Source organism: Tsukamurella soli, from assembly GCF_039541155.1.
Classification (GTDB): Bacteria; Actinomycetota; Actinomycetes; order Mycobacteriales; family Mycobacteriaceae; genus Tsukamurella; species Tsukamurella soli.
Window position 1 is genome coordinate 1 of the sequence record NZ_BAABFR010000033.1, and the last position, 50302, is coordinate 50302.

General features: G+C 70.8%; 46 protein-coding genes. 22 read left to right on the forward strand and 24 right to left on the reverse strand.

The annotated features are described in order from the left end of the window. The 6 genes from ABD908_RS12095 to ABD908_RS12120 form a co-directional block, all read left to right on the forward strand. The coding region (locus ABD908_RS12095) for a pyridoxal-dependent decarboxylase (RefSeq protein WP_344995729.1) at positions 1-668 on the forward strand (668 nt) is incomplete at its 5' end. A gap of 327 nt (positions 669-995) precedes the next feature. Next, positions 996-2039: an NAD-dependent epimerase/dehydratase family protein gene (locus tag ABD908_RS12100; protein ID WP_344995855.1), complete on the forward strand. Its 1044-nt coding sequence runs from the start codon at positions 996-998 to the stop codon at positions 2037-2039. Positions 2040-2099: 60 nt separating this feature from the next. Next, a complete protein-coding gene (locus tag ABD908_RS12105; protein WP_344995732.1) occupies positions 2100-2738 on the forward strand; it encodes a GntR family transcriptional regulator in 639 nt (212 codons plus the stop codon). A 185-nt stretch (positions 2739-2923) separates the two neighbouring features. Further along, complete coding sequence (locus ABD908_RS12110; protein WP_344995734.1) at positions 2924-4360, forward strand: MFS transporter; 1437 nt, start codon at positions 2924-2926, stop codon at positions 4358-4360. 39 nt (positions 4361-4399) lie between these two features. Continuing rightward, positions 4400-5317 (forward strand): ABC transporter substrate-binding protein, encoded by a 918-nt coding sequence (locus tag ABD908_RS12115; RefSeq protein ID WP_344995737.1) that lies wholly within the window; start codon positions 4400-4402, stop codon positions 5315-5317. Between the two features lie 7 nt (positions 5318-5324). Next, entirely contained in the window at positions 5325-6308 is a 984-nt protein-coding gene (locus tag ABD908_RS12120) for an ornithine cyclodeaminase family protein (protein ID WP_344995740.1), read from the forward strand. A 47-nt stretch (positions 6309-6355) separates the two neighbouring features. Here ABD908_RS12120 and ABD908_RS12125 read toward each other — a convergent pair whose 3' ends face one another. Genes ABD908_RS12125 through ABD908_RS12135 form a run of 3 tightly spaced genes read right to left on the reverse strand, consistent with a single transcriptional unit; the run spans position 6356 to position 9479 of the window. Next, complete coding sequence (locus tag ABD908_RS12125; RefSeq protein WP_344995743.1) at positions 6356-7375, reverse strand: sensor histidine kinase; 1020 nt, start codon at positions 7373-7375, stop codon at positions 6356-6358. Continuing rightward, on the reverse strand, positions 7372-8061 hold the full coding sequence (locus ABD908_RS12130) for a response regulator transcription factor (RefSeq protein ID WP_344995746.1): 690 nt from the start codon (positions 8059-8061) through the stop codon (positions 7372-7374). The genes ABD908_RS12125 and ABD908_RS12130 overlap by 4 nt, the downstream gene beginning before the upstream one ends. 8 nt (positions 8062-8069) lie before the next feature. After that, positions 8070-9479, reverse strand: coding sequence for a hypothetical protein (locus ABD908_RS12135; RefSeq protein WP_385923418.1), 1410 nt, complete (start codon positions 9477-9479; stop codon positions 8070-8072). A 114-nt stretch (positions 9480-9593) separates the two neighbouring features. Between ABD908_RS12135 and ABD908_RS12140 the strand changes: the two genes are divergently transcribed. Genes ABD908_RS12140 through ABD908_RS12165 form a run of 6 tightly spaced genes read left to right on the forward strand, consistent with a single transcriptional unit; the run spans position 9594 to position 14676 of the window. Beyond that, positions 9594-10256, forward strand: a complete 663-nt coding sequence (locus ABD908_RS12140) for a glycosyltransferase family 2 protein (RefSeq protein ID WP_344995748.1) — start codon at positions 9594-9596, stop codon at positions 10254-10256. Further along, positions 10253-10903 (forward strand): TIGR04282 family arsenosugar biosynthesis glycosyltransferase, encoded by a 651-nt coding sequence (locus tag ABD908_RS12145; protein ID WP_344995751.1) that lies wholly within the window; start codon positions 10253-10255, stop codon positions 10901-10903. Before ABD908_RS12140 ends, ABD908_RS12145 begins: the two co-directional genes overlap by 4 nt. Next, a complete protein-coding gene (locus tag ABD908_RS12150) occupies positions 10900-11556 on the forward strand; it encodes a methyltransferase domain-containing protein (protein ID WP_344995754.1) in 657 nt (218 codons plus the stop codon). Before ABD908_RS12145 ends, ABD908_RS12150 begins: the two co-directional genes overlap by 4 nt. Continuing rightward, complete coding sequence (locus ABD908_RS12155) at positions 11553-12692, forward strand: molybdopterin-dependent oxidoreductase (RefSeq protein WP_344995757.1); 1140 nt, start codon at positions 11553-11555, stop codon at positions 12690-12692. Before ABD908_RS12150 ends, ABD908_RS12155 begins: the two co-directional genes overlap by 4 nt. Then, on the forward strand, positions 12689-13183 hold the full coding sequence (locus tag ABD908_RS12160; protein ID WP_344995760.1) for a hypothetical protein: 495 nt from the start codon (positions 12689-12691) through the stop codon (positions 13181-13183). The genes ABD908_RS12155 and ABD908_RS12160 overlap by 4 nt, the downstream gene beginning before the upstream one ends. 56 nt (positions 13184-13239) lie before the next feature. Beyond that, on the forward strand, positions 13240-14676 hold the full coding sequence (locus ABD908_RS12165) for a PE-PPE domain-containing protein (protein WP_344995763.1): 1437 nt from the start codon (positions 13240-13242) through the stop codon (positions 14674-14676). A gap of 47 nt (positions 14677-14723) precedes the next feature. Here ABD908_RS12165 and ABD908_RS12170 read toward each other — a convergent pair whose 3' ends face one another. Next, the gene (locus ABD908_RS12170; protein ID WP_344995766.1) at positions 14724-15218 is read right to left on the reverse strand and encodes an SRPBCC family protein; all 495 of its coding nucleotides are present in this window, start codon (positions 15216-15218) and stop codon (positions 14724-14726) included. A 228-nt stretch (positions 15219-15446) separates the two neighbouring features. Here ABD908_RS12170 and ABD908_RS12175 point away from each other — a divergent pair, with 228 nt between their 5' ends. The 4 genes from ABD908_RS12175 (at position 15447) to ABD908_RS12190 (ending at position 22116) form a co-directional block, all read left to right on the forward strand. Beyond that, a complete protein-coding gene (locus ABD908_RS12175; protein ID WP_344995769.1) occupies positions 15447-16385 on the forward strand; it encodes an AurF N-oxygenase family protein in 939 nt (312 codons plus the stop codon). A gap of 2 nt (positions 16386-16387) precedes the next feature. Then, entirely contained in the window at positions 16388-17974 is a 1587-nt protein-coding gene (locus ABD908_RS12180) for a 4Fe-4S binding protein (RefSeq protein ID WP_344995859.1), read from the forward strand. 8 nt (positions 17975-17982) lie between these two features. Further along, a complete protein-coding gene (locus ABD908_RS12185; RefSeq protein ID WP_344995772.1) occupies positions 17983-18705 on the forward strand; it encodes a TetR/AcrR family transcriptional regulator in 723 nt (240 codons plus the stop codon). A gap of 108 nt (positions 18706-18813) precedes the next feature. Continuing rightward, the gene (locus ABD908_RS12190; protein ID WP_344995775.1) at positions 18814-22116 is read left to right on the forward strand and encodes an AfsR/SARP family transcriptional regulator; all 3303 of its coding nucleotides are present in this window, start codon (positions 18814-18816) and stop codon (positions 22114-22116) included. 12 nt (positions 22117-22128) lie between these two features. Here ABD908_RS12190 and ABD908_RS12195 read toward each other — a convergent pair whose 3' ends face one another. Further along, complete coding sequence (locus ABD908_RS12195; protein ID WP_344995778.1) at positions 22129-22950, reverse strand: ABC transporter permease; 822 nt, start codon at positions 22948-22950, stop codon at positions 22129-22131. Positions 22951-22952: 2 nt separating this feature from the next. Next, entirely contained in the window at positions 22953-23942 is a 990-nt protein-coding gene (locus ABD908_RS12200) for an ATP-binding cassette domain-containing protein (RefSeq protein WP_344995781.1), read from the reverse strand. 118 nt (positions 23943-24060) lie between these two features. Between ABD908_RS12200 and ABD908_RS12205 the strand changes: the two genes are divergently transcribed. Then, positions 24061-24885 carry an acyl-CoA thioesterase domain-containing protein gene (locus ABD908_RS12205; protein WP_344995784.1) on the forward strand — a complete coding sequence of 275 codons (825 nt, stop codon included), beginning with the start codon at positions 24061-24063 and terminating at the stop codon, positions 24883-24885. A 44-nt stretch (positions 24886-24929) separates the two neighbouring features. Here ABD908_RS12205 and ABD908_RS12210 read toward each other — a convergent pair whose 3' ends face one another. After that, positions 24930-26168, reverse strand: a complete 1239-nt coding sequence (locus ABD908_RS12210) for an Nramp family divalent metal transporter (RefSeq protein ID WP_385924627.1) — start codon at positions 26166-26168, stop codon at positions 24930-24932. Between the two features lie 289 nt (positions 26169-26457). On the opposite strand from ABD908_RS12210, the gene ABD908_RS12215 reads away from it, so the two are divergent. Further along, positions 26458-26643: a CopG family transcriptional regulator gene (locus ABD908_RS12215; protein WP_344995790.1), complete on the forward strand. Its 186-nt coding sequence runs from the start codon at positions 26458-26460 to the stop codon at positions 26641-26643. A gap of 4 nt (positions 26644-26647) precedes the next feature. On the opposite strand, the gene ABD908_RS12220 is transcribed toward ABD908_RS12215, so the two are convergent. The 8 genes from ABD908_RS12220 to ABD908_RS12255 all read right to left on the reverse strand — a co-directional run bounded on the left by ABD908_RS12220 (position 26648) and on the right by ABD908_RS12255 (position 34135). Next, on the reverse strand, positions 26648-27283 hold the full coding sequence (locus ABD908_RS12220) for a TetR/AcrR family transcriptional regulator (protein WP_344995793.1): 636 nt from the start codon (positions 27281-27283) through the stop codon (positions 26648-26650). Positions 27284-27373: 90 nt separating this feature from the next. Continuing rightward, positions 27374-28357 (reverse strand): PDR/VanB family oxidoreductase, encoded by a 984-nt coding sequence (locus ABD908_RS12225; RefSeq protein WP_344995796.1) that lies wholly within the window; start codon positions 28355-28357, stop codon positions 27374-27376. After that, positions 28350-29363, reverse strand: a complete 1014-nt coding sequence (locus ABD908_RS12230) for a Rieske 2Fe-2S domain-containing protein (protein ID WP_344995798.1) — start codon at positions 29361-29363, stop codon at positions 28350-28352. Before ABD908_RS12230 ends, ABD908_RS12225 begins: the two co-directional genes overlap by 8 nt. A gap of 73 nt (positions 29364-29436) precedes the next feature. After that, positions 29437-30204, reverse strand: coding sequence for an SDR family NAD(P)-dependent oxidoreductase (locus ABD908_RS12235; RefSeq protein WP_344995801.1), 768 nt, complete (start codon positions 30202-30204; stop codon positions 29437-29439). After that, a complete protein-coding gene (locus ABD908_RS12240; protein WP_344995804.1) occupies positions 30201-30668 on the reverse strand; it encodes a VOC family protein in 468 nt (155 codons plus the stop codon). The genes ABD908_RS12235 and ABD908_RS12240 overlap by 4 nt, the downstream gene beginning before the upstream one ends. Continuing rightward, positions 30661-31890, reverse strand: a complete 1230-nt coding sequence (locus ABD908_RS12245; protein ID WP_344995807.1) for a C45 family autoproteolytic acyltransferase/hydrolase — start codon at positions 31888-31890, stop codon at positions 30661-30663. The genes ABD908_RS12240 and ABD908_RS12245 overlap by 8 nt, the downstream gene beginning before the upstream one ends. Next, positions 31887-32723, reverse strand: a complete 837-nt coding sequence (locus ABD908_RS12250; RefSeq protein WP_344995810.1) for a polysaccharide deacetylase family protein — start codon at positions 32721-32723, stop codon at positions 31887-31889. The genes ABD908_RS12245 and ABD908_RS12250 overlap by 4 nt, the downstream gene beginning before the upstream one ends. 35 nt (positions 32724-32758) lie before the next feature. Next, the gene (locus ABD908_RS12255; protein WP_344995813.1) at positions 32759-34135 is read right to left on the reverse strand and encodes an aspartate aminotransferase family protein; all 1377 of its coding nucleotides are present in this window, start codon (positions 34133-34135) and stop codon (positions 32759-32761) included. Between the two features lie 164 nt (positions 34136-34299). Between ABD908_RS12255 and ABD908_RS12260 the strand changes: the two genes are divergently transcribed. Next, complete coding sequence (locus ABD908_RS12260) at positions 34300-35790, forward strand: gamma-aminobutyraldehyde dehydrogenase (RefSeq protein ID WP_344995816.1); 1491 nt, start codon at positions 34300-34302, stop codon at positions 35788-35790. 11 nt (positions 35791-35801) lie between these two features. Here the strand turns inward: ABD908_RS12260 and ABD908_RS12265 are convergent, their stop codons facing one another. After that, positions 35802-36281, reverse strand: a complete 480-nt coding sequence (locus ABD908_RS12265) for an Lrp/AsnC family transcriptional regulator (RefSeq protein WP_344995819.1) — start codon at positions 36279-36281, stop codon at positions 35802-35804. A 271-nt stretch (positions 36282-36552) separates the two neighbouring features. Here ABD908_RS12265 and ABD908_RS12270 point away from each other — a divergent pair, with 271 nt between their 5' ends. Beyond that, positions 36553-38016 carry an APC family permease gene (locus ABD908_RS12270; RefSeq protein WP_344995822.1) on the forward strand — a complete coding sequence of 488 codons (1464 nt, stop codon included), beginning with the start codon at positions 36553-36555 and terminating at the stop codon, positions 38014-38016. Positions 38017-38185: 169 nt separating this feature from the next. Here the strand turns inward: ABD908_RS12270 and ABD908_RS12275 are convergent, their stop codons facing one another. Continuing rightward, on the reverse strand, positions 38186-39037 hold the full coding sequence (locus ABD908_RS12275) for a sigma-70 family RNA polymerase sigma factor (protein ID WP_344995825.1): 852 nt from the start codon (positions 39035-39037) through the stop codon (positions 38186-38188). A gap of 129 nt (positions 39038-39166) precedes the next feature. Here ABD908_RS12275 and ABD908_RS12280 point away from each other — a divergent pair, with 129 nt between their 5' ends. Further along, positions 39167-39763 carry a carboxymuconolactone decarboxylase family protein gene (locus ABD908_RS12280; protein ID WP_344995828.1) on the forward strand — a complete coding sequence of 199 codons (597 nt, stop codon included), beginning with the start codon at positions 39167-39169 and terminating at the stop codon, positions 39761-39763. A 115-nt stretch (positions 39764-39878) separates the two neighbouring features. Here ABD908_RS12280 and ABD908_RS12285 read toward each other — a convergent pair whose 3' ends face one another. The 3 genes from ABD908_RS12285 to ABD908_RS12295 form a co-directional block, all read right to left on the reverse strand. Beyond that, entirely contained in the window at positions 39879-41648 is a 1770-nt protein-coding gene (locus ABD908_RS12285; RefSeq protein ID WP_344995831.1) for an HNH endonuclease signature motif containing protein, read from the reverse strand. A 183-nt stretch (positions 41649-41831) separates the two neighbouring features. After that, positions 41832-43214 carry an aspartate aminotransferase family protein gene (locus ABD908_RS12290; protein ID WP_344995834.1) on the reverse strand — a complete coding sequence of 461 codons (1383 nt, stop codon included), beginning with the start codon at positions 43212-43214 and terminating at the stop codon, positions 41832-41834. Positions 43215-43243: 29 nt separating this feature from the next. After that, on the reverse strand, positions 43244-44770 hold the full coding sequence (locus ABD908_RS12295) for a CoA-acylating methylmalonate-semialdehyde dehydrogenase (RefSeq protein ID WP_344995837.1): 1527 nt from the start codon (positions 44768-44770) through the stop codon (positions 43244-43246). Between the two features lie 82 nt (positions 44771-44852). Here ABD908_RS12295 and ABD908_RS12300 point away from each other — a divergent pair, with 82 nt between their 5' ends. Continuing rightward, positions 44853-46391 carry a PucR family transcriptional regulator gene (locus tag ABD908_RS12300; RefSeq protein WP_344995840.1) on the forward strand — a complete coding sequence of 513 codons (1539 nt, stop codon included), beginning with the start codon at positions 44853-44855 and terminating at the stop codon, positions 46389-46391. Positions 46392-46422: 31 nt separating this feature from the next. Here the strand turns inward: ABD908_RS12300 and ABD908_RS12305 are convergent, their stop codons facing one another. The 4 genes from ABD908_RS12305 to ABD908_RS12320 all read right to left on the reverse strand — a co-directional run. Further along, the gene (locus ABD908_RS12305; RefSeq protein ID WP_344995843.1) at positions 46423-48072 is read right to left on the reverse strand and encodes a long-chain fatty acid--CoA ligase; all 1650 of its coding nucleotides are present in this window, start codon (positions 48070-48072) and stop codon (positions 46423-46425) included. 25 nt (positions 48073-48097) lie between these two features. Continuing rightward, positions 48098-48862 (reverse strand): SDR family oxidoreductase, encoded by a 765-nt coding sequence (locus ABD908_RS12310; RefSeq protein ID WP_344995846.1) that lies wholly within the window; start codon positions 48860-48862, stop codon positions 48098-48100. Between the two features lie 104 nt (positions 48863-48966). After that, positions 48967-49206, reverse strand: a complete 240-nt coding sequence (locus ABD908_RS12315) for a hypothetical protein (protein WP_344995849.1) — start codon at positions 49204-49206, stop codon at positions 48967-48969. 166 nt (positions 49207-49372) lie between these two features. After that, positions 49373-50302: alpha/beta hydrolase (locus tag ABD908_RS12320; RefSeq protein WP_344995852.1), on the reverse strand; the 930-nt coding region annotated here is incomplete at its 5' end.

Here is a 50302-nt window from a genome sequence, read left to right on the forward strand (position 1 = left end):
ACGCCGCCTCGGGCGGGTTCGTCGCCCCGTTCATCCAGCCGGAGCTGGTGTGGGACTTCCGGATTCCGCGGGTCTGCTCGATCAACGCGTCGGGTCACAAGTACGGGCTGGTGTACCCGGGCGTGGGTTGGGCGATCTGGCGTAGTCCCGAATACCTACCCGACGAGCTGGTGTTCCACGTCAACTACCTCGGCGGCGACATGCCGACCTTCTCGCTCAACTTCTCCCGCCCCGGTAGCCAGGTCGTCGCGCAGTACTTCATGTTCACCAGCCTCGGATTCAACGGGTACCGGGAGATCCAGCAACACGCGAGCGACGTCGCCCAGTACCTGGCCGCCGAGATCGAGAAGATCGGCCCGTTCGAGCTGATCACCCGCGGTACCGACCTCCCGGTATTCGCGTTCAAACTCAAGGACTCGGTGAAGAACTACACGGTGTTCGATGTCTCCGACCGACTCCGCGAGCGCGGCTGGCAGGTACCCGCGTACACGTATCCCGCCGACCGCGAGGACCTCGCCGTCCTGCGTGTCGTGGTCCGGGCCGGGATGAACCTCGACATGGCCGACCTGCTGCTGGCGGACCTTCGCAAGCACACCGCGAAGCTCGGTGCCCTGACCGCGCCCCTGCCCTCGGCATTGACGAGCGACGAGAAGCTGTTCGCGCACTGACGCAGCGCGGCGGCCGGCGCGAGCCCCGGAGCGTCGACGGAGTCGCCGCAGCCATCGATGTAGCGGGATCGTGTGCACGCGGTGCTCGTCAGCGGTGGCCGAGGCGGCGGCCCCTCCCGCGGACTCGCCCACGGGGAACAGTTCGACGAACCGTCGCTGGACGGCGTCGGCCTCGCTTGCCGCGCCCGACCGCTCGCTCGACCGCAGGAGCCCGATCGCGCCGGAGTGACGTCGCGTCGGTGTCAAGCAGTCGGTGACGATTCGGTGACGGACCGACGCCGCGTCTGGCGCGCCGCCCCGGCACGCGCCAGGGTAGACCCCATGGCGATGCGTGTACTGCTCACCGGCGCCGCGGGATTCATCGGCTCCCACGTCCGCGCGCTGCTGACCGACGCCGGCCACGAGGTGGTGGCCGTCGACGTGATGCTCCCCGCAGCGCACGGGCGTGCCGCAGCGCTCCCGGACGGGGTACGGCACTGCGACGTTCGCGACGGCGCCGCCCTGGACGGGCTGCTGCGCGGGGTGGACGTGGTGTGCCATCAGGCCGCGATGGTGGGGGCGGGCGTCGACGCCGCCGATGCGCCGGACTTCGCGACGCACAACGACTTCGGGACCGCCGTACTGCTCGCGGCGATGTACCGGCTCGGCTGCCGCCGCCTGGTGCTCGCGTCGTCGATGGTGGTGTACGGCGACGGCGCCTTCGTCGACGGTGCGGGCGAGCCCGTCGCGCCGCCCCCACGCCGCGAACCCGATCTACGGCAGGGCAGATTCGAGCGGTATCTCCCCTCAGGCGAGCCGGCGCGGTGGGCCCTGACCGGCGAGGACGCGCCACTCGCTCCGCAGAGCCTGTACGCCGCCTCGAAGGTGGCGCAGGAGCACTACTGCGCCGCGTGGGCGCGGGCGACGGGCGGGCACGCCGTCGCGCTGCGCTATCACAACGTCTACGGTCCGCGGATGCCGCGCGACACCCCCTACGCGGGCGTGGCGTCGATCTTCCGTTCCGCGCTCGCCGCGGGCCGTACGCCGCAGGTCTTCGAGGACGGACTGCAGACCCGCGACTTCGTGCACGTGCAGGACGTCGCCCGCGCGAATCTGGCTGCGGTGGAGACGGTTCCGGACGAGCCGTTCGTCCCGGTCAACGTGTGCTCGGGGACCCCGATCACCGTCGGCGAGGTGGCGCGGGTGCTGGCAGCGGCGGCGGGCGGCCCGCCGCCGACGGTGACGGGCGGGTTCCGCGTCTCCGACGTGCGGCACATCGTCGCCGACCCCGCCCGTGCCCGCGCGCTGCTGGGCTTCACCGCCACCGTCGGGCCGCGAGAGGGGCTGGCACGCTTCGCCTCCGACCCGCTGCGCGAGCCGGCGCATCGCTGACGGCGGCGCCCTGCGGCGTCCACCGTGGACGGACCCGGCGCCTCCGTACACTGAAGTGTCGTGGAGGACACCGACGTATCCCGGGGCGGTTCGCTCGCGGATGCCATTGCGGACGAGTTGCGCGCCGATATCCTGTCGGGCCGCCTGGCGAGCGGGGTTCGACTGGTCGAGGAGGCCCTGGCTCGACGCTTCGGGGTCTCTCGGATGCCGGTACGTGAGGCACTGACGCAACTCGACTCCGAAGGATTCCTCACGACGGTGCGACACAAGGGCGCCACGGTCTCGACGACCCTCCGCAAGGACAGCCGGGAGTTGCTCCAGGTGCGCCGGGGCCTGGAGGTCCTGGCGGCGCAGCTCGCCGCCGAGAACCGCGGCGGCGCCGTCGCGGGGCAGTTGGCGGACGCGACGGGACACGACCCGACGGGACACGATGCCGAACGCGCGCCCGCCGAGACCCCGATGTCGTTCCACGAACTCGTCGCCGTCGCCGCCGGCAACGATCAGCTCCGAGAGATGCTCACGACCCTCAACCGCAGAGTCGCGTGGGGCCTCGGTCACGATCAGCAGACGTCCGTCACAGATCACTCCGCGTTGGTGTCGGCGATCCTGTCCGGCGCAAGCGTGCAGGCCGGTTACCTCATGGACGAGCACCTGCGTCGCGACGAACGACGGTTCAACGAACTCTACGATCTCGACTAGATTGGATCCAATCTGGTCGGGATTGCTTGCAACATACTGGTACCGTAACGCAAATGTAGTGCTAGATCATTTAGTCGTTACACGGATTGGATACAACTTTAGCGTCAGGTCGTCACCGCGACGCCCGACGCCACCAGGTGCCGCCTCACCTGGTCGGCTCGCCTCGTTCCCGTCCGGAGCCCACCATGTCCACTGCGAATCCCGCCCTCCCCCCGATCCTGCCCACCCCCGCCTCCGCTCTGTCCAAGACCCTCGACTCGATCGGCTTCACCCGAGTACAAGCCGCGGTGATCGCCCTGCTCATGGCCGGCCAGTTCTTCGACAGCCTCGAGCAGAACTCCACTGGATCCATGGGCCCGCTGCTCGAGGAGTCGCTCCACATCGGCAACTCGTCGCTGACCCTGATCAACACGGCGACGGTGATCGGTGGCCTCGTCGGCCGCATGATCGGCGGATACATCGCCGATCGCTGGGGCCGGCGGAAGGCACTGAGCCTCAACCTGCTCGTCTACACCCTGGGCGGCCTGATCAGTGCCGCGGCACCCGACTACGCGACCCTGCTGACCAGCCGCTTCATCGTGGGCATCGGCCTCGGCGGCGAATTCACCGTCGGCCTGGCGATCCTCGCCGAGGTCGTCGCAACCCGGCACCGCGGCTCACTGCTCGCGACGCTCAACGTGTCCTCGGGCGGCATCGGCAATATCGCTTCGTTCGGATTCTTCGCGCTCGTCCTAGGTACGCTCGGGCCGATCCTCGGCGGCGACCACACCTCCTGGCGGTGGACCTACGTCATCCTCGCCCTACCGGCGCTGCTCGTGGTGCTCTTCCGCCGCTACCTCCCCGAGTCCCCGCGCTTCCTCCTCGCCAAGGGACGCGTCGACGATGCGAACGTCTGCCTCACCCGACTCGCCAGCGGATCGATCCGCGGCCTCCGGAATGCCGGTCCGACAAAGGAGTTCGTCACCGAGGACGACATCATCGTGGAGACCGGCCGGACGTCGTACGTCGAGGTCTTCCGGGGCCGGAATCTCCGCAGCACCGCAGTCGTCGGCGCGGCGTCGTGGATGTCCTTCGGCGCCCAGGTGACCCTGCTGTTCCTCATGCCGATCCTGCTGGAGTCGCGCGGCTATTCGTTGAGCCAGTCGCTGGTCTACACGATGGTGATGAACATCGGCAGCCTGTTCGGCGCTCTCGCCGCGAGCTACCTGGCGGGCCGCCTTCCTCGCCGAACGACGGTGTCTGTCGCCGCCGTCCTGGGCTGCGTCGCCGCACTCGCGTTCGCGGCCTTTGCCGACGGCCCGGCCGAGATCATGATCCTCGGCGCGATCTTCCAGTTCTTCACGATGATGCTCAACACCATGCTGTCGGTCTGGTCGCCCGAGTTGTTCCCCACCAACATCCGCGCGATGGGCGCTTCCGTGGTCAACGGCATCGGCAACGTCGCGGGTGCGGTCATGCCGTTCGCCGCGCTGTTCTTCTTCGACCACGCCGGGGTGCCCGGGGTGTTCGTGATGATCGCGGGTATGTACGTGCTCCTGGTGGTCGCGTCGCGATTCGGCCCGGAGACGTTCGGCCGCCACCTCGAGGCGATCGACGCCCCGCGGCCGGCCCTGCCCGCCTGACCTGCAATACCCGACCAGCACACCAGAGAGGGAAACACCATGAACCACTTGAACATCTCCGCCACGGCGCACGGCCTCAACTACCTACCCGAGTATCACGCCGACGCCGCAGGCATGTTCGCGGACGTGGACCTGACGGTCACCGCGACGGCGCGCGACCCCTGGACCGGGGTGCTCGACGATCTGGCGTCGGGCGCGGCGGACATCGCCCTCGGCGGGCTGTGGGTTCCCGGCATGTACGCCGGGACCTCGCGCGAACTGGTGGTCTTCGCACAGCTCAACCACAGGTTCCCCAAGGCGCTGGTGACGCGCGACGAGCTGCCCGAATTCGACTGGGCAGCGCTCGCCGGGCGCACGGTGCTCGCCCCGGGAATCGGCGGCAGCGCACCGTATGCGATCACGGCCGGGTTGATCCGTGCTGCAGGGGCGGACCCCGCCGAGACGACGTTCCTCCGCGATCTGTCGACACCGATGTTCGTGGAGCTGTTCCGCGCCGGACTCGGCGACGCGATCGTCCTCGACATGACCACGGCGCAGCTCGTCGTCGAGCAGGGCGAGGGACATGTCGCGGTCGACTACGCGTCGGCGTGGGGCGTCGGTCCCAACAGCGTCTACTACTGCCGCGCCGACAGGTTCGAGGAGCTCTCCGATCGCCTCGTCGCCTTCACCACGGCACTGAGCCGCGCCATGGACGCGATCGCGCAGTCCTCACCCGAGGACCTGGGACCGCTGCTGCGGCAGCATTGGCCCAGTCTTCCGGAGGCCGTGCGGCAGCGTGCCTGCCGCGCGATCCAACTGTCCGGCACCTGGGACACGGTGGTGATCGAGCCCGAGGGTGTGGAGCGGTGGATGGGCGTCCTGGCCGACGAGCGGATGGTCCGCAGCGCACCGACTTTCGCCGACCTGGTCTGCACCGACATCGTCGACCGCATCCCCGTCCCCTCCGCGGCGAGCTGAACCGGCGATGACCACCATCCTCACTCGGCACGAGATCGCCGACCTGCTCGACCGAGCCGCGCTGATCGACGCGGTCGAGCAGGCGCACGCGCACCTGGCCACCGGTCGAGCCCACAATCCCGCTCCGAGCTCGATGCCGATCGGCGATGGTGGAGTCGCGATTCCCATGGTGTCCCAATCGGACTCGGCGGGCCTGGTCGTGGTGAAGACGATGAGCGACCTGCCCGGCAACCCCGCCCGGGGGCTGCCCCGACAGCGGTCGGCCATCATCGTCTTCTCTGCCGCGACGGGCGAGTGCGTCGCGGTACTCGACGGACGCACCCTCACCGCGGCACGCACCGCCGCCGCGAGCGCCGTGGCGACCCGACACCTCGCACCGCCTGGCCCGACCGTCCTCGGCCTGATCGGCGCGGGAAACCTCGCCGTCGAGCACGCCCGCGCGATCGCCCTCGTCCGCGAGGTCTCGGAAGTCCGAGTCTGGTCGCGGTCCGCGAGCACGGTCGACCGGTTCCGGGGCGAGATCCAGACTCTCGGGGTGCCGGTGGTCGAGATGAGTTCGCCGCGTGACGTCGTCGATACGTCCGATGTCGTGTGCACCCTGACGCCGTCGAAGGAGCCGATCGTGCTCGGCGACTGGCTTCACCCGGGGATGCACCTCAACGTCGTCGGCGCAGCTCCCCGGCCCGACGAGCGGGAGGTCGACGGGCGAGCGCTAGCACGTTCCGTGGTCGTGGTCGACCACACCCCCACCGCTCTGACGAAGTCCGGCGACGCGCACCTCGCGATCGCGGAGGGGGCGATCGGGCCCGACCGGCTCGCAACCGAGCTCGGCGACGTCGTCACCGGCCGCCATCCAGGCCGTCTCGACCCGCGCGAGATCACCCTGTACAACTCCACGGGGATCGGTCTGCAGGACCTGGCCGCCACTGCGCTGGTGCTGTCGGCGGCGCGTACGGGCCGAGTCGGCACGCACATCGACCTGACGGCCTGACGCCGCATCGGCCGTGACGAGGTGATCCGAGGCGCTCCGCCCCGAACCTATGCGGCGAGCGGCAACCGCACCTCGAATCGTGTGCCCCGCGCGAGGTTCACGGCCGCGACGGTGCCGCGATGCGCCTCCACCAGCCCGCGCGCGATTGCGAGCCCCATGCCGGCACCGGCGGGGAGGCCGTCGGTGTTGACCGGTGAGCGGGACGCCGTGCCGCGGTATGCGACGTCGAAGATGCGGGGCAGGTCGGATTCGGCGATGCCCGTGCCGGTGTCGTCGACGCGCAGCACCGCCGTGGTGCCCTCGGCCGTGAGCCCGATCTCGACGCAGCCCCCGCACGGCGTGTGCGCGATCGCGTTGAGCACCAGATTCCGCAGGACGCGCGACAGCGCGGACGCGTTGGCGGACACGGGGACCAGGTGGTCCGCGGTCACCGTCAGGGCCACGCCCGCGCGGGCGGCGGTCTGCTCCAACCCGGCGCGCACCTCGTCGGCGACCTCCCGCGCGTCGATCGTCTCCAGCTCGAGGCGCAGCGCGCCGGAGTGGATCCGCGACATCTCGAACAGGTCGTCCACCATGCCCGACAGCCGTACGGCGTCGCGGTCGATGCGCCGGGCGAACTCGGTCACCTCACCCGGGTCCACCACCACGGCGTCGCGCAGCGCCTCGGACATCGCCCGGATCCCCGCGAGCGGCGTCCGCAGGTCGTGGCTGACCCACGCGACCAGGTCCCGACGGGCCGCCTCTGCGGCCCGCTCCTGCTCGCGGATCTGCCTCTCCCACACCGTCCTCCGTGCCTGGAACCGGCCCAGCGCCACCGCGGCCGGCACAGCGATCACCGTCGCCGCGCCGAGCACCGTGCAGGTGCGGGTGAAGTCGGCGGTGAACATGAATCCACTCACCCCCACGACCCCGGAGAGGATCGCGAGCACGGGGATCAGCACCAGCACCACCATGGACACCTGCAGAGACATCCGCCGGGCCCGCCACAGCAGCACGGCGCCCACCAGCACCACCGGCGCGGACCAGACGAGCGCCAGCAGCGCGATCTTCGGTAGGTCCTGATTCATCGGGAACCCCATCCGCTCCACCGGTATCCGCGGCCCCACACCGTCTCGATCGGGTTGCCGGGCCCCAGCTTCGCGCGCAACCGCTTCACGTGCACCGTCACCGTCGACAGGTCGCCGAACTGCCAGCCCCACACCTGCTCCAGCAGCTCCGCGCGGCCGAACACCTCGTCGGGATGGGTGATGAAGTGGTGCAACAGGTCGAATTCGCGCCTGGTCGTGGCTATCTCGCGGTCGTCCAGCCGCGCCGCACAGGCGCCGGGGTCCACGGTGAGCGGGCCCGAGCGCACCGTCGCCGGGGCCCGCGTCGCGGCGCCACCGGTGCGCCGCAGCACCGACTGGACGCGCAGGGCCAGCTCGCGGGGGCTGAACGGCTTGGTCACGTAGTCGTCGGCGCCCGCCTCCAACCCGGTCACCCGGTCCTCCTCTTCGCCGAGTGCGGTGAGCAGCACAACGGGCAGGCCGGGACCGGCCGCGGCATTGGCGCGGATGTCCCGACACAGCGCTATCCCGTCGGGGGCGGGCATCATGACGTCCAGCACCGCCAGGTCCACCGCGCGGGGGCCGGCGAGCACGGCCGTGGCGGCCGCCCCGTCGCCGACGACGGTGACGGCGAACCCGTCCCGTTCGAGGTAACGGCGCACGACGTCGCTGACCACGGGGTCGTCGTCGGCGATGAGGATGTGCATGTCGGGCCTCACTGGTAGATCCGGATCAGGTGCGCGATCAGCAGCGCCCCGGCCGCCGACGCCGCCAGCCATGCCGACACCGTCGGGCGCGGCCGGCCGATCACCACCAGCCCGGCCCCGCACGTCACCCACAGCGTGAACGGTAGCCATATCCGCTCGACCTCCGCCTTGCTCAGCGCGGAGACGTCGGCGACCAGCATCGCGGCGACCGACGCGCACACCACGGCCGCCAGCCCCACGCGGCGGTCCCGCAGCCGGTGGCGCCAGGACTCGCGGCGCGGCCCGAGCGCGGCCAGCGCCCGGCCGATCCCGGCCCCGCCCGCGACACCGAACGCGCACGCAGCGGCCGCGAGGTCGCCCCAGATCCAGTACGAGAACGGCCGGAACGACGCGATGCCCTGGTAATACCGGGTGACCACCCCGTGATATCCGGCCAACCACCAGAACCCGCCGGCCAGGAACGCGGCGGTCACCGCGAGCGCAGCCGGCACGGCGGCCAGCAGCGGCCGGGCGGAGCGTGTCGCCGCAAGCACCGCCAGCGCCGGGATCCCGACGAGCACCAGCCCGTAGTTGAGGTACACCGCCCACCCGAGCAGCACGCCGGCGCCGACCGCGGCCGCCCATCCCCTGCGATCACCCCGATGCAGCGCCACACCGGACAGCGCGAGCAGCGCCAGCCCCCACGCGACGACGCCCGCGAAGTACGCGTCCGCCGACACCGCGAGCCACAGCCCGCCCGGGAACAGCGCGAGGAACGGCGCGGCGGAGCGCGCGACGTCCTCGCCGGACAGGGCACGGACGGCGATCAGCACCGCCGCAGCCCCACTGGCGCCCGCCGCCACACAGAACAGCGCCGCGCACGTCCCACCGCCCAGTCCGATCCGGTCCAGCCACACGAAGGTCAGCAGCGCGCCGGGCGGGTGGCCCGACACGTGCACGGTCCACGAGTCCGGCTGGTAGTCGGGGATGCGCCGCGCGAACGAGCGCAGCATGTAGCCGATGTCGTGCACCCCGGGCACCTCGTGCAGGTACTGGTCGTAGCCCGTCAGCTTGGTCGCGAACGAGTGCCAGCCACCCACGGTGCCCAGGGCCAGCGACCACCCGGCCAGGACGAGGGCGGTCCCCCACGCGAGCGCCGGGAACGGGCCCCGCTGCGCCAGCGCCGGCCCCCAGGCCACGACGACGACGGCGATCACCAGGGCGGGCACGGTGCCCACGCCGACGTGCGGGTCGAAACGGCCGAAGATCGGCGCGGCCTCGGCCACCAGCCGCATCCGGAAGCCGCGAGACTCGAGGCGCGGCACCACGAACGCCGCGGCCACCAACAGGGCCGTGCCCGCCGCCCAGGCCACCTCGCTTCGCCACGGCGCGCGCCGCAGGGCCGCGGGCGGCGCGGGTACGGTGCTCGGTCGGGTCACGCATCCCACGCTAGGCCCGCGCGCCGGTGCGTACGGTGTCGATGCCCGGACGTCACAGTTTCGTCACCGCGCGAGCGGTTCCCGTCGGGGCCGCCCGCGCCTAGCGTTCGAGACATGCCGATTCCGGACGTCCCCGAGGTCACCGTGATCCTCCCGTGCCGCAACGAGGCCGACAGCATCGCGGCCGTGATCGACGCGGTGCCGGCGGGTTTCGCCACGCTGGTGGTGGACAACGGATCCACCGACGCCACCGCCGCCCGCGCGCTGCGAGCGGGCGCAGCCGTCGTCACCGAGCCGCGGCCCGGCTACGGCCACGCCGTCCACGCCGGGGTGCTGGCGGCGCGTTCGCCCATCGTGTGCACCCTCGACGGCGACGGCTCGATGGATCCGGGCGAGCTCGCGCCACTCATCGAGGCGGTCCGCTCCGGCGCGGACCTCGCGGTCGGCCGCCGCCGCGCACAGGCGGGGAGCTGGCCGTGGCACGCCCGAGCCGGCTCGCTGTTGATCGCGCGCCGACTGCGCAGCCGCTTCGGCGTCGCGGTGCACGACATCGGGCCGATGCGCGCGGCCCGCCGCGAGAACCTCCTCGATCTCGGTGTGCGCGACCGGAACTCGGGGTATCCGGTGGAGCTGCTGGTGCGGGCGGGGCGCGCGGGCTGGACCGTCCGCGAATTCGACGTCACCTACTCCCGACGCACGGCCGGGCGGTCGAAGGTGTCCGGCTCACTCACCGGCAGCGTGCGCGCCACGCGCGACTTCCTGCGGTGCGCGCGATGACCGCCACCGTCCTCGTCGTCGCGAAGGCCGCGGTGCCGGGCCTCGCCAAGACTCGTCTGATCCCCGCATACGGTGTCGCCGGCGCGGCGCGCCTGGCCGCCGCCGCGCTGCTCGACACCCTCGCCGCCGCGACCGCAGTCGCCGACTGCAGGTGCGTCGTGGCCGTCACGGGCGACCTGGAGAAGTCCCAGCGCCGCGGCGACATCCTCGCCGCGCTGCGGCGGTGCACGGTGATCGCGCAGGTCCCAGGCGGGTTCGGTACGCGACTCGCTGCAGCCCACCTCGCAGCCGCCCCGGGGACCGTGCTGCAGATCGGCATGGACACCCCGCAGGTCACACCCGACCTCCTGGCGGCGTGCCTGCATCGCCTCGCTGCGGTCGACGCCGCACTGGGTCCCGCCGACGACGGTGGCTGGTGGGCGCTCGGCCTGCACGACGGGATCGGTGCGCACGTATTGCCGGCGGTGCCCATGTCGGCCGCACACACGGGCGTCGCGACCCGCCGGGCACTCGCCGCCTGCGGGCTCGACGTCGCCGACCTGCCCGCGCTGCGCGACGTCGACGTCCCGGCGGATGTCGTCCCCGTGGCCCAGACCTGCCGCGTAGACGGCGAATTCGCGCGGGCCGTGCGGGAGCTGACAGCATGACCTGCGTATGGGACATCGCGTTCGCCGACACCGGGCACCCCGGCCGCCGCGGCCCCGCGGGCGCCCACTGCACCCTCGAAGAGGCATCCGGGAGCAGCCGCCCGCTCCCGGTGTCGCGGTGGTTGCACGGCGACCACGACGACGATGCGCTCCTCGCGGCGGTCACCGCGTGGTGCACGGGCCCCGCCGTCGACCTCGGCTGCGGCCCGGGACGGGTGGTGGACGCGCTGCTGCGCAGGGGGGTCCCCGCACTGGGCGTCGACGGTGCCGCTGCCGCAGTACGACTGACCCGCGCCCGCGGCGGCGTCGCGCTGATGCGCGATGTGTTCGCGGACCTGCCCGGCGAGGGCCGGTGGTCCCACGCCCTGCTCCTCGACGGCAACATCGGGATCGGCGGCGATCCGCGGCGGCTGGTCGCCCGCGCCGCCCGGCTGCTCGCCGCCGGCGGCTCGCTGATCGTGGAGGTCGACGGTGCCGCGACCGGCTGGGACCGGCGGGCCGCCCGGATACGCACGGACTCCGTTGTGACGGAGTGGTTCCCGTGGTCGCGGGTAGGGCTGGATGCGCTGCCGACGCTCGCGGAATGGGCCGGACGGCGAGTACGGCGCAGCGTCACCGTCGGCAACCGGACGTGTGTGGAGCTGGCGCCGTGACCGCCGGTCCCGGGCGCCGCGCCCCTGCTCTGCGCACCACCCGGCTCGCCGCGCACCTCGGGACGGCGCTGGGGATCGCGATCGCGATCTGCTTCGTGACGGGCCTGCTCAGCCACTGGATCCAGCACCCACCCGGGTGGTTCTACTGGCCGACGCGGCCGGCGTGGCTGTACCAGCTCACGCAGGGGCTGCACGTCGCGTGCGGCGTCGCGGCGATCCCCCTGGCCCTGTTGAAGCTCGCGATCGTGTATCCGAAGCTGTTCGCCCGCCCCGTGATCGGTTCGTGGCGCGCGCCCGTCGCCGCGCTGCGCCGCGGGCTCGAGCGGGCGTCGATCGCGGTGCTGGTGGTGGCGCTGCTGTTCCAGCTGTCCACCGGACTACTGAACATCGCGCAGTGGTACCCGTGGCGCTTCTTCTTCACCACGGCGCACTACGCCACTGCGTGGGTCACCGTCGGCGCCGTCCTCGTGCACGTCGGCGTGAAGCTGCCCGACATCGCGGCCGCGTACCGGCGTGAGAGCGACACGCGCTCCGCGGATCCGGATTCGGGCCCCGGGCGGCGAGCGGTACTGGGCGCCGGGCTGGCAGCGGCCGCGCTCGCCGCGGTCGCGGTGGGCGGCCAGTCGGCCGGACCGCTGCGACGGCTCGCCTTCCTGGCACCGCGGTCGGGCGCCGGTCCGCAGGATCTGCCCGTCAACCGCACGGCCGCCGCGGCCCGCGTCGGCACGGCGGCGGCCTCCCCCGACTTCCGGCTGCATCTGACCGGGCCGCGCACCGTCGACCTCTCCCTCTCCCAGTTGCGCGCGCTGCCGCAGCACACCGTCCGGCTCCCGATCGCCTGCGTCGAGGGGTGGAGCCGCTGGGCCACCTGGACGGGCGTCCGCGTCGCCGACCTGGCGTCCCTGGTCGGCGCGCCCGACGGTGCCGCGCTGCGGTTCGTCTCGATCGACGTCGGGCCGTACGGTGTGTCGACGCTGCCTGCGACGCACGTCCGCGCGGCGGACTCCCTGCTCGCGTTGCAGTTGAACGGCGCCGACCTCGATCTCGACCACGGTTTTCCGTGCCGGCTGATCGCACCGTCGCGACCGGGCGTGACGCAGACCAAATGGGTACGCCGCATCGAGGTGGTGACATGACCCGCCGTTGGGCGTCCGGAATCCCGGGCCGCGCGTCGGCTGCCGGCACGGCCGCGCGCGGCGCGCTCATCGGGGTGGGGCTGGGGCTCGCCGGATACGGCGGTTGGCTGTTGCTGGGCCTGTCCCGCGCCGACCTCATCTCGGTGGCCGTGTGGGGGGCCGCCGGGCTGGTGCTGCACGACGGTGTCTTCGCTCCGGTCTGCCTGGCGCTCGGACATGGCGTCCGCCGCCTGTTGCCCGCCCGATGGTGGACGGTGACGCTCGTCGCGGCGGTGCTGTCGATCACCGTGATCGCCCTTGCCATACCGGTTCTCGCACCGCGCCACGGCGTCGTGCCGCCGGGCGGGGGGACGATCCTCGATCGCCCGTACGCGGCGTCTGCCGCGCTGGCACTGCTCGCGATCGGTTGCGTGGCGGTGCTGTGCCGGCCGCTCGCAGGCCGCGTTCGGCACGTCGCCAACCGAGGTTGTCGACGATCACGACATGCTTGATCTCTGGTCCATCTTCTGGTTTAGATTGCGCGCACACCGATCGATGGAGGACCAGCGTGCGAGCGAAGATCACGACGGCGGCGATTATCGCGGCAACCGCGACGATCCAGATCCCGGTGGTGGCCGCCGCCACTGCCACGACCGCGGGCACGGTCTCGACCGACCCGTCGGTGCAGTCTCCGGCGGCGGCCTCGTTGGCCGCCGTCTCGCCTACTGCCGCCCTCGTCACCACTGCTCCGACGACGGTTCTCACGGTCGCGGGCAACACCGCGGTGGTGGACACGCCGATGAACGAGGAGTTGCAGGGGGCGCTGTGCCAGGGCGGCAACAGCTGCGTCTCGGTCCCCTACCTGTCGGAGGGGCTCGGCGCGATCACCATGGAGAGCGGCCTGGACGCGCTCACGTCGGCGGTCGACTCGACCCCCGGCAACAAGGTGATCTTCGCGTACTCGCAGGGGGCGATGGTCGCGACCGAGTGGCTGCAGGACACGGCGGGTACCGCGTCGGCACCGTCGCCCTCGCAGCTGACGCTGGTGCTGGTCGGTAACCCGCAGCGCGCACTCGGCGGGATCATCCCGGCGCTGGGCACCGGCCCGGCCACGCCGACCGACAGCGGCTACACGGTGATCGACGTGGCACAGGAGTACGACGGCGTCGCCGACTTCCCGACGAATCCCACCGACCTGCTCGCGGTGGCCAACGCCGCCGCGGGATACATGTACGTCCACACGGACTACACGGACGTCGACCTCGACGATCCCAACAACCTGGTGGCGCAGGAGGGCGACACCACGTACGTGCTGGTTCCCACCCAGAACCTGCCGCTGCTCGAACCGCTGCGACAGATCGGGCTGAGCAGCCTCGCCGACCAGCTCAACGGGCCGCTGACGACGATCGTGAACGAGGGGTACGACCGCTCCGAATACACCACCCTCGGCTCGGATCCGGCGGCGCAGGCCGTGATCGCGAGTGTGACAGGTGATTCCACCGCCGCCGCAGCCGCCAGCACGGACGCCGCCGCCACACCCGCCGTCAGCACTGAGGCCGTCAGCACACCCGCCGTCAGCACTCAGGCCGCCACAACACCCGCCGTCAGCACGCCCGCCGTCAGCGCCCAGTCCGTCAGCACTCAGGCCGTCAGCACTCAGGCCGCGAGCACACAGACCGGGGCCACGCAGTCCGCAGCGACCTCGACCGGCGGATCGACCGGTAGGCACGCGGCCGCCGACAGCATCGCGGCGAGCATCGCCCACACACTGGGTGCCGGCGGTCGGCATGCGAAGGCGCAGAGCGACACCACCGCGGGCTCCGACACCACCGCCGGATCGAGCACCACCGCCGGATCGAGCACCACCGGCGACTCCGGCACGGCTAGCGACTCCGGCACGGCTAGCGGCTCCAGCGCGGCAAGCGGCGGAGCGTCTACCAGCTCCGCATCGACACACACCGGGACGTCACAGGGCGGCGGATCGCACGGCGGATCGCACCACTGATCCCCGCCCCGGCTGATCCGCGGACCCGTCGCCTCCGGGCCCGCGGATCAGCTGCCGCGGCTGAAGAACTTCTCCGTGTCCCGCCGCAGCGAGGCCGCCGCCAGCTTCAGCGCGGGCGCGGCCAGGCGCGCCGCGATCGGTCCGCCGATCGGCTCGACCAGCAGCGTCCACGTGAACACCGATCCGCCGCCGGGCTGCGCCACGACGCGGTACCGCTCGGCCAGTCTGCTCAGGCCGGGCGCGGTCGCCGTCTGTACATAGAAGGCCATCTCGCAGCGCTGCTCCGACTCCTCCCAGCTGTAGAAGATCTCGTCCGCGCTCACACCCGGGCCGAGCACCACGCGTCGCGTGGTGCCGGCCGCGAACGGGCGCGGGCTGGTCCAGCGCACCGAGCGGAGTGCCTTGCACCAGTGCAGCGGGTCGTCGGACGTCAACTCGTCCCAGACCCAGTCGACCGACCGCGCCGAGCGGACGGAGAACTCGATCACCCCGGGGGCTCCGGCGACGAGTTCTGAGGAGGCGACGGGGCGCAGCGAGGGCATGGGGTTCCTCCCGGTGTGGGGGCGCTCGGCGTGAACGCGGATTGGGACGAATGTAGACCGCACGACCGGGACCGCACCACGTGCGTCACACCACGGCTCCCGCGCACACCGACACCAGACCCATATCGTTTACACGGATACTAGACACGTACTATTAGTTGACACGAGACCATCTCGTGTATAGGTTTGAAGTGTCAAAGGCGACACATCACGAGAGGGATGATGATTATGACTATCACCCAGCGCCCCGAGCTTCAGGACATCGAGTATCGCGCCGTCAGCACCCGCGACCAGGGTGCGAACGAGGTCTCCGACCGTCTGATCGAGTCGGCCGCCAAGCTCTCCCGCAACGCCTTCACCGAGATCGACTGGGATCAGCCGATGGACCCCGCGCTGTACGGCTGCAGCCCGGAGTGGTCCACCCTGTTCGGCACCGACTACTGGAACGAGCTCACCGAGGAGCAGCGGATCTCGCTGAGCCGCCACGAGTTCGCCTCGGTGATGACCAACGGCATCTGGTTCGAGATGATCCTGCAGGAGATGGTGCTGCGCGACCAATACCTCGGCGATTACCACACTCCGGAGTACCAGTGGGCACTCATCGAGGTGGCCGAGGAGTGCCGCCATTCCCTCATGTTCGCCAAGGCCTCCGAGAAGATGGTGGGCAGGTCGTATCGCCCCTCGAAGTTCGTGGGTCGCGCCGGCCGCTGGTTCAAGAAGATCGCCTCGGGCGAGGTCGCCTACGCCGGCATCCTGGTCGCCGAGGAGGTGCTCGACGTCTTCCAGCGCGGCTGCATGCGCGACGAGCGCGTGCTGCCGTTCATCCGCACCGTCAACGAGATCCACGTGCTCGAGGAGTCCCGGCACATGAAGTTCGCCCGCGAGGAGGTGCGGGACGCGCTAGCCGGGAAGAGCCGCCGCCGCCGGTGGCTGAGCGGCTACATCATCGCCATCGCCGCATACCTCATCGTGACGTCGCTGCACGACCCGCAGGCCTACGCCGACGCCGGGCTCGACCCCGAGCGCGCCGTGCGCGAGGCGAAGGCGAACCCCTACTACCGCGCCCAGGTCCGCGAGAGCTGCGTGCATCTGATGGAGTTCCTCGACGAGGTGGGCCTGCTGAACCGCGCTGCGATGCGCTGGTACCGCAAGGCGAACATGTACTGATGGTGCACGTCATCACCCAGGCCTGCTGCAGTGACGCCTCGTGCGTCAGCGTCTGCCCCGTCAACTGCATCCATCCCACTCCGGGCGAGCCCGGATTCGGCGGGTCCGACATCCTGCACATCGACCCGGACACCTGCATCGACTGCGGCGCGTGCGCCGACGCGTGCCCCGTGAACGCGATCTTCCCGATCGACCGCCTCGGCATCGACGATCTGCCGTACGCGCAGATCAATGCCGACTTCTACACCGACAACCCGCACATCAAGTCCGGCTGGGACGCCGTCGAGTACCGGCCCGCCGTCACCGTCGGGCCCGAGTTCCAGATCGCCGTCGTCGGCACGGGCCCGTCGGCCGGGTACGCCGTGCGGGAACTGGTGGCGCGCACCGACGCCCACATCACGGTGATCGACAGGCTGCCCACGCCGGGCGGGCTGGTCCGTGCGGGCGTCGCCCCCGACCACCCGGGTACCAAGGGGGTGCTCGCGGGCTTCGACCTGATGTACCGGCACCCGCGCGTCACCGTCGCCACCAACGTCGCGGTCGGCACCGATGTGACCCCGGCCGAGCTCGACGCGCACTTCGACGCGGTGATCTACGGCGTCGGCGCATCGCAGGCCCGCGCGCTCGGGATCCCGGGCGAGGACCTGCCCGGCAGCACCGCCGCCACCGAGCTGGTGGCCTGGTACAACGCAGTGCCCGGGGTGGAGCGCCCGTTCCCTGACGCCCCCGCGCGCAGCCGGCGCGCCGTCATCGTGGGCACCGGCAACGTCGCCCTCGACGTGGCGCGGATCCTGCTGTCGCCGATCGAGCGGCTCGCCACCACCGACATCGCCGACCGCGCGCTGGAGTACCTCGCGCGCCAGAACGTGCACGAGGTGGTCCTCCTCGGCCGCCGGTCGAGCGCCGAGGCCGCATTCACCGCGGCCGAGTTCCGGGCGCTGCAGGCGATCGAGGGCCTGGACATCGTGGTCGCGGAGGGCGTCGACGGTGACGGGAACCCCCGGGTCCCCGCGTTCCCGACGCCGGCCGACCCGGACCGCCGGCGCATCGTGTTCCTGTACCAGAGCTCGCCTGTCGCGGCGCTCGGCACCGACGCCGTCGACGCCGTGCGCGTGCGCACCGCCGGGGTCGACCACGACATCCCCGCCGACCTGCTGGTGCGCTCCATCGGCTACCGGAGCGTGCCCATCGAGGGGCTCGAGTTCGACGATGCCGCCGGCCGCTTCCCCAACCGGGCGGGTCGGCTGACCGGACCCGACGGTGCCGCCCAGCCCGGCAGGTACGTGGTCGGCTGGGCCAAGCGCGGCCCGAGCGGGGGCATCGGGACCAACCGGATCGACGCCGAGGAGACGGTGCGCTCCCTCCTCGAGGACGTCTCCGCCGGCCGACTGACCGGGGGGCGCGGCCTCGGCTCCGACACGTTCGTGACGCTGGTGGGCGGACGCGTCGGCGACGTGGTCGACTACCGCGGCCTGCGGTGGATCGACCGCACCGAGGTGGCGCGCGGCGCACCGCAGGGGCGGCCACGGGTGAAGTTCGAGCGCGTCTCGGACATGCTGGCGTCGACTCGCCGCGGTCGAAGGAGATGATGGAGGGCATGAAGGAGCTCACGTTCCGCTCGCTGATCGGTGCGGGCAACCTGCGCGAGCGGGTCCGTGCCGAGTCCCGCCGAATGCCCCTGCGGGCCATGACCCGTGTCGTATCCCGTAGCTCGGCGCTCGAGGCGGCGCGGCAGATCCTCTCCGAGAAGCCGTGGGGTGAGGTGACGATGGCGGAGGTCGCCGCACTTGCGGGTATCAGCCGGCAGACCCTGTACAAGGAGTTCGGATCCCGGGACGGCCTGGCCGAAGCGTATGTGCTGCGATTCGTCGACGGCTTCCTGCACATCGTGCGCGAGGAGATCGACGCCAATCCCGGAGATCCGCACCGGGCGATCCGGGACGGCTTCGGCCAGTTCCTGATGCTCGCCATCGGAGACCCGCTGGTGCAGCGTGGCATCGACGGTCCGGACCCGCAGGGAGACCTGCTCCGCCTACTCACCACCGACGGCGGCAAGATCTACCTGCACGCCACCCACGGCCTCACCGAGATCTTCCTCACCAGCTGGGCCGCCGTGCCCCCCGCGGCGGCACGCGTGCTCGCCGACGGCCTGGTGCGGCTCGCGATCAGCAACGTCGCGCTGCGGCACGGCACGCCCGAGTCCATCGCCACCGACCTGGCCGACCTGTTCAGCCCGTACATCGAGGCGGTGCTCACGCCCGCCCAGCTCGTTCCGGCCACCGCCGAGGCCGCAGAGCCGGAGGCTCGGCAGCCCGGATGACACACGGGGACGGGTGATCGCCGGCCCACGCGGATACAGGTATCAGCCCACGTCGGCTGCGCCCCTCCGCCAGCCCGCTCCAGCCCGGACGACAGTTAGGGTGGACAGGTGCCGAACCCTCCGACCGGCGGCGATTCCGCCCGACGCACCCGACCCGTGGTCGGCCTGCTGGGTCCGGTCTCCGTCGCGCCGGGCGCGGGCGTCTTCACCGAGATCTCCGGCCTGCGGGCGAAGCGCCTGCTTGCCGCGCTCGCGCTGGGCGACGGCCGATACGTGAGCGCGGAGCGACTCGCCGACGCGGTCTGGGGCGACGAACCGCCACGCGCGGTGGCCGCCGCCCTCCATACCCAGGTGTCCCGGCTGCGGCAGTCGCTCGCGGCCGCCGGCCCCGACGCCACCGTCGAGTCGGGCGCCGCCGGGTACCGCCTCACCGGCTGCGATACCGACCTCTCGCTCGCCGAATCCGAGGCGGACACAGCCGATCCCGCGCGGGTGGCCGTTGCCCGGGCACGCTGGCGGGGCACCCCGGGCGACGACCTCGGCGATGAGCCCGACGGTGTCGCGGCACAGGTCCGGCGCCGCGCCGCGGCACTGGCCGCACGGCTCGACGACCTCGAACTCACCGCGGCACTGCGCCGCGGCGACTACGGGGCCGCCCGTCGGATCGCCGAGAGCCGGTGCGCGGCCGACCCACTCGACGAGACCGCACACATCGCGCTGATGCACGCGCTGCACGGCGAGCATCGCACCGCGGAGGCCCTCGCCGTCTTCGCGCGGCTGCGCCGCACCCTACGCCGTGAGCTCGGCGCCGCCCCGGGACCTGAGGCAGTCGCATTGAACGCGCGACTGCTCGCCGAGAGTGACGGTACCGCAACCACTCCCGCTGCGGATCGGCCGGGTCCGCACACCCCGGCCGAACCGATCGCGGTCGGGCTGCGCGCATCGCCCACCGACCTGATCGGCCGCAGCGACGACATCGACGCCGTGCTCGACCTGCTCGCCGCCCACCGCGTTGTCACGGTGCAGGGACCGGGCGGCGTGGGTAAGACCCGAATCGCGCACTCCGTCGGCACGGTGCTGGCCGAGCGCCGGCGGTCGCTCTACTTCGTGCCGCTCGCGCCCGTCACCGACCCCGCAGGCGTGGCGGGCGCCGTTGCCGCCGTGCTCGGCGTGGGCGAATCCGACCTGTCTGCGCCGGGCCGGCCCCGGCTCGCCGTCGGCCCCCTCGCGGCGCGCCTCGCGGCGGCCCTGCGGGATCGCGCGGTCGTCCTCGTCCTGGACAACTGTGAGCACGTGATCGATTCTGCTGCTGCGCTGGTCGCCGAACTGGTCGCCGCGGCACCGGCTCTGACGGTGCTGGCCACCAGCCGCGGCCCGCTCATGGTGCCCGGCGAACGCATCTACCCGCTGCCGGTGCTCGCCGCGGACGGACCCGCGTCGCCTGCCGTACGGCTGTTCACCCTGCGGGCGCAGTCGATCCGGCCCGGCGCAACGCTCGACGGTCAGGCCGTCGCCGAGCTGTGCAGCGCGCTCGACGGGCTGCCGCTGGCCATCGAGCTCGCGGCCGCGCGAATGCGGACGATGACAGTGGCCGAGATCGCGGCGGGCCTCGGCGCGCGATTCGCGTTGCTGCGCACCAACGACCGCACCACCGAGCCGCGCCACCGCACGCTCTTCGCCGTGATCGACTGGAGCTGGGAGCTACTCGACGACGGGGCGCGGCGCGCGCTGCGCCGGCTGTGCCGCTTCCCCGGCGGCTTCACAGCGGACGCCGCGGCGGCGGTTCTCACCGACCCCGAGCGCGTGCCGGCACCGTCGGGCTTCCTACCCGACGTGCACGACGCACTGACGGCACTGGTGGACCAGTCCCTGCTCGAAGTGACCGAGGCGGGCGGACACACCCGGTACCGGATGCTCGAAACGGTCCGCGAGTACGGCGCGGAGCGGCTGTCGGCCGCCGGCGAGGCGGACGACGTCGAGGCCGCCATGGCGGCGTGGGGCCGATCGGTCGCACGCCGGGCGCGTGCCCTCTTCGATTCCGACGACCGCAGTGGGTTGATCGACCTGGTCTCCTCCGAGGGCGAGAACCTGCAGTGGGTCCTGTTGCGCGCCATCGAGTCCGGCGATCGCGACACACTGGTTGCGGTGTTCCCCGTGATGTCGGCCTTCTGGGCCGCCCGCGGGCTGCGTGCCGAGGCGGGCACCTGGGGCGAGCGGATCCTGGACGCGCTGGGCACCCCGCCCACCGGCCTCTCCGAGACGGACCGGCTGGCGTGGCAGGCGACGGTGCTGGCCTGCGCGTCACAGATCATCGGGGAACGGCGGATCCGCGCCGTGGCCCGCGCGCGGCTGCTGCTGCGCCGGCTGCATCGCCCCGAGCTCGCCACGTCCGAGGTGACCGACCTACTCACCGCGCTCGGGCTGCAGCGCAGCCTGTCGGGCGTGTTCCGGATCCTGCTCGCGGGCACGCGATCGCAGAACCGGGACGTAGCCATCGCCGCGATCTCGCTCCGGCTCAACCTCCGCGAGAACGCCGGGAACATCGACGGTGCGCTCCGGGACGCGGCGGCGCTCCACGCGCCGACCCTGTCGGACCCCTGGACCCGCGCGATGACCAGGTCCAACGAGGCCGGCCTGTACGGCCAGCGCGGGTACTGGGCCGAGGCGCTGCCCCTGTACCGCGCGGCGGCGAGCGACCTCGACGGCATCGGCGCCGCGGCCGAGACCACCCAGATCCACAGCTATGTGGTGACCACCCTCGCCGCGCTGGGGGACGTCGCCGGCGCGCGGCGCGAGTTGGCGGAGGCCGAGGCCCTCTTCCCGGCCGCGGGGCCCGGCACGGCCGTCGACCCCGAGACCCTCACCAACCTGCTGATCGCGCGCGCGGATCTGGCGGCGGCCTCCGGCGAGGATCCCCTTCCTGCGCTCCGGGAGGCCGTGCACCGGCTGACCCCGGAGAAGCCGGCGCTGATATCGGACCCGGGGCTCATGATGCTGGTCAGCAGCGTCGCGTGCGGTCTGGTCCTGGCGGGCGATCATGCCGCTGCCGAGCGGCTGCTGCCGATCCTGGGGTCTGCGGTGACCGAGGCTGTATCGATCACCGGATGGTTCGACCTGCCCCAGGCCGGGACCGCCGCCCTCGCCGCCGGGCTGGTCCTCGGGTCCGCGCCGGACCACACGCCGGGTGACGACCGCCCGGCGCGGCTCGCCCTCCTGGGCATGCGACTCGGCGCCCGCCGCGACAACTTCGTCCTCGCGCACGCCCGCGACGCCGCCCGCAGCCGCAGCGGGCTGACCGACGACGCCTGGGAGTGCCTGGCGCGGCGCGCCGCACGCATGCCGCGACGCCAGGCCGCGGAGGAGATCCTCGCGATCCTGGCGTCGGCAGGCATAGGCGGTAACCGCGCGTAACCCCTTGTCCTACTATGCGTTTCGCATATACGCACGCAGGGCCAGCGGGGCGAACACCGCTACGATCACGGCGGCGCCGAGCAGCGACCAGCCGACCTCGGTGCCGGCATGACCTGCGTTGCACAGTTCGCGCACGGCGGTCACCAGGTGGCTCACCGGGTTGACCTTCACGAAGGCCTGCAGCCAGCCGGGCATGGTCTTGACGGGGACGAACGCATTGGACATGAACGTGAGCGGGAACAGCACGAGCATCGAGATGCCCTGCACCGCGGACGCCTTCTTGATCAGGCAGCCGAGCAGGGCGAAGATCCACGATAGGGCGAAGCTGCACACCATCACCAGCAGGACGGACAGGGCGGCGCCCAGCACATCCGGACGCCATCCCATGGCGACACCGATGGCGAAGGTGATGACCGAGGCGATCAAGTACCGCACCACGTCGGCGAGCAACGCGCCGGCCAGCGGCGCGATCCGGGCGATCGAGAGGGATCGGAACCGGTCGAACACGCCCTTCTCCATGTCCTCCCGGAGCTGGGTCCCGGTGACGATGGAGGTGGTGATCACGGTCTGCACCAGGATGCCGGGGATGATGACGGGCAGGTAGCTGTGCACGTTGCCGCTGATCGCGCCACCGAAGATGTAGGTGAACATCAGGGTGAAGATGATCGGCTGCAGCACCACGTCGAACAGTTGCTCGGGGTTGTGGCGGATCTTCAGCAGCCCGCGGTAGCCCATGGTGAAGCTCTGCTGGACGGCGGTCGGGAACGGAATCGAGCGGCGGACGGGGCCCGGGAACCCCGCGGGGGTCGACACGGGGTCGAGGATCGTGGCCATGATCAGGCCTCCTTGTCTCCGGTGATGGCGAGGAATACCTCGTCCAGGCTGGGCTGGGCGACGGTGATCGTCGTGATGTCGATGTTGTTGTCGCGCAGGGCGATCAGGACGTCTGGGACAAGGTCGGTGCGGTGCAGCGGCGCGGTCACCCGGGCCGCCTCGGCACTGAGGATCACCCGCTCACCGAGAACCGCACCCACGATCTCGGCGACGCGGGGTACCTCGGCGCGGTCCGCGGGCGTGAGCATCAGGGTGCTGCCTCCGACCGACTGCTTGAGCTCGGCTGCGGTGCCGTCGGCGATCACGCGGCCGTGGTCGATCACGGCGATCCGGTCCGCGAGCTGATCGGCCTCGTCGAGGTACTGGGTGGTGAGCAGCACCGTCGCGCCGTTCGCGACGAGGCGCCGGATGGTGTCCCACATCTGGGCGCGGGTGCGCGGGTCGAGGCCCGTGGTGGGCTCGTCGAGGAACAGCAGCGGTGGGGTCGCGATCAGGCTGGCCGCGAGGTCGAGCCGACGCCGCATGCCGCCGGAGAACTCCTTGAGGGGCCGATCGGCAGCCTCCGTGAGGCCGAACTCCTCGAGCAGATCCTCCGCTCGCCGGCGCGCGGCGGGCCTGCTCAGCCCGAGCAGGCGGGAGAACAGGACGAGGTTCTCGCGGCCGGTGAGGTCCTCGTCGACCGAGGCGTACTGGCCGGTCACGCCGACGAGCGAGCGCACGGCCACTGCGTCGCGGGTGACGTCGTAGCCGAAGATGCGGGCCTCACCGGCGTCCGGGCGGAGCAGAGTCGCGAGCATGCTGACGGTGGTGGTCTTGCCGGCGCCGTTGGGTCCGAGGACGCCGTAGACGCTGCCGGTGGGGACGATCAGGTCGACACCGTCGACGGCGCGGGTGGACCCGAAGTGCTTGACCAGCCCATGCGCTTCGATGGCGGGCGGCGTCCCGGTGCGCGGCGGTGTCGGCCCGGATCGGGCCGTGGTTGTGGTTGTCATGGTGACTACTGTGCGCCACCCCGCTCACACCACGCTTACAGGCGCTTACGCCTTCGGTCGCGGGCCTGTCGTCGCCCCGTGGACAGAGCCCGCGCCGCGACTATGAGACGATCGAATCATGGCGTCAGGCACCGACCCGGTCTCGTTCTTCACCACCGACGGTGACCTGCTGGTGCCCACCCCGTTCGCGGTGAGCCTGTGGTCGCCCAAACAGCTGGCGGGCCACGGCGTTTGCGGTCTATGTGCCCGCGACCTCGAGCGGCATCGGCCCGAGGGTTTCATCCCCGCCCGCACGACAGTGGACCTGTTCATGCCCGTGCTGGCGGAGCCGCTCCGGCTGGAGTCGGAGGTGGTGCGCAAGGGGCGGCGGATCGTCGTGGCGGACACCCGCATCGTGCAGGACGGGATCACCCGGGCCAGGGCGAGTGCGGTGTTCGTCACCACAGGCGACGACCCGCCGGGAGAGCTCTGGTCCCCCACCGAGCCGCTGCCGACCCCACCGCCAGTCGCCGACGCGTGGCAGCCGCCGAGCTTCCCCACGCCCGGTGGGGACGGAACGGCCTGGACCCACGACTTCGCCGCGTTGGGCAACGCGGACCGGAAGGCGATCTGGCAGTTCCTGCCCCCGCTGGTCGCCGGCGAGCCGGACAGCCCCTACGCCCGAACCGCGGTCGTCGCCGAGAACACCTCGCTGATCACCAACACCGGCACGGCAGGCATCGGGTTCATCAACGCCGACCTGACGATGGCCCTGTCCCGCCTGCCCGTCGGAAGCGGGCTCGGCCTCCGAGCCCTCGACCACCTCGCCGTCGACGGGGTCTCGACCGGAGTGGCCACGCTGTTCGACCGGGAGGGCCCGGTGGGCACCGCCACCGTGGTCGCGCTGGCCAACACGCGCAGGCAGATCGACCTGACGGCGGCGCGCCGCTCGCCGCGCGCCTGACGCCGCCGGGCCCCGAGCCGTTCCGCCCTCGATTCGTTCGGGCCTCAGGTCGACCAGGTGAACGAGCTGTAGATCAGGTACACGTTCAAGCCGGTGATGATCGCCGTCACCACGAGCATCGCCGCGGTGGTGAGGCGACGATTGACCATGTCGGTCATCGTGCGGCGGTCGCGCGTGATCAGCAGCAGCGGAATCAGCGCGAACGGGACACCGAACGACAGCACGACCTGGGAGTAGATCAATGCCTTGGTGGCGTCGACCGACAGCGCGATGATCGCCAGGGCGGGCAGCATGGTGAGAGCGCGGCGGGCGAACAGCGGGATACGCCAGTTCATGAAGCCGGCCATGACGACCTGGCCCGCATACGTGCCGACGCTCGACGACGAGAGTCCCGACGCGATCAGGGCGACCCCGAACGCAAGCGCGGCTCCGCCGCCGACCATGGTCGCGAGGTGGTCGTGGACCGGCCCGAGATCGCTGACATCGGTGAGTCCCGGCTTGTCGAACAGCGCTGCGGCGATGCACAACATGGCCAGATTGACCAGGCCGGCAAGCCCGAGCCCGATGATGCAATCCCACCGGTTGTAGGACAGCAGCGTCCGCCGTTCCTGCTCACTCGTGGCAGAGATCCGATCGGTCTGGAGAGCGGAATGGAGATACACCACGTGCGGCATGACCGTGGCGCCGATGATCCCGACGGTGAGGCTGAGGGTGTCCCCGCCACCGATATGCGGGATCAGTCCGCCGGCGAGCTTTCCGTAGTCCTGCGTGCCGGCGGTGAAGAACAGGTAGACGAACCCGGCACCCACCAGTGCCAGCAACGCGACGATGGCGCGCTCGAACCACCGGTAGCCGCGCTGCTGAAGCGCCAGGATCGCGAACGCGACGACCGCGGTGACCAGTCCCGCGACCAGCAGAGGCATGTGGAACACCAGGTTGAGTCCGACTGCGGCGCCGACGAATTCGGCCAGATCCGTGGCCATCGCGACGACCTCGGCCTGAATCCACAGCAGGGCGTTGACACGGCGGCCGTATCGTCGTCTGCAGAGCTCGGGCAGGCTCAGACCGGTCGACAGCCCGGCCTTAGACGTCAGGTACTGCACGAGCACCGCCATCAGGTTGGCCATCACGATGACCCACACCAACTCGTAGCCGTGTTCGGCGCCACCCGCGAAGTTGGTGGCGAAATTGCCCGGGTCGACATAGGCGACCGAGGCGACGAAGGCCGGGCCCAGCAGCGCCAGTGCAGCGCGGTTGCGGCCGCGCGACACCACCTCCTGCACCGTCGGTCGTCCGCGCTGCGCACTCGGCGGGGCACTCATCGCGTGATCGGAACGGATCGACTTCGCATCCAGAAATACTAGGTCGGCGATGGGCCGGCAGCAACATAGCCGTATAAAAATATTCGGCCACCCGAACTCTGGTCTACGACGCGGCACCGGCACCGGTTAGGAGAGAGTGAGGAAGTGAGCGGTCGCTCTCTATGTGATATCGTCGGAGCTTCGGTATCGATGAACTCTGCACGACCGCCTCTCCTGCGGAGACCTCGGCCAGCGAAGGAGCGCCTGGGAGATGACCAGCGGTATCGACACGACACGGAGACTCGGCCGCGGGCGTTCGCCCGCCCGAACGGTACGGCTCCCGGATGCGATCGATCACCGGCTCGCCGAATATGCAGACGACGCCGGCACCACGCCGAGCGACATCCTTCGCCGCGCCGTCGTCGAGTACATGAACCGGCATCCCATCGACGTGTAGCGACTCACGGCCCGCCGACGACGGGCGCGGCGCCGACGCCCAGCGCGAGCGTGAGCATGATCAGTATCTCGAACTCGGCGTCCGCGGTCTCCGCGTCCGGGAGTACCGCGTCGCGCACTGCCTCGCCGTCGAAGACGACGGTCACCAGGGTCACCACGGCCCGCCGGGTGGGGCAGGGCAGCATGGCGAGCATCGGTAACGTGTCGGCGATCTCGCCCAGTCGCCTGTAGTGCGCCTCGATATGCGGCGCAAGCTTCTGTCGCAACAGGATGTCCGACCGCGCCGCCATCACGATCTCACGGACGACCCCCGCATTGCGGCTACCCGCCAAGTCCCGCACGGCGGTGAGGATGGACCGCGCGTCCGCACGCTCGTCCAGTGCCCCCGCCGACTCCTCGAACGCATCGACCTGTCGCTCGAGGACCTGCTGAGCAGTCGCCGCGACCAGGTCGAGGCGGGTCGGGAAGTGGCGGAACAGAGCGCCCTGGCTCACTCCGGCCCGGGTCACCACCTGCTGGATCGACGCCGACGCGTAGCCGAGCTCGTCGATCGCGTCGACGGTCGCCTCGATCAGTAGGGCGACCATCGTCTCGCGCCGCTGCGCCTGCGTGCGGCGTACGTCGGTGCGATCGTCGGCCATGTGGGTCAGCATATCGACGCAGCAGTGCAAGTAGGCGATGATCGGGCATGAAGATTGGAGAGTGATCACTCGCTACCTTGGTGGCGCTCGTCACGCGTCGAGGACCAGCTTCCGTCCGCAGGCACGCGACACGCAGACCAGCATCGCGCCACAGGTGGCGCGCTCGGCCTCGGTGTACAGGTCGTCGCGGTGGTCGACCTCGCCCTCGAGCACCGTGGTCTCGCAGGTACCGCAGATTCCCATCTCGCAGGACGAAGGGATGTCCACCCCCGCACCGCGGACGGCGTCCAGCACCGACACGTCCCGCGGGACGGGCACGGTGATGCCGCTGCGCGTCAGCTCGACGACGAACTCGGGCCCGCTTGCGTCGTCGGCCGCCGCGTCGCGCACCGGAGTGGCGACGGGGCCGAACCGCTCGAGATGCACCTGCCCGGCGTGGCCGGCGGCGGCCATCGCGTCGACCAGGGCGTCCATCAACGGCGCAGGGCCGCAACAGAACACAGCAGCTCCGGCGGCGCCGCGCGCCAGCTTGTCGAGGTCGATCACACCGGCGGTGTCCTGTGGCACGGTCCGCACCCGGTCGCCGTGTGCCGCGAGTTCGCCGAGGAAGGCGAAGTGCCCGTGGGTCCGCGCGCCGTAGACGAGTTCCCACTCGATGCCGGAGGCCGCCACCTGGCGGATCATCGGCAGCACGGGTGTGATGCCGATGCCGCCGGCCACGAACACGTAGCGCCGCGCAGGAACCAGCTCGAAGTTGCTGCGCGGCAGCCCGATCTGCACCGCGGCCCCGGGACGCAGTTCGCGGTGCACCTCGACGGAGCCGCCGCGTCCGGCCGGCTGCTCGAGGACGGCGATCCGGTAGCTGCGCCGGTCGGCGGGATCGCCGCACAGCGAGTACTGCCGGACGGTGCCCGACGGCAGGTGGACGTCGACGTGCGCGCCGGGGCTCCAGCGGGGCAGCTCGGCACCGTCGGGCGCGGTCAGGACGTACGACGTGACGCCCGCCGCCTCCCGGCGCGCCGCCTCGACCCGCACGCCGAGCGTGGTGGCGTGCCCACCCGATTCCTCAGCCATCGGACCGCACCCGATTCATCAACTCGCCCCAGGCGCGACGGTAGTTGAGCGTGAACAGGTCGGCGGGCACGGAGTACTCCTGGATCTCGGCGTCCCAGGGGATCTCCTTGGGGTCGAGGTGCTCGACGATCGGGATGTCCTCGAGGTACACCATCTCCTCGATGCGCAGGTTCTCCTCGAGCGACTGGCCTTTGAAGCCCACCTCGTTGGCGACGCCCCAGAAGATCTTGACCCGGTCGTACGCCACCGGCGAGGGGAAGCCGGCCACGACGCGCTTACCCAGCTTCTCGTAGTTGTAGGTGATGGACGCGAAACCGGGTGCGGCGCAGCGGTAGCGCATCATGCAGTTGCCGTCCTCAGCCCATTCGCCGGTCCCTGCGTTCAGCGGGCGGTCCATCCACACGGTGAGGCCGTCGCGGGTCACGTTCAGCGGCTCGACCACCTCGGGCGTCGGGCCCATCGAGACCTTGTGCACGAACGGGAAGTGCGCGACGTCGCGGAAGTTCTCCACCGAGACGCCCACGCCCACAGCGGAGTCGATGGGGTCGGCGGCGAGCCACTCGAGCTCCACGTCGTCCCACTCGTCCACGTCGTACGGGTCGCGGATCGGGTCCTCGAGCGCGGTCCACACGTGGCCGTAGCGCAGCTCGACCGGGTAGTGCTTGATCGCCGCCTTCGGCGGGATCTTGGCCTGGTCGGGCAGCGACGGGACACGCGTGCAGACACCGTTCGCCGAGCCGAACTCCCAGCCGTGGTACGGGCATCCGATCGACGCCTCGTGCACCTCGCCGCGCGAGAGGTCGGCGCCGCGGTGCGGGCAACGCCGGGACTGCACGGCGACGACGCCGTTGCCGGAGCGGTAGACCACGAGCTGCTCACCGAGCAGCGTGGCGCGCTGCGGGGTGTCGAGGTCGGCGATGCGGGCGACGGGGAACCAGCTGTGGCGCATGGCTTGCTCCGCAAGCACACGCTTGGTCGGAGCGGCGACCGGGGCGGCGATGGTCATGGTGTTTCGGTCCTTCGGATGCAGCGGCAGGGTGGGGCGGGTCGGGGTGGAGCCGGGCGGGGTGGAGCGGGGATCAAGCGGAGGGGATGAGCGCGCCGCCGTTGACGGCGAGCGTCTGACCGGCGAGGAAGCCGGCGGCGTCGGAGGCGAGGAAGGCGACCGCGGCGGCGATCTCACCCGGCTGCCCGAGCCGCCCGAGCGGCACGGCGGCGACCTCGATGTCGTACACCTCATCGGGCACCATGCGGGTGGCGACGGCGCCGGGGGCGACGGCGTTGATCAGGACGCCCTGCGAGACGAACTCGGACGCAAGGGCCTTCATCATGCCCAGCTGCGCGGCCTTGGCCACCATGTACCCGTAGGAGTGGCCGTCGGGCAGCTGACCCCACTGCGAGTTGATGAACACTATCCGGCCCGCGGGGCCGGCCTGGAGCAGCGGCATCAGTGTGCGGGTGATCGCATAGGGGCCGAGGACGTTCACGTCGAGGTAGGGCTGCAGGTTCTCGACCGGTGTCTCCGCGAGGGTCTTCCAGTCGTGCATGATGCCGGCGTTGTGCACCACGATGTCGAGGCGGCCGAACGCCGCCTCGATCGCGGAGCGCACCCTCTCGCCGGCGTCGGGCGAGGTGACGTCGAGGACCACGGTCTCGGTGCGTCGCCCGGTATCGGCGGCGATCTGCTTCGCGGAGACCTCCAGCTCGGCGCCGTCGAGGTCGGCCATCAGGACGTCGGCGCCGCGCTCGGCGAGGGCCCGGGCGTGGGCCTCGCCCATGCCGCGGGCCGCACCGGTGACGAGCGCTACCCGGCCGGTCAGATCTGCGGCCGGGATGGTGGCGGTCACGCGGACACCTCGGCAGCGGAAGCGTCTGCGGTGGAGTAGGACCCGCTCGATGCGGCGACCTGGTGCGGCTCGGTGATGTACAGCATGTTGCCATCCGGGTCGAAGAACGGGCGGTAGCGATACCACGTGCCGTTCGGGTGCTCCCAGGTGATCCGCTCGTCGACCCACTCGACCCTCCCGTCGATGGCGGCCTCGGCCTCGTCGAGGTCGTCGACCTCGAAGGCGAACGAGTCGTAGCCGGGCGCGTTCTCCGGATTCACGGCCGTGCGGCGCGGAGCGTGCTCGCCCACCTCGGACTTGAAGATGTACAGGGTCACGTTGCCCATGTCGATCGCGGCCCACTCCTCGTCCTGCTCGTACGGGAGGTGGAACGGCAGGCCGAGGACGCCGTGGTAGAACTCCACGAGCGCGTCGACGTCGCGCGTCAGGATGTCCATGTTGTCGATCCGCTTGAGCTTAAGCATGTTCGAATTCCTTGTACTGGTCGGTGGAGGTCTCGGCGGTGAATGCGCGGCCGGCCGTGCAGGGCCCGCCGGCGTGGACTCGGACGGTGCCTGCCGGCACGTCGAGCGCGATCGTCGCGAGGGTTGCGAACTGCGCGGGTGGCACTCGGCCCGCTCGCTCCGCTCCCGGCGCCGGAGGCACTCCGCCCGCTCGCGCCGCTCCCGGCGCCGGCGGCGGCAGGGTCGAGTCGGGGTGGCAGCACGTGGCGCCGCCACCCATCAGGTGCGAATCCATTGCCGCGACGGCGGATTCGACGGTCACGTCGCGCCCGACGAGCCGGCGGCGCAGCTGGTCGTAGCGGATGACGGTGTCGGGGCCGCCGACCAGTTCCGTGTCCCGCAGCCGGGCGGGCTCGGACAGGAAGTGGTTGGTGTGCACCAGGAGTCCTTCGGGGTCGGGCAGGGCGTACCCGATCTTCTCGGGGTTCACCTCGCAGCTGACGGCGGCCGACTCGACCCGGCCGTCCGGGCGGCGCTGCGCCGCGACCAGCGTCAGCGACGTGGATGCCGACACCGGAGCTGCGGCGATGGTGACCATCGCCTGGTTCAGGTCGAGCGAGCGGTCCAGTACCGCACGCGCCAGAACGTGCACGGGCACGCCCATCACGCCGCCGTCGACCGTCGACCCGTCCGCCTCGTGGTGGAGGATGTTGAAGTGCAGTCCCAGGCCGCGGCCGTTGACCCCGGCCTTGCCGACGATGCCGAACTCGGTGACCGTCACCGTCGTCCCGCCGTCGGAGCGGGGGATCTCCCACAGCAGCCACAGGTCGGCGAACTCGCTGTACCAGTCCCAGCACTGCACCGAGACGGGTGCGGCCCCGTCGATCAGGCGCACGACGGTGGAGCACTCGTGCGCGGCGGCCCCACAGGCGGCGAGGATCTCCGTGCGCGCGTTGATCGCGGCGACCTCATACACGGGAAGTGCCGCGCCGCCGGCGATCCCACGGATCTCTGCGCCCAGCTCGGGCGCGAAGGAGTCGATCCGCGCGAGCGCGAGCCCGCCCCAGTGGGCGAGGTCGATGTGCTCCCCGGCGCCGATCCGCCCAGCGGCGCGCGCGGCACCGTCGAACAGGCCGCGGTAGGCGTCGACGGAGGCGGCCACCTCGGTCGCGAACGTCGTCCCGAACTCGACGCCCCGCGCACGGGGATCGGTCACCGTCGAGCGGAAGCGCCGGACGCTCACCGGGACACCGCCGTCGCCGCGACCGAGAGTCGAGGGGCCGCGTGCTCGGCGACCTCGTCGAGACGCGCCCACCACACGTCGCCGCCCGCGGCGACGTGTTCGATGACCGCCTCGAGCTGCGCGAGCCGGTAGGGCCGGCCGATCACCTCGGGGTGCATGGTGAAGCTGGTGTGGCGGCGCTCGGCGCGGGCGGACTCGAACTCGGCGATCCAGCTGCGACGGAGTTCCTCCGGGTCGGCGACGTTGCCGCCACCGTCGATGTTCCAGCCGAACCGCGGCCAGTCGTCGAGCGACCAGTGCACGGGGATCTCCAGGATCTGCCTGCCGTCCCACTGCTCGAGGTAGGGGCGGTCGTCGCCCATACAGCTGGAGTCGTAGGCGAAGCCGTGCTCGAGCAGGAGGTCGAAGGTCTCGGGCGTGAGCTCCCAGGAGGTGGAGCGGTAGCCGCGCGGACGGGGCACGCCGAGCTTCTCGAAGACCTCGAGGCCGCGGACGATCTCGTCGGCCTGCGCCTGGGCACTCGCCTTGTCGCTGCGCAGGTGCAGGTAGCCGTGATGGGCGATCTCGTGGCCGGCCTCGAGCAGGGACTCGACGAGACCGGGGTGCTGCTCGGCCGTATAGCCGGGCACGAAGAACGTCGCGGGGATGTCGTAGCGGGCCAACAGGTTCAGGATGCGCGGGACGCCGCGGATCACGCCGTACCGGCCCTCGGACAGGATCGTGAGCCGGCGGGCGTACTCCTCGCCCTCGCCCAGCCAGCCGGCCTCGGCGTCGACGTCGAAGGTCAGGGATACCGCGACGGCCTTGCCACCGGGGAATGCGTTCTCGCTCATGTCTTCTCTCCTCTCCTCGGTTCTCCGCTGCGCCGTCAGAGCAGCATCCAGGCCTGCGCGAGCACGCCGCGCAGGATGGACTCGATCTCGTCGAACTCGGGCTGGCCGATGATCAGCGGCGGAGCGAGCTGGATGACCGGGTCGCCGCGGTCGTCGGCGCGGCAGTACAGGCCGTTGTCGAACAGGGCGGTCGAGAGGAAGCCCCGCAGGATGCGCTCGGACTCGGCGTCGGTGAAGCTCTCCTTGGTGCTCTTGTCCTTGACCAGCTCGATGCCGTAGAAGTAGCCGGCGCCGCGGACGTCGCCCACGATCGGCAGGTCCGTCAGCTTCTCGAGAGTGGCCTTGAACGCCGGGGCGTTCCGCGCGACGTGGTCGTTGAGACCCTCGCGCTCGAAGATGTCGAGGTTGGCCATCGCGACCGCCGCGGAGACGGGGTGCCCGCCGAACGTATAGCCGTGCGAGAACACCGTGCTGCCGTCGGCGAAGGGCTCGAACAGCCGGTCGTGGGCGATCATCGCGCCGAGCGGCGAGTAGCCGGAGGTGAGGCCCTTGGCGCACGTGATGATGTCGGGCTCGTAGCCGAAGTCGTTGCACGCGAACATCGATCCGATGCGCCCGAATGCACAGATCACCTCGTCGGAGACGAGCAGGACGTCATAGCGGTCGCAGATCTCGCGGACCCGCTGGAAGTAGCCGGGCGGCGGCGGGAAGCAACCGCCGGAGTTCTGGACGGGCTCGAGGAAGACGGCGGCGACGGTGTCCGGGCCCTCGAACTCGATGGCCTCGGCGATGCGGTCGGCGGCCCAGATCCCGAAGGCTTCGGGGTCGGTGTCGAGGCCCTGCGGCGCGCGATACTGGTTCGTGTTGGGGACGCGGAAGCCGCCCGGTGTCAGCGGCTCGAAATCCTGCTTGAGAGCGGGGATCCCGGTGATCGCGAGGGCGCCCTGGGTGGTGCCGTGGTAAGCGACCGAACGGGAGAGCACCTTGTGCTTGCCCGGCTTGCCGGTCTTGCGGAAGTACTGCTTGGCGAGCTTCCACGCGGACTCGACGGCCTCACCGCCGCCGGTGGTGAAGAAGACGCGGTTGAGGTCGCCCGGGGCGTACGACGCGAGGCGCTCGGCGAGCTCGATGGCCGGCGGCGTGGCGTACGACCACAGCGGGAAGAAGGCGAGCTCGCTCGCCTGGCGGGCGGCGGCCTCGGCGAGCTCGGCGCGGCCGTGGCCGACCTGCACGACGAACAGACCGGCCAGGCCGTCGATGTAGCTGCGGCCCTCGGCGTCGAAGATGCGCGCGCCCTCGCCCCGGGTGATCACGGGCGGCGTGATGCCCTCGCCGTGGCGGGAGAAGTGCCCCCACAGGTGGCGGGCGGCGCGCTGCTGCAGCGGGGTCGTCTCAGGCGCGACTGCGGTCATTTCTATCGTCCTCGAATCGGGAGTACTCGGCGGCGGATGCTGCTGGGCCGGTGCTATCGATAGTGACCTATGTCCCACGCAAACGCAAGACAAATGCTAGATTTTGTTGCGCAATGCGTGGCTATATGCCGTGTTAACAACGCATTACATCGATTGGAGTTCTCATGACCACCACTCAGACCCCCACCTCGGCGAGCTGGATCGCGGGCGCCGCGACCGTCGGATCCGGGCCACGGCACAACATCGTCGACCCGGCCACCGACACCGTCGTCGCCACCGTCGACCTCGCCACCGCGGCCGATGTGGACTGCGCGATGCGCGCGGCCCGCGCGGCGTTCCGCGACTGGTCCACCGCCACCCCCGCCGAGCGTTCAGCCGTCCTGCACGAGCTGGCCCGCCTGGTCGACCGCGACGCCGCGCAACTCGCGGCCACGGAGACCGCACAGACCGGCAAGTCCATCCGGCTTGCGACGGAGTTCGACGTGCCGGGCTCGGTGGACAACATCGCGTTCTTCGCGGGTGCGGCGCGGAACCTCGAGGGCAAGGCGACGGCCGAGTACTCGGGGGACCACACCAGCTCGATCCGCCGCACGCCCGCGGGAGTGGTCGGCTCGATCGCGCCGTGGAACTACCCGCTGCAGATGGCGGTGTGGAAGGTCGCGCCGGCACTGGCTGCGGGTTGCACCGTGGTGCTCAAGCCCAGCGAGCTGACGCCGCTCACCACCGTGCACCTGGCGCGTCTCGCCACCGAGGCCGGACTGCCCGACGGCGCGTTCAACGTGGTCACGGGGACCGGAGCCGAGGTGGGCGCGGCGATCGCAGGCCACGCGGACGCCGACGTCGTGACGTTCACCGGTTCCACGTCCGTGGGCCGGACGGTGATGCGCCAGGCCGCCGAGCACGGCACGCGCGTGCAGCTCGAGCTGGGCGGGAAGGCGCCCTTCCTCGTCTTCGACGACGCCGATCTCGAGGCGGCCGTGCACGGCGCCGTGGCCGCGTCGCTGATCAACGGCGGACAGGACTGCACCGCCGCGACGCGCGCGATCGTCGCGCGTCCGCTGTACGACGACTTCGTCGCCGGGGTGGCGGAGCTCTATCGCAAGGTCGTCGTCGGCGACCCGACCGACCCGGGCACCGACATGGGGTCGCTGATCTCGCGTGCGCACCGCGACCGCGTCGCGGGCATGGTGGACCGGGCCCGCGCGGCCGGGGCGCGCATCGTCACCGGGGGTGTCGTGCCCGACGGCGTAGGCGCGTTCTACCCGCCGACGCTGGTGGCGGACGTCGCGGAGGACGCCGAGATCTACCGCGACGAGGTCTTCGGGCCGGTGCTCACGGTGAGCAGCTTCGACGGCGACGACGACGGCATCCGGCGCGCCGACGACACCGGGTACGGCCTGGCCGCATCGGCGTGGACGCGTGACCTCTACCGCGCCCAGCAGGCACAGCGGGAGATCGCGGCCGGCTGCGTGTGGATCAACGACCACATCCCGATCGTCTCGGAGATGCCGCACGGCGGCATGCGCGCGTCCGGCTTCGGCAAGGACATGTCCGCGTACTCGTTCGAGGAGTACCTGGTGCCGAAGCACGTGATGAGCGATATCACCGGAATCGCCCGAAAAGAATGGCACCGCACCGTATTCCGAGATTCCTGATGCGGGGCGGCCTACGAGCCGAGGAGGCCCGCCCCCTGGTCGTAGCGCAGCTTGTGCACGCTCAGCACCGTGATGGTCTCGGTGTCCCGCACCCCCTCGATCGCGCTCACCTTCGTGTTGAGGAACTCCCAGAGGTCGTGGTTGTCGGCGCTGCGCACCTCCGCGCAGATGTCGGCCCGGCCCATGAGCGTGGAGACGTAGGTGACCTGCGGCAGCGCGACGAGGGCCGCCACGACATCACGGTGCCGCCTGGGGTCGACGCGCAGCAGCACGAGGGCGAGCTGCGCATCGCCGAGGCGTTCAGGGTCCGCGAATGCCACGATGCGCAGAATGTCGAGGTCCTGCATGCGCTTGACCCGCGCACGCACGGTGGCCTCCGACGAGCGCACATTGCGTGCGATCTGCCGGAATGCGCGGCGACCGTCGGACTCGAGCTCACGCAGGATCGAGCGGTCGAGATCGTCGAGCGGGTCGGAGTTCTGCGACGTCATGGGCCGACTCTAGCGAGTTCGAGCAACGCAATCGCACACTCCCCTCGGTCAAGATGACGCAATGCGTTGCGTGACCGCCTTGTAAACAAGCTATTGCGTCATCTCATATAGCTTCACAACTGCTATGCGCGGTGATAGCGTGCTACATCACACCCGATGCGCAGCCGCGGCCCGGCACCGTCGGATGTCTCCCGCCAGGCACCGTCGTCGCCCGGCGTCCCGATCCCGCACGACTACACTTCACCTCACTTCAACACACCTGGAGTCCCTCGTGAGTACTCACGACACCGCCGTACCCACCCACGCGTATGAGAAGAACCTGCGCTGGTGGGACGGCTTCACCATCAGCCTGTCCATCCCGGCCGCGCTGTTCGTGTGCGCCGGATCGGCCCTGGGCCTGATCGGCGCCTGGCCCACCATCCTGCTGCTCGGACTGGTCGCCGTCATGGCCTGCCTGCAGAACTTCGTGTACTCGGAGATGGCCAGCATGTTCCCCGACAAGGTGGGCGGCATCTCCATGTACGCCCACCAGGGCTGGAAGACGCGCACCTCACTGGTCGGGCCACTCGCCACCTACGGCTACTGGTTCTCGTGGTCGAGCTCGCTCGCGATCTACGGACTGCAGATCGGCAAGCTCGTCCAGTCCGAGTGGTTCCCGCACCAGACCTGGACGTTCTCGACCGGCCTCGCCACCATCGGCTTCCCGCACGTGGTCGCACTGGGCGTACTCGTGGCCGGCTGGGGTCTGAACGTACTCGGCATGCGACCCGCCATGTGGATCATGTACGTCACCGGCATCGTGGTCATGGTCCCGATCCTCGTCTTCGCCTTCGTGCCGCTGTTCTCCGACCAGTGGTCGGTGCACAACCTGCACTGGACCCTCGGCGCGAGCGGCGCCGCGGGCTGGCGGACCGCGCTCGCCTGGATGTTCGTGCTCGCCTGGTCGGTGTACGGCGTCGAGGCCGTCGCGTCGTTCGTGCCCGAGTTCAAGAAGACGATCTTCGACACCAAGGTCGCGCTGCGCCTCGCCGGCTTCTTCGTGATCGCCGTGTACATCCTGGTCCCGCTCGGGATCGGCGGGATGTCCAAGCAGGCCGACGCCGCAGCCGACCCGGTCACCTTCTACCTCGACCTGTTCAAGCGCCTCATCCCCGGTGGCGACGTGATCATGACGCTCTGCCTGATCGCCGGCCTGGTGCTGCTCATGGTGATGACCACCGCCGACGGTGGCCGTGTGCTGCACGGCTCCGCCGAGTCGGGCCTCACGGTCAGGCAGCTCGGCCAGCTCAACAAGTTCGGCATGCCCGGTCGCGCGATGTCGCTCGACCTCGTGGTGAACGTGATCCTCATCCTGTTCGTCGGTGACTCGACGGGCGTGATCGTGGCCGGCATCGTCGGCTACCTGCTGTGCCACATCCTCTCGCTGACCGGCTTCCTGCGGCTGCGGCACGAGCAGCCCGACGCCCCGCGGCCGATCCGTCTGGCCAAGCGGTGGGTATATGTGGCCGGCGCGCTCGCACTGATCGACGCCGTGATGCTGATCGTCGGCGCCGCGAGCGCCTCGATCACCGGCTTCGGCACCACCAAGGAACTGCTGATCGGCATCGTGGTCCTGTCCATCTCCATCGGTCTGTACGCCTACCGCCGGGTGGTCCAGGACAAGCGCGGCTGGGCCTGGAGCGAGCGGGACGACGACGTCGCCCCCGACACCGCCGAGGTCCCCTCGCCCGCTTGACCCTCATCCCCGCTTGACCCTCTCCCCCGCCGGACGGCCCGGCCCGCCTGCCCCTCTCCCCCGCCTGACCCTCTCCCCCAGTTGACCGCCCCGCCCGCCTGACCCGGCCGAGTGAGCCCCGATCCCGCACTCGCACTGCGGGATCGGGGCGCCGGCGGTCTCGGTCCGATCACCGGACGAGCCGCGGCACCAACTCGCGATCGTTGAAGATGTCGATACCTACGGCGCGGCCGCCGACCACGGTGAAGGCGAGGATCGCGAACGGCGCGCCGTCGTCGAACGCGATCGCGCCGGCCGCGCCGTTGACCAGCGCCGGGCGGACGAACGGCGCGTAGGCGCGGGCGAGCATCGCGCCGCGCGCGACCTTCTGTGCTCCCCGCAATTCGAGCGTCTCCCGGCGACCGTGCGCGCGGAGCACCACGTCCGGGTCGAGGACCGCGACCAGCGCGTCGAGATCGCCGTCGCGTGCCGCGGCGAAGTACGCATCGACCACCGCACGTTGGGCGGCGAGGTCCGGGTCGGGGGTCGGCGCGCCGGTGCCCACCCGTCGCCGCGCGCGACTGGCGAGCTGTCGAGTCGCGTCCGGGGTGCGGTCGAGTAGGTCTGCGATGTCGCCGAACGGCACGCCGAACATGTCGTGCAGCACGAACGCGACGCGGTCGGCGGGCGGCAGGCTGTCGAGCACGACCTGCAGCGCCATCCCGACGGCGTCGGCCAGCAGTACCTCCGCCTCGGGATCGGCGTGCGGGTCGGTGGCCACGATGGGCTCGGGGCGCAGGTCGAGCGGCTCCTCGGCGCGGGTCCGGCGGGACCTCAGGATGTTGAGGCAGATCCGTGCCGTGACCGTGTGCAGCCAACCGTCGAGGTTGTCGATCTCGTCGGTGTCCGCACGCTGCAGCCGTATCCAGGTCTCCTGGACCGCATCGTCGGCGTCGGCGAGCGAGCCGACGATGCGGTACGCGACCGACCGCAGCCGTAGCCGTTCCCGATCGAAGTGGGCGGCCAGCTCGTCGGTGTCCATATCCGTCTCCTGTCACATCGGCGTCGTCTCACGGGTCATATCGGTCGACCCCCGGACAGCGACCGATGTGACGGCGATCGACACAACGGCGATCGACACAACGGCGATCGACACGACAAGGAGCCGATGATGACACGAATCCACGGTGTGACCAGTGACCAGGCGGGCCCGATCATCCGCATCGTCTATGCGTTCACACGAAAGGGCATGCGCACGATGACGGGCCGGGCGGCAGCGCACGGCAGCGGGATCGAGCCGATCGAGATCTGGGCCCTGCAGCCGAAGCTGATGATGGCGATGGGCAGGTTCCAGGGCGGCGTCCGCAAGCTGCACGGTGTCGAGGACCGGGTCAAGAACCTGATCGAGCTCGAGGGCGCGTCGATGATCGGGTGCGAGTTCTGCATGGACCTCGGGTCGCAGATATGCCGCAACTCCGGGTTCACGGACGACGAGTTGCTCGCGCTGCCGCACTACCGGACCAGCGAGCTGTTCACGGAGCGGGAGAAGGCGGCGCTCGACTACACCGTGGCGGTGATGCGCACCCCGGTAGAGGTCACCGACGAGCTGTTCGCACGGGTCCGGGAACACTTCAGCGACAAGCAGATCGTCGAGATGACCGCATTCCTGACGATGGTGAACCTGGACCGCTTCAACGCCGCCTTCGGGGTCGGCTCGGCGGGCTTCAGCGAAGGCGCGGTGTGCGTGCCACCCGCGCACGGCAAGTAGGCCGCACGTCGAACAGGCGGCGTCGAACAAGCCGCGTCGAACAGGCGGCGCTGATGCGGTCGCCCCGCTGTCCTCCACGGAACGGGATTCCGGTCCGGCGTTGCGATCCCGCGGTCTACGGATCACCCGGCGGCTGCGCGGCGGGTTCCGTCGTCCGATCGTGGGCGTACCGCCGCCGGACCGCATGCTTCACCAGCGAGACCGGCGCACTGTGGTTCTCGCGCAGCAAGGGCACGGCACGACACGGCTCGAGCGCACCGGAGGCAGGGGAGGCACCGGAGGCACCGGAGGCAGGGGTATCCCAGGGCGCGGCGGCGTCGTGGTCGGCGAGCATCTGTTCGAGGATCTGCGCCCCGGCGTCGCCGTCGAGGATTCCGCCGATGTCGTCGTGGATCGTCCCGACCTGGTCGCGGTAGGCCGCCTGCTCCTGCCGAGCCATGTCCCGCTCCGCATACGAACGCAGCCACGACCCTCGGGTCGCCTCCCAGCGTTCGAGGGCCTGCCGGTACAGCTCGGCGCAGTCGTGGGTGTGGTTGACCCGCACCGCACCGTCGTCGATCCGAGGATGACTCCACCCTGTACGCCCGGCGTACGGGCCGTCGACGACCGGTGCGGTCCGGTTTCCCGTGGGGGTGACGGTGGCATGGTGCACATCGCACACCAGAGTCAGGTTGCCGATGTCGGTGGCGCCACCGGCCCCGTACTCGTGCATGTGGTGCACGGCGCAGAATGCCGGTGGTGCGTCGCATCCCGGTGCAGTGCAGCCCTTCTCGGTCGCATACAGCGCGATTCGTTGATCCACCGACGCCAACCGCCGGCTGCGGCCCAGCCACAACGGCCGGCCCGCGAAATCGGTGAGCACCAGGTAGCGCGGGTGCCCACCCGCCAACCGCAAGGCGTCAGCAACCGGCAAGGTCCCACCGGTGGCGGTCGTCGCCGTGCCCGCCAGGTTCGTCAGCTGGTCGATGGTCATCGTCGCCACCACCACCGCCGGCACACCCCGATGCGAGCCCGCGGACCCCAAAGCCACCTGCAGGGCGTGGCTGAGCGCGTCGTGCCTCCGCTGCGTCGCCGTCCGCTCGTCTCGCTTCACAGCGGCCGCCAGTTCCTTCTCGTCTGCGGTCGCAGCATCCTCCACGGACTCCGGGTCGGCAGGGTTGCAGACGCCGGGGCGCCCCCACTTCGCGAGCACCGCATCCAACAGTGCCCGGGTCGCGCTATCCAGGGTGCCGTCGATGTCGGTGAGTCCATCGTCGTCCTGCGGCCGCACATCCATCGAACGCGCGCGGCGCGCATCCTGCTCGTCCGGTTCGGCACCGTCGGGGTCCACCAGATCCGCCGCGTGCTTCGCGGCCTTGCGCACCGCCTCCGGCGTGGACTCTCGCGCCAGCGTGGTCAGGATGTCTTCGAGCTGTTCCGACTCGTCGCCCGTCAACCGCTTCCGGCAGCGTTCCAATGCGTGCTCCACGGCCGCTACATGCGTATCGGAGATCGCCCCGTCCGCCTGCGCCTCGGCCAGATGCGGGCGGCGCGGCGCCACCACGTCACCGGTAGGCAGCGTCTCCGCCACCCGCCACCGCACCGCCTTCACCCGCGCCGCGGCCTCGCCCCCGGACAGCCGCAGCGCGGCGACGAGCAGCTGCCGCAGGTTCCGGTGCCCCAACTCACCCGGCACGCCGAGCCGATCCGCGGTCGCCGCGATGGCGGTGGTGACGGGCGACAACCGCCGCACGCACCGCTCGAGACGCACCATGGCGTCCAGCGACTCACGTGGTGTCAGCAGATCGGGGTCCGCGGCAGCAAGAGTGGAGGTGGCCTGTTCGAACATCGCGAGCGCCGCGAGGTAGTCGAATCCGCTTGCACCGTCGCGATTATCTGTATTCACCTATCCCACCCCCTCATCGCCATGTGACCCACACTACACCATATATCGAACTAATACCACCAATATAGAACGTATAAGCTATCAGATAACGTGTCTGCAGCCCGACGCCGCCCGGGGATCGTGTCCCCGGGCGGCGTCGTTGTTCGGGCCCAGCCGATCCAGCCTCGCCGGAGAGTATTCGGGTCAGACGGTGTGTGCGTCGGCCACCGTCAGCGCCGCGTCGAGGATGGCGAGACCCTCTCGCGCCTCGTCGGCCGTCACCGTGCACGGCGGCACGATGTGCAGCCGGTTGTAGGTGGCGATCGGCAGCATGCCGCCCTTGCGGCAGGCGGCCACGGTCTCGTTCATGGCGGGGCTGGAACCACCGTAGGGGGCCAGCGGCTCGCGGGTCGCGCGGTCGCGGACCAGTTCCAGCGCCCAGAAGACGCCGACACCGCGCACCTCACCCACGGACGGGTGTCGCTCGGCGATCTCCCGCAGACCGGGACCGAGCACGTCCTCGCCGATAGCCGCGGCGTTCTCGATGATCTGCTCGTCCGCCATCGCGGTGATCGCGGCGACGGCCGACGCGGTGGCCAGCGGGTGGCCCGAGTAGGTGAGACCGCCCGGGTAGGCACGCTGCCCGAAGGTCTCGACGATCGCCGGGGAGATGGCGACGCCGCCCAGCGGCACGTAACCCGAGTTGACGCCCTTGGCGAACGTCATCAGGTCGGGCACCACGGGGCCGGCCTCGGTGTCGCCGTGCTCGATCGCGAACCACCTACCGGCGCGACCGAAGCCGGCCATGACCTCGTCGGCGATCATCATGATGCCGAACTCGTCGCACAGCGCGCGGACACCGGCCAGATAGCCGGGCGGCGGGATCATGATCCCCGCAGTGCCGGGGATCGACTCGAGCAGCACGGCCGCCACCGTCGCCGGTCCCTCGAGCTCGATCACGCGGCGCAGCTCGGCGAGCGCGCGCTCGCACTCCTGCTCCTCGGTCTCACTGTAGAACGCCGACCGGTACAGGAACGGCCCGTTGAACCGAACGACGCCGGCGGCGCCGCGGTCGTTCGGCCACCGTCGGTGATCGCCTGTGAGGTTGATCGCCTGCTCGGTGCCGCCGTGGTACGAGCGGTAGCGGGTCAAGACCTTCACGCGGCCGGTGTGCAGCCGCGCCATCCGCACGGCGTGCTCCACCGCGTCGGCGCCACCGTTGGTGAAGAAGATCTTGTTCAGATCGCCCGGCGTGCGCTCGGCGATGAGACGTGCCGCCTCGGAACGGCTCTCGTTCACGTGCTGCGGCGCAATGGTGGCCAGCCGAGCCGCCTGCTCGGCGATCGCGGCGGTCACCTTCGGGTGCTGGTGGCCGATGTTGGTGTTGACCAGCTGGGACGAGAAGTCCAGGATCCGGTTCCCCTCGCCGTCCCAGAAGTACGAGCCCTGCGCCGCGAGGATCGTCATCGGGTTCAGCGTCGCCTGAGCCGACCAGGAGTGGAAGACGTGTTCGCGGTCGAGCGCGTAGGCGCGCTTGCCGGCGGCGACGGCGGTGTCGAGGTCACGCCCGTCGGGAAGTGTGGTCATGTTCGTTCCTCCTTGTGCTGCAGCGGGTCTCAGTCGTTCTGCGGGAAACCGAGGTCGATGCCGCGCTGACCGGGGTCCTGCCACCTCGTGGTGATGACCTTGCCGCGGGTGAAGAAGTGCACGCCCTCGGTGCCGTGTGCGTGGGTGTCGCCGAACAGCGACGACTTCCATCCGCCGAAGCTGAAATATGCCGTGGGCACGGGGATCGGGACGTTGATGCCGACCATGCCCACCTCGACCTCGTTCTGGAACCGGCGGGCGGCGCCACCGTCGGCGGTGAAGATGGCGGTGCCGTTGCCGTACGGGTTGGCGTTGATCAGCGCCAGCGCGGCGTCGTAGGACGGGACACGCACGACCGACAGCACCGGACCGAAGATCTCGTCGGTGTACACGCTCATCTCGTCGGTCACGTTGTCGAGCACCGTGGGGCCCACGAAGAAACCGTCGGCGACGGCGTCGGCACTCCGGCCCTGCGGGGTCACGGTGCGGCCGTCGACGACGACGGTGGCGCCCGCCTCCTCACCGGCGTCGATGTACGAGCACACGCGGTCCGCGTGGGCGCGCGTGATCAGCGGGCCCATGTCCACCGCGCCGGCACCGTCGCCGGTCCGCAGCGAGCGGGCGCGCTCGGCGACCTTGCCGACCAGCTCGTCGGCGATGTCGCCGACAGCGACCGCGACCGACAGCGCCATGCAGCGCTCGCCGGCGGCACCGAATCCCGCGTTGACCAGTGAGTCCGCGGCGAGGTCGAGGTCGGCGTCGGGCAGGATGACGGCGTGGTTCTTGGCGCCGCCGAGAGCCTGGACGCGCTTGCCGTGGGCGGTGCCCGTCTCGTAGACGTACTTGGCGATCGGCGTCGAGCCGACGAAGGACACGGCCTTGATGGCGGGGTTGACCAGCAGCTCGTCGACGGCGGTCTTGTCACCGTTCACCACGTTGAAGACGCCTGCGGGCAGGCCGGCCTCGGCCCACAGGCGCGCGATCCACAGGGTCGCCGACGGGTCCTTCTCGGACGGCTTCACGACCACGGTGTTGCCGGCCGCGATCGCGATGGGGAAGAACCACATCGGCACCATCGCGGGGAAATTGAACGGCGAGATGATCGCGACCGGGCCGAGGGCCTGGCGGATGGACGACACGTCGACCCTGGTCGAGGCGTTCTCGGTCATGCCGCCCTTGAGCAGATGGTTGATGCCGCAGGCGAACTCGACGACCTCCTGGCCGCGGGACACCTCGGCGAGGGCGTCCGATGCCACCTTGCCGTGCTCGGCGGTGATGATCGCGGCCAGCTCCCCCTTGCGGGCGTTGAGCAGCTCGCGGAAGGCGAACAGGATGGTGGTGCGCTTGGCCAGCGACGTGTCGCGCCAGGCCGGGAACGCGGCCGTGGCGGAGGCGATGACGGCGCGGGTGTCCTCGACGCCGGCGAGCGCGACGCGGCCCGTGACGGCGCCGGTGGCGGGGTTGGTGATCGGGGCGGTCTCGCCGGAGGTCCCGGCGAAGTCGGCGCCGGCCGACCAGTGAGCGATGGTCTGGACCTGGATCTCGGTTGCGGTCATGCATTCGACGATCGCATCGGATCCGCCGAATCCGTCCCGACGATCTGTAACAGATCAGGGCCGTACCTTTACACTCTGTCACGTGGACCTCACCGTCGCGCATGTGCTCGCGCTGCCCGAAGTGGCCGTCGGGCAGCCGGAGCGACTCACCGACGCGCCCCTCGACGCTGCCGTCCGCTGGGTGCACGTCGGCGACGTTCCGGAGATGAAGGACCTGCTCACCGGCGGCGAGCTCATCCTCACCACCGGCCGCAGCCTCGGCGAGGACCCGGTCGGGTACGTCGAAGGGCTCGCCGGGGCGGGGGCGGTCGGCGTGTTCGTCGAGCTCGGCGCCCGGCTGCCGACGGTGCCCGACGGTGCCGTCTCCGCCGCCCGCGCGGCCGGGCTGCCCCTCGTGGCGCTCCACCGCACCATCCGCTTCGTCGACGTCACCGAGCGGGTGCATCGCGAGATCGTCGCAGGTCAGTACGCCGAGGTCGAGTTCGCGCGGCACACCCACGAGGTGTTCACGGCGTTGTCGATGCGCCGAGCGGGTCCTGACGACATCGTCACCGCCGCCGCCGACCTGCTCGGGACTCCGGTGCTGCTCGAGGACACAGCGCACCGCGTGATCGCGGTCGCCGCGCACGGCCGTCCCCCGGCGGAGCTGCTGCGCGGGTGGGAGCGGCGGGATGCCGGGATCGGTAGCCCCGTCGGCGTGGACAGGCAGACGTTCGCGCGCCTCGTGGCGCCACTCGCAGACCGGGGCGACGTCCGGACGGCGACGGTGCTCGAGCGCGCGGCGCAGGCGCTCGCGCTGCGCGAGATGGTGGAACGCGACCACAGCGCCCTGGAGCAGCAGGCGCAGACGGGCCTGATCGACGACCTCCGCACCGGGCGGGTCCCCGACGAGCCGAGCGCGGCCGCGCGCGCCCGTGCCCTGGGGGTGCCGACGGCGCTGCGGTACCAGCCGCTCACCGTCGTCTCGGACCGCGTTCCGGGCACCGACGAGGTGACGGCGCAGCGCCGCCAGACGCAAGTGCACGACGCGGTCCGGCACGCGCTGGGCGGCGCGGGCCTGTCCGCGTTGACCACGGCGGGGTCAGGACGAATAGACCTGATCCTCGCGTGCCCCAGCGGTTTCGACGACGCAGACCTGGATGCGGCAGGGCGGCGGATCGCGGCCGAGGCGGGGCGGGTACGGGGCGTGCGTCGAACGGTGCTCGGTGCCGGCCCCGTCGCCGGGCGGCTGATCGACGCCGCAACGGGCCTGGACGAGGCCGCTCACGTCGCCCAGGTGGCGCTGGCACTGTCGCCGACGCGCACCGTGTTCCACGCCGCGGACACCCGCCTCCGCGGGCTCGCGGCACTGCTGCGCGACGACCGGCGCGTCGCCGCGTTCGCACAGGCCGAACTGCGCGGCCTGCTCACCTCGCCGCGGCGGGACGAACTGCTCGCGCTGCTGCGGGCGTATCTCGAGGAGGGCGGGCAGAAGACGGCGCTGGCCGCCCGGCGGCACCTGTCCCGGCCGACCCTGTACGCGCGCCTGGCCGAGTTGCAGCGGGTGCTCGGCGCCGACCTCGACGACGCCGAGTCCCGCACCAGCCTGTATGCGGCCGTGCTCTTCCACGACGCGCAGTAGGGCCGACCACCCCTCGGTCGGCCCTACTGCGTCACTTCGCGTCGCGGGAGTCGACCACCTGGTAGGCACCGTCGGCGTACTGCGCGCGGACGAGCTTCTTGTCGAACTTGCCGACGGAGGTCTTGGGCACCTCGGTGACGAAGGCCCACCGCTCCGGCACCTGCCACCGCGGCACCCGCTCCTCGAGGTAGGCGCGCTGCTTCGCGACGTCGGCGTCCGCGGAGTCCTTGACCACGGCAAGCACGAACGGGCGCTCGTCCCACTTCTCATCGGGCACACCCACCACGGCGGCCTCGGCGATGGTCGGGTTGCTCATCACTGTGTTCTCGAGTTCGACCGAGCTGATCCACTCGCCGCCGGTCTTGATCATGTCCTTGGTGCGGTCCACGATCGTCATGAAGCCGTCCGGGCTGATGGTCGCTACGTCGCCGGTGCGCAGCCAGCCGTCGTGGAACTTCGACGCATCGCTGACGTTCCCGTCGGGGGAGTAATAGGCGCCGGTGATCCACGGGCCGCGGACCTCCAGCTCGCCGCTGGACTCGCCGTCCCACGGCTGCTCGGTCCCGTCGTCGGAGATCAGGCGCGCCTGTACCGACGCGGGGAACCTGCCTTGAGTGACCCGGTACGCGAACGCCTTGTCCTCGTCCTCCACGCCGAACGGTGGGCGGGACACCGAGCCGAGCGGCGAGGTCTCCGTCATGCCCCATGCGTGCGTGATCGGGACGCCGTAGCCGTCGAACGTGCGGATCATCGCGGGCGGCACCGCGGCGCCGCCGACCACGACCTCGCGCAGATGCGAGATGTCCTGCGGTGCAGCGTCGAGGCGGGCCGCGACACCCTGCCAGATGGTGGGGACCGCGGCGGCGAACGTCGGCTTCGCCGCGGCCATGGCCGCCAGCAGCGGCTCCGGCTGCAGGAAGCGGTCCGGCATGATCAGGGTGATGCCGGCCATCATCGCAGCGAACGGAAGGCCCCACGACATCACGTGGAACATCGGCACGATAGCCAGCACGGAGTCCGAGTTCCCCAGCCCCATACCGGAAGTCGAGTTGACCTGCATCGAGTGCAGCCAGATGCTGCGGTGGCTGAAGACGACCCCCTTGGGGTCGCCGGTGGTACCCGACGTGTAACACAGGACCGCGGGATCGCGCTCGGCGATCTCCGGCCACTCGAAGGTGGTGGGGCGGCCGGCGATCAGCTCGTCGAACGAGTGCACCGTGATGCCCTCGGGCGCGTCGAGCGCCTCCTTCGGACCGTTGGCGACGATGACGTGCTGCACGTTGGGCGTGCTGGGCAGGTAGCGCGCGAGCAGCGGCGCGACCGACGCGTCGACGATGATCACCTTGTCGTCGGCCTGGTCGATGATGAACACGGCCTGCTCGGGTGAGAGCCGCAGGTTGAGCGTGTGCAGCACGGCGCCCATCGCGGGCACGCCGGCGTACGCGACCTGGTGCTCGTTGTTGTTCCACATGAAGGTGGCGACGCGGTCGGTGCGGCCGACGCCGAGCTCGGTGAGCGCGTGGGCGAGCTGCGCCGCCTTGTCGCCGACCTCGGAGAAGGAGATATCACGCAGTTCGGTGCCGGTCCAGGTACGGATCCTGGCTTCCGGGAACACTTTACGGCTGTATTCGACCAGGGCGGCGATCGACAGCTCGCCGTCCTGCATGGTGCTCTGGAACAACTTGATTCTCTCCTGGTCGGGTCGGCTACTGCGTGAGAAGCTTGTTGAGCGAACGCACCAGCGCTCGGGGTGCGAACTTACTGGAATTGGCCAGCACCGTGGTGCTTCTTCCGACGGAATAGTGCATCCTCGGTACGATCATCAGGCCGGGGTGCACGGCCTCCCAGATCTTGTCGGCGACCTGTTCGGGCGTGATGTTCACGCCCATCTTCTGGGTGCTCTTGGCGTCGTTGTCGGCGAGCGCGGTCTTGGTCCACAGCGGCCAGATGGCGACGACGCGGATGTCGTCGTCCTCCCACTCCAGCTCGAGTGCCTCGGTGAGACCCGAGACGTAGAACTTGGTCGCGCTGTACGTCGCGATTCCGGGCTGGCCGTAGATCGCGGACGCCGAGCACAGGTTGACCAGGTGCGCCTTCTCGGTGGCCTTGAGGTATTTGTAGCCCGCCTGCGCGCCGTAGGTCACGCCGAGCGTGTTGACGTCGATCTGGAACTTCACCTGCTGCGGGGTCAGGTCGGCCAGGTCGCCGGCGACGAGGACTCCCGCGTTGTTGTCGAGCACGTCGAGGGTGCCGCCGGTGTGCGAGGTGAAGTCGGCGAGTGCCGCGTCCCACGACTCCGGGTCCCGGACGTCCAGGTGTCCGGTGACGATGTCGGGATGATCGGATTTCAGGGTGGCGAGCGCCGTGTCGTCGACGTCGTACACCCCCACGGTCCACCCCTCGGACAGGAAACGCAGAGCGGTCGCCCGCCCGATCCCGGCAGCGCCGCCGGAGATGAAGATCGAAGACATGACCCTCAAACTACCCGCTGGTAGTCGACCCGTAAATGCCCTGTTGAACTTCCCTCAATTAGCCGCCGCTCCGGACATCGCGCCAATCGCTGCACGCCCACGGATCACGACGACCACGGCAGCACGTCCGCCGCGCCGAGCGCATCCGAGTACCGCCGCAGCGCCTCCGCCGCGGCGCGAGCGGCACGCGCATGTCCGTCGAGACATCCGCGAGCCCGCTGCGCGAAGTCCGCCGGCAGGTCCGATGACACGACGGCCGCGTCGATCTCCTCGGCCGCAGCGTCCCAGCTGCGGGCCAATTCCGCCAGGTCCAGGCGGTCGGCAGCATCGGTGCGATCTCCCATGTCGCCCAACGTAACCCGTGCGCCGAACCGACGGAGACGCCCGAGTGGAGTTATCCACAGATCGGGAGTTGTCCACAGGCCGGATCACATCTCGACGCGCCGTGGCCGGGTCGGGCGACGACGCGTCTCGGCCGCCTCCTGCTGATGCCCGGCTCCGCCGGAGCATTCACCGTCCACCGACCGGCTCCCGACGCACGTCGATCGGCCCGGGGAGGTCGACGGTGGCACGACCCGGCACCGTCACCGCCCCGGGCTCGCCGGTCAAGACCCGAGCGAAGTTCGCCAGCGCCTCGCTGCCCTCGTCGAAGTACCTCGAGTGCGTGGTACCCAGTGGCGCAGTCGATTCCGCGGCGAGTCGGATCGCGCCGAACGTCGCGGCGGCCGGGTCCGCGCCCAGGCCGACCGGGTAGCCGCCGAGCCACGTGATCGGGTCGTCGTGGGTGGCGGCCACGTACACGCCGTCGCGGGCGCCGAACTCCCCCGCGGTGCGGACCGGCCCGGCACCGGGCGAGCCGAGCAGCACCACCGAGTCGACGACGGGCGCCAGCGCCCCGCCCGCCCCCGCATACCCCATCGTCGTGGAGCCGTAGCTGTGTGCGAACACCACGAGGTGCGGATCTCGGGCACCGCGCATCGCGGCGATGTCGCGCAGGTCCGCGCGCAGTTCGTCGCCGCCCCGGCGCGCGCGCTCGGAGGTGACCACCTGCGCCAGCGCCCGTGGCCCGGACGGCGCGTCGTAGCCGATCCAGACCACGGTCGCGTCGGTCTCGGCGGGCGCGCTGGTCCGCGCGGCCGAGTACAGCCGTGCGGCACTCGGGCCGAGGGTGGCGATCGATGACACGGTGGTCCCCATGCCGGGCACGATCACCCCGACGTTATCGGCGGTATCGAGGTCGCCGACGGACACCACCGCGACACCGTCACCGCCGTACGCCGCCGGGTCGAACTCGAAGAGCTGCACCGGAAGCGGGGCGCCGGTCACCGGGTCGCGGCGCCGCGCCAGGGCGATGAGCTGCTCGTCGAGCGCCTCGTCGCGGGCCAGCCGCGTGCGCTCGGCGCGGGACCGGTCCGCCTTGGCGCGCAACGTCGCGAGAAG

What these genes read in the sequence shown, in the direction of transcription:
- ABD908_RS12100 (WP_344995855.1), top strand. Translation starts at nt 996, where the DNA reads ATGCGTGTACTGCTCACCGGCGCCGCGGGATTCATCGGCTCCCACGTC.
- ABD908_RS12110 (WP_344995734.1), top strand. Translation starts at nt 2,924, where the DNA reads ATGTCCACTGCGAATCCCGCCCTCCCCCCGATCCTGCCCACCCCCGCC.
- ABD908_RS12115 (WP_344995737.1), top strand. Translation starts at nt 4,400, where the DNA reads ATGAACCACTTGAACATCTCCGCCACGGCGCACGGCCTCAACTACCTA.
- ABD908_RS12120 (WP_344995740.1), top strand. Translation starts at nt 5,325, where the DNA reads ATGACCACCATCCTCACTCGGCACGAGATCGCCGACCTGCTCGACCGA.
- ABD908_RS12125 (WP_344995743.1), bottom strand. Translation starts at nt 7,375, where the DNA reads ATGAATCAGGACCTACCGAAGATCGCGCTGCTGGCGCTCGTCTGGTCC.
- ABD908_RS12130 (WP_344995746.1), bottom strand. Translation starts at nt 8,061, where the DNA reads ATGCACATCCTCATCGCCGACGACGACCCCGTGGTCAGCGACGTCGTG.
- ABD908_RS12140 (WP_344995748.1), top strand. Translation starts at nt 9,594, where the DNA reads ATGCCGATTCCGGACGTCCCCGAGGTCACCGTGATCCTCCCGTGCCGC.
- ABD908_RS12145 (WP_344995751.1), top strand. Translation starts at nt 10,253, where the DNA reads ATGACCGCCACCGTCCTCGTCGTCGCGAAGGCCGCGGTGCCGGGCCTC.
- ABD908_RS12150 (WP_344995754.1), top strand. Translation starts at nt 10,900, where the DNA reads ATGACCTGCGTATGGGACATCGCGTTCGCCGACACCGGGCACCCCGGC.
- ABD908_RS12160 (WP_344995760.1), top strand. Translation starts at nt 12,689, where the DNA reads ATGACCCGCCGTTGGGCGTCCGGAATCCCGGGCCGCGCGTCGGCTGCC.
- ABD908_RS12170 (WP_344995766.1), bottom strand. Translation starts at nt 15,218, where the DNA reads ATGCCCTCGCTGCGCCCCGTCGCCTCCTCAGAACTCGTCGCCGGAGCC.
- ABD908_RS12175 (WP_344995769.1), top strand. Translation starts at nt 15,447, where the DNA reads ATGACTATCACCCAGCGCCCCGAGCTTCAGGACATCGAGTATCGCGCC.
- ABD908_RS12185 (WP_344995772.1), top strand. Translation starts at nt 17,983, where the DNA reads ATGAAGGAGCTCACGTTCCGCTCGCTGATCGGTGCGGGCAACCTGCGC.
- ABD908_RS12195 (WP_344995778.1), bottom strand. Translation starts at nt 22,950, where the DNA reads ATGGCCACGATCCTCGACCCCGTGTCGACCCCCGCGGGGTTCCCGGGC.
- ABD908_RS12200 (WP_344995781.1), bottom strand. Translation starts at nt 23,942, where the DNA reads ATGACAACCACAACCACGGCCCGATCCGGGCCGACACCGCCGCGCACC.
- ABD908_RS12205 (WP_344995784.1), top strand. Translation starts at nt 24,061, where the DNA reads ATGGCGTCAGGCACCGACCCGGTCTCGTTCTTCACCACCGACGGTGAC.
- ABD908_RS12215 (WP_344995790.1), top strand. Translation starts at nt 26,458, where the DNA reads ATGACCAGCGGTATCGACACGACACGGAGACTCGGCCGCGGGCGTTCG.
- ABD908_RS12220 (WP_344995793.1), bottom strand. Translation starts at nt 27,283, where the DNA reads ATGGCCGACGATCGCACCGACGTACGCCGCACGCAGGCGCAGCGGCGC.
- ABD908_RS12225 (WP_344995796.1), bottom strand. Translation starts at nt 28,357, where the DNA reads ATGGCTGAGGAATCGGGTGGGCACGCCACCACGCTCGGCGTGCGGGTC.
- ABD908_RS12230 (WP_344995798.1), bottom strand. Translation starts at nt 29,363, where the DNA reads ATGACCATCGCCGCCCCGGTCGCCGCTCCGACCAAGCGTGTGCTTGCG.
- ABD908_RS12240 (WP_344995804.1), bottom strand. Translation starts at nt 30,668, where the DNA reads ATGCTTAAGCTCAAGCGGATCGACAACATGGACATCCTGACGCGCGAC.
- ABD908_RS12250 (WP_344995810.1), bottom strand. Translation starts at nt 32,723, where the DNA reads ATGAGCGAGAACGCATTCCCCGGTGGCAAGGCCGTCGCGGTATCCCTG.
- ABD908_RS12255 (WP_344995813.1), bottom strand. Translation starts at nt 34,135, where the DNA reads ATGACCGCAGTCGCGCCTGAGACGACCCCGCTGCAGCAGCGCGCCGCC.
- ABD908_RS12260 (WP_344995816.1), top strand. Translation starts at nt 34,300, where the DNA reads ATGACCACCACTCAGACCCCCACCTCGGCGAGCTGGATCGCGGGCGCC.
- ABD908_RS12265 (WP_344995819.1), bottom strand. Translation starts at nt 36,281, where the DNA reads ATGACGTCGCAGAACTCCGACCCGCTCGACGATCTCGACCGCTCGATC.
- ABD908_RS12275 (WP_344995825.1), bottom strand. Translation starts at nt 39,037, where the DNA reads ATGGACACCGACGAGCTGGCCGCCCACTTCGATCGGGAACGGCTACGG.
- ABD908_RS12280 (WP_344995828.1), top strand. Translation starts at nt 39,167, where the DNA reads ATGACACGAATCCACGGTGTGACCAGTGACCAGGCGGGCCCGATCATC.
- ABD908_RS12290 (WP_344995834.1), bottom strand. Translation starts at nt 43,214, where the DNA reads ATGACCACACTTCCCGACGGGCGTGACCTCGACACCGCCGTCGCCGCC.
- ABD908_RS12295 (WP_344995837.1), bottom strand. Translation starts at nt 44,770, where the DNA reads ATGACCGCAACCGAGATCCAGGTCCAGACCATCGCTCACTGGTCGGCC.
- ABD908_RS12310 (WP_344995846.1), bottom strand. Translation starts at nt 48,862, where the DNA reads ATGTCTTCGATCTTCATCTCCGGCGGCGCTGCCGGGATCGGGCGGGCG.
- ABD908_RS12315 (WP_344995849.1), bottom strand. Translation starts at nt 49,206, where the DNA reads ATGGGAGATCGCACCGATGCTGCCGACCGCCTGGACCTGGCGGAATTG.